Source organism: Empedobacter sp. UBA3475, assembly GCF_002378465.1.
Lineage (GTDB): Bacteria > Bacteroidota > Bacteroidia > Flavobacteriales > Weeksellaceae > Empedobacter > Empedobacter falsenii_B.
The window spans coordinates 1-57,671 of the sequence record NZ_DFRA01000065.1 but is presented as its reverse complement, the minus strand read 5'-3'; the positions used below and the strand labels follow the sequence as shown (position 1 = coordinate 57,671).

Annotated in this window: 49 protein-coding genes (1 of these 49 running past the window's edge); 29 read left to right on the top strand and 20 right to left on the bottom strand. The window is 32.2% G+C overall.

The genetic code is table 11. The annotated features are described in order from the left end of the window. Positions 1 to 1,142: the 5' portion of a glycine C-acetyltransferase gene (kbl, locus tag B3I31_RS13375; RefSeq protein WP_114999975.1), read on the bottom strand. It extends 58 nt beyond the left edge of the window; 1,142 of the gene's 1,200 nt are visible here — the first part of the coding sequence; it begins with the start codon at positions 1,140 to 1,142; its stop codon lies beyond the left edge, outside the window. Positions 1,143 to 1,237: 95 nt separating this feature from the next. On the opposite strand from kbl, the gene B3I31_RS13370 reads away from it, so the two are divergent. Next, entirely contained in the window at positions 1,238 to 2,149 is a 912-nt protein-coding gene (locus tag B3I31_RS13370) for a GNAT family N-acetyltransferase (protein WP_286495590.1), read from the top strand. Between the two features lie 295 nt (positions 2,150 to 2,444). Here B3I31_RS13370 and B3I31_RS13365 read toward each other — a convergent pair whose 3' ends face one another. Genes B3I31_RS13365 through queA form a run of 4 tightly spaced genes read right to left on the bottom strand, consistent with a single transcriptional unit; the run spans position 2,445 to position 6,505 of the window. Beyond that, complete coding sequence (locus B3I31_RS13365; protein ID WP_180906365.1) at positions 2,445 to 3,377, bottom strand: polyprenyl synthetase family protein; 933 nt, start codon at positions 3,375 to 3,377, stop codon at positions 2,445 to 2,447. Positions 3,378 to 3,433: 56 nt separating this feature from the next. Continuing rightward, positions 3,434 to 4,387 (bottom strand): hypothetical protein, encoded by a 954-nt coding sequence (locus B3I31_RS13360; protein WP_291059539.1) that lies wholly within the window; start codon positions 4,385 to 4,387, stop codon positions 3,434 to 3,436. Positions 4,388 to 4,398: 11 nt separating this feature from the next. Continuing rightward, entirely contained in the window at positions 4,399 to 5,448 is a 1,050-nt protein-coding gene (rlmN, locus tag B3I31_RS13355; protein WP_038336309.1) for a 23S rRNA (adenine(2503)-C(2))-methyltransferase RlmN, read from the bottom strand. 7 nt (positions 5,449 to 5,455) lie between these two features. Continuing rightward, a complete protein-coding gene (gene queA, locus B3I31_RS13350; RefSeq protein ID WP_038336356.1) occupies positions 5,456 to 6,505 on the bottom strand; it encodes a tRNA preQ1(34) S-adenosylmethionine ribosyltransferase-isomerase QueA in 1,050 nt (349 codons plus the stop codon). Between the two features lie 158 nt (positions 6,506 to 6,663). Here queA and B3I31_RS13345 point away from each other — a divergent pair, with 158 nt between their 5' ends. Next, positions 6,664 to 7,248 carry a TlpA family protein disulfide reductase gene (locus B3I31_RS13345; protein ID WP_181816294.1) on the top strand — a complete coding sequence of 195 codons (585 nt, stop codon included), beginning with the start codon at positions 6,664 to 6,666 and terminating at the stop codon, positions 7,246 to 7,248. A gap of 42 nt (positions 7,249 to 7,290) precedes the next feature. Here B3I31_RS13345 and B3I31_RS13340 read toward each other — a convergent pair whose 3' ends face one another. Genes B3I31_RS13340 through B3I31_RS13330 form a run of 3 tightly spaced genes read right to left on the bottom strand, consistent with a single transcriptional unit; the run spans position 7,291 to position 9,611 of the window. After that, a complete protein-coding gene (locus B3I31_RS13340; RefSeq protein WP_291071537.1) occupies positions 7,291 to 8,370 on the bottom strand; it encodes a glucosaminidase domain-containing protein in 1,080 nt (359 codons plus the stop codon). Beyond that, positions 8,367 to 9,284, bottom strand: coding sequence for a 1-aminocyclopropane-1-carboxylate deaminase/D-cysteine desulfhydrase (locus tag B3I31_RS13335; protein WP_291071535.1), 918 nt, complete (start codon positions 9,282 to 9,284; stop codon positions 8,367 to 8,369). Before B3I31_RS13335 ends, B3I31_RS13340 begins: the two co-directional genes overlap by 4 nt. After that, complete coding sequence (locus B3I31_RS13330) at positions 9,285 to 9,611, bottom strand: hypothetical protein (RefSeq protein ID WP_291059533.1); 327 nt, start codon at positions 9,609 to 9,611, stop codon at positions 9,285 to 9,287. Between the two features lie 161 nt (positions 9,612 to 9,772). Here B3I31_RS13330 and B3I31_RS13325 point away from each other — a divergent pair, with 161 nt between their 5' ends. After that, positions 9,773 to 9,934 carry a DUF5522 domain-containing protein gene (locus tag B3I31_RS13325; RefSeq protein WP_291059531.1) on the top strand — a complete coding sequence of 54 codons (162 nt, stop codon included), beginning with the start codon at positions 9,773 to 9,775 and terminating at the stop codon, positions 9,932 to 9,934. 4 nt (positions 9,935 to 9,938) lie between these two features. Continuing rightward, positions 9,939 to 10,673 carry a DUF2911 domain-containing protein gene (locus B3I31_RS13320; RefSeq protein WP_291059529.1) on the top strand — a complete coding sequence of 245 codons (735 nt, stop codon included), beginning with the start codon at positions 9,939 to 9,941 and terminating at the stop codon, positions 10,671 to 10,673. Positions 10,674 to 10,709: 36 nt separating this feature from the next. On the opposite strand, the gene B3I31_RS13315 is transcribed toward B3I31_RS13320, so the two are convergent. Further along, positions 10,710 to 11,144 (bottom strand): potassium channel family protein, encoded by a 435-nt coding sequence (locus B3I31_RS13315; RefSeq protein ID WP_286485474.1) that lies wholly within the window; start codon positions 11,142 to 11,144, stop codon positions 10,710 to 10,712. Positions 11,145 to 11,329: 185 nt separating this feature from the next. Between B3I31_RS13315 and B3I31_RS13310 the strand changes: the two genes are divergently transcribed. Continuing rightward, on the top strand, positions 11,330 to 12,949 hold the full coding sequence (locus tag B3I31_RS13310; RefSeq protein WP_291088152.1) for a glycoside hydrolase family 10 protein: 1,620 nt from the start codon (positions 11,330 to 11,332) through the stop codon (positions 12,947 to 12,949). Between the two features lie 359 nt (positions 12,950 to 13,308). Here the strand turns inward: B3I31_RS13310 and B3I31_RS13305 are convergent, their stop codons facing one another. From B3I31_RS13305 to tsaD, 3 genes are all read right to left on the bottom strand, one after another. Then, a complete protein-coding gene (locus B3I31_RS13305) occupies positions 13,309 to 13,662 on the bottom strand; it encodes a hypothetical protein (RefSeq protein WP_286511702.1) in 354 nt (117 codons plus the stop codon). Between the two features lie 98 nt (positions 13,663 to 13,760). Continuing rightward, a complete protein-coding gene (locus B3I31_RS13300) occupies positions 13,761 to 14,468 on the bottom strand; it encodes an RsmE family RNA methyltransferase (RefSeq protein ID WP_291059522.1) in 708 nt (235 codons plus the stop codon). Continuing rightward, positions 14,468 to 15,487 carry a tRNA (adenosine(37)-N6)-threonylcarbamoyltransferase complex transferase subunit TsaD gene (gene tsaD / locus B3I31_RS13295; protein WP_291059520.1) on the bottom strand — a complete coding sequence of 340 codons (1,020 nt, stop codon included), beginning with the start codon at positions 15,485 to 15,487 and terminating at the stop codon, positions 14,468 to 14,470. Before tsaD ends, B3I31_RS13300 begins: the two co-directional genes overlap by 1 nt. Before the next feature lie 63 nt (positions 15,488 to 15,550). Between tsaD and B3I31_RS13290 the strand changes: the two genes are divergently transcribed. From B3I31_RS13290 to B3I31_RS13260, 7 genes are all read left to right on the top strand, one after another. Next, positions 15,551 to 20,146, top strand: coding sequence for a translocation/assembly module TamB domain-containing protein (locus tag B3I31_RS13290; protein ID WP_291047077.1), 4,596 nt, complete (start codon positions 15,551 to 15,553; stop codon positions 20,144 to 20,146). Between the two features lie 212 nt (positions 20,147 to 20,358). Continuing rightward, positions 20,359 to 20,829, top strand: a complete 471-nt coding sequence (locus B3I31_RS13285) for an Lrp/AsnC family transcriptional regulator (protein ID WP_038336320.1) — start codon at positions 20,359 to 20,361, stop codon at positions 20,827 to 20,829. Between the two features lie 33 nt (positions 20,830 to 20,862). After that, the gene (locus B3I31_RS13280) at positions 20,863 to 21,564 is read left to right on the top strand and encodes an NUDIX hydrolase (protein WP_038336322.1); all 702 of its coding nucleotides are present in this window, start codon (positions 20,863 to 20,865) and stop codon (positions 21,562 to 21,564) included. A gap of 9 nt (positions 21,565 to 21,573) precedes the next feature. Next, positions 21,574 to 22,056, top strand: a complete 483-nt coding sequence (locus tag B3I31_RS13275; protein ID WP_291059518.1) for a hypothetical protein — start codon at positions 21,574 to 21,576, stop codon at positions 22,054 to 22,056. A 207-nt stretch (positions 22,057 to 22,263) separates the two neighbouring features. After that, positions 22,264 to 23,679, top strand: coding sequence for an L-serine ammonia-lyase (locus tag B3I31_RS13270; RefSeq protein ID WP_125350222.1), 1,416 nt, complete (start codon positions 22,264 to 22,266; stop codon positions 23,677 to 23,679). 263 nt (positions 23,680 to 23,942) lie between these two features. Beyond that, on the top strand, positions 23,943 to 25,829 hold the full coding sequence (locus B3I31_RS13265) for a DEAD/DEAH box helicase (RefSeq protein WP_291059516.1): 1,887 nt from the start codon (positions 23,943 to 23,945) through the stop codon (positions 25,827 to 25,829). 117 nt (positions 25,830 to 25,946) lie between these two features. Continuing rightward, positions 25,947 to 27,644 (top strand): AMP-binding protein, encoded by a 1,698-nt coding sequence (locus B3I31_RS13260; RefSeq protein WP_291059514.1) that lies wholly within the window; start codon positions 25,947 to 25,949, stop codon positions 27,642 to 27,644. 69 nt (positions 27,645 to 27,713) lie between these two features. On the opposite strand, the gene B3I31_RS13255 is transcribed toward B3I31_RS13260, so the two are convergent. The 3 genes from B3I31_RS13255 to B3I31_RS13245 all read right to left on the bottom strand — a co-directional run bounded on the left by B3I31_RS13255 (position 27,714) and on the right by B3I31_RS13245 (position 28,800). Further along, positions 27,714 to 28,040: a hypothetical protein gene (locus tag B3I31_RS13255; RefSeq protein WP_291059512.1), complete on the bottom strand. Its 327-nt coding sequence runs from the start codon at positions 28,038 to 28,040 to the stop codon at positions 27,714 to 27,716. Then, positions 28,030 to 28,299 carry a hypothetical protein gene (locus tag B3I31_RS13250; RefSeq protein ID WP_349676707.1) on the bottom strand — a complete coding sequence of 90 codons (270 nt, stop codon included), beginning with the start codon at positions 28,297 to 28,299 and terminating at the stop codon, positions 28,030 to 28,032. Before B3I31_RS13250 ends, B3I31_RS13255 begins: the two co-directional genes overlap by 11 nt. A gap of 141 nt (positions 28,300 to 28,440) precedes the next feature. Further along, positions 28,441 to 28,800, bottom strand: coding sequence for a YtxH domain-containing protein (locus tag B3I31_RS13245; RefSeq protein ID WP_291059508.1), 360 nt, complete (start codon positions 28,798 to 28,800; stop codon positions 28,441 to 28,443). Between the two features lie 100 nt (positions 28,801 to 28,900). Between B3I31_RS13245 and B3I31_RS13240 the strand changes: the two genes are divergently transcribed. Then, positions 28,901 to 30,100: a pyridoxal phosphate-dependent aminotransferase gene (locus B3I31_RS13240; RefSeq protein WP_291088148.1), complete on the top strand. Its 1,200-nt coding sequence runs from the start codon at positions 28,901 to 28,903 to the stop codon at positions 30,098 to 30,100. Positions 30,101 to 30,166: 66 nt separating this feature from the next. Then, positions 30,167 to 31,186 carry a UDP-N-acetylmuramate dehydrogenase gene (gene murB / locus B3I31_RS13235; protein WP_291088145.1) on the top strand — a complete coding sequence of 340 codons (1,020 nt, stop codon included), beginning with the start codon at positions 30,167 to 30,169 and terminating at the stop codon, positions 31,184 to 31,186. A gap of 232 nt (positions 31,187 to 31,418) precedes the next feature. Here murB and B3I31_RS13230 read toward each other — a convergent pair whose 3' ends face one another. The 3 genes from B3I31_RS13230 to B3I31_RS13220 all read right to left on the bottom strand — a co-directional run bounded on the left by B3I31_RS13230 (position 31,419) and on the right by B3I31_RS13220 (position 38,134). Further along, positions 31,419 to 32,213, bottom strand: a complete 795-nt coding sequence (locus tag B3I31_RS13230; protein ID WP_286477743.1) for a cobalamin-binding protein — start codon at positions 32,211 to 32,213, stop codon at positions 31,419 to 31,421. 97 nt (positions 32,214 to 32,310) lie between these two features. Further along, positions 32,311 to 36,378: a glycoside hydrolase family 2 TIM barrel-domain containing protein gene (locus tag B3I31_RS13225; RefSeq protein WP_291071520.1), complete on the bottom strand. Its 4,068-nt coding sequence runs from the start codon at positions 36,376 to 36,378 to the stop codon at positions 32,311 to 32,313. 265 nt (positions 36,379 to 36,643) lie between these two features. Further along, positions 36,644 to 38,134 (bottom strand): aminoacyl-histidine dipeptidase, encoded by a 1,491-nt coding sequence (locus B3I31_RS13220; protein WP_291071518.1) that lies wholly within the window; start codon positions 38,132 to 38,134, stop codon positions 36,644 to 36,646. Positions 38,135 to 38,321: 187 nt separating this feature from the next. On the opposite strand from B3I31_RS13220, the gene B3I31_RS13215 reads away from it, so the two are divergent. The 3 genes from B3I31_RS13215 to B3I31_RS13205 are packed head-to-tail and all read left to right on the top strand — an operon-like array spanning position 38,322 to position 41,270. After that, entirely contained in the window at positions 38,322 to 39,626 is a 1,305-nt protein-coding gene (locus tag B3I31_RS13215) for an erythromycin esterase family protein (protein WP_291059500.1), read from the top strand. Further along, positions 39,626 to 40,516, top strand: a complete 891-nt coding sequence (locus B3I31_RS13210) for an ABC transporter ATP-binding protein (protein ID WP_291059498.1) — start codon at positions 39,626 to 39,628, stop codon at positions 40,514 to 40,516. The genes B3I31_RS13215 and B3I31_RS13210 overlap by 1 nt, the downstream gene beginning before the upstream one ends. Next, entirely contained in the window at positions 40,509 to 41,270 is a 762-nt protein-coding gene (locus B3I31_RS13205) for an ABC transporter permease (protein WP_291059496.1), read from the top strand. The genes B3I31_RS13210 and B3I31_RS13205 overlap by 8 nt, the downstream gene beginning before the upstream one ends. Positions 41,271 to 41,321: 51 nt before the next feature. Here the strand turns inward: B3I31_RS13205 and B3I31_RS13200 are convergent, their stop codons facing one another. Further along, positions 41,322 to 42,347 (bottom strand): M28 family peptidase, encoded by a 1,026-nt coding sequence (locus tag B3I31_RS13200; protein WP_291059495.1) that lies wholly within the window; start codon positions 42,345 to 42,347, stop codon positions 41,322 to 41,324. 140 nt (positions 42,348 to 42,487) lie between these two features. On the opposite strand from B3I31_RS13200, the gene B3I31_RS13195 reads away from it, so the two are divergent. The 6 genes from B3I31_RS13195 (at position 42,488) to B3I31_RS13170 (ending at position 50,855) form a co-directional block, all read left to right on the top strand. Further along, entirely contained in the window at positions 42,488 to 44,389 is a 1,902-nt protein-coding gene (locus tag B3I31_RS13195) for an amino acid permease (protein WP_291071516.1), read from the top strand. Positions 44,390 to 44,479: 90 nt separating this feature from the next. Further along, complete coding sequence (locus tag B3I31_RS13190) at positions 44,480 to 45,247, top strand: hypothetical protein (RefSeq protein WP_291059493.1); 768 nt, start codon at positions 44,480 to 44,482, stop codon at positions 45,245 to 45,247. Positions 45,248 to 45,370: 123 nt separating this feature from the next. Further along, positions 45,371 to 47,128: an aspartate--tRNA ligase gene (aspS, locus tag B3I31_RS13185; protein ID WP_286495565.1), complete on the top strand. Its 1,758-nt coding sequence runs from the start codon at positions 45,371 to 45,373 to the stop codon at positions 47,126 to 47,128. A gap of 140 nt (positions 47,129 to 47,268) precedes the next feature. Next, complete coding sequence (locus tag B3I31_RS13180; protein WP_291088141.1) at positions 47,269 to 48,720, top strand: MATE family efflux transporter; 1,452 nt, start codon at positions 47,269 to 47,271, stop codon at positions 48,718 to 48,720. Between the two features lies 1 nt (position 48,721). Continuing rightward, entirely contained in the window at positions 48,722 to 48,958 is a 237-nt protein-coding gene (locus B3I31_RS13175) for a hypothetical protein (protein ID WP_038336082.1), read from the top strand. A gap of 121 nt (positions 48,959 to 49,079) precedes the next feature. Further along, entirely contained in the window at positions 49,080 to 50,855 is a 1,776-nt protein-coding gene (locus tag B3I31_RS13170; RefSeq protein WP_115001063.1) for an AMP-dependent synthetase/ligase, read from the top strand. A 58-nt stretch (positions 50,856 to 50,913) separates the two neighbouring features. On the opposite strand, the gene B3I31_RS13165 is transcribed toward B3I31_RS13170, so the two are convergent. Next, entirely contained in the window at positions 50,914 to 51,603 is a 690-nt protein-coding gene (locus B3I31_RS13165; RefSeq protein WP_286495562.1) for a zinc metallopeptidase, read from the bottom strand. Between the two features lie 205 nt (positions 51,604 to 51,808). On the opposite strand from B3I31_RS13165, the gene B3I31_RS13160 reads away from it, so the two are divergent. From B3I31_RS13160 to B3I31_RS13135, 6 genes are all read left to right on the top strand, one after another. Then, entirely contained in the window at positions 51,809 to 52,930 is a 1,122-nt protein-coding gene (locus B3I31_RS13160; protein ID WP_286495561.1) for a GNAT family N-acetyltransferase, read from the top strand. 224 nt (positions 52,931 to 53,154) lie between these two features. Next, positions 53,155 to 54,312, top strand: coding sequence for a M14 family zinc carboxypeptidase (locus B3I31_RS13155; protein WP_291059491.1), 1,158 nt, complete (start codon positions 53,155 to 53,157; stop codon positions 54,310 to 54,312). A gap of 35 nt (positions 54,313 to 54,347) precedes the next feature. After that, on the top strand, positions 54,348 to 54,899 hold the full coding sequence (locus tag B3I31_RS13150) for a TlpA family protein disulfide reductase (protein WP_219034218.1): 552 nt from the start codon (positions 54,348 to 54,350) through the stop codon (positions 54,897 to 54,899). Then, positions 54,892 to 55,509, top strand: a complete 618-nt coding sequence (locus B3I31_RS13145) for a DUF4230 domain-containing protein (RefSeq protein ID WP_052217853.1) — start codon at positions 54,892 to 54,894, stop codon at positions 55,507 to 55,509. Before B3I31_RS13150 ends, B3I31_RS13145 begins: the two co-directional genes overlap by 8 nt. 121 nt (positions 55,510 to 55,630) lie before the next feature. Continuing rightward, complete coding sequence (gene lpxK / locus B3I31_RS13140; RefSeq protein WP_221856528.1) at positions 55,631 to 56,671, top strand: tetraacyldisaccharide 4'-kinase; 1,041 nt, start codon at positions 55,631 to 55,633, stop codon at positions 56,669 to 56,671. Further along, on the top strand, positions 56,655 to 57,467 hold the full coding sequence (locus B3I31_RS13135; protein ID WP_115001055.1) for a purine-nucleoside phosphorylase: 813 nt from the start codon (positions 56,655 to 56,657) through the stop codon (positions 57,465 to 57,467). Before lpxK ends, B3I31_RS13135 begins: the two co-directional genes overlap by 17 nt. Positions 57,468 to 57,671 lie beyond the last annotated feature (204 nt).

The window sequence follows — 57,671 nt, the reverse complement described above, 5'->3', positions numbered from 1 at the left end:
AATTGCTCTTTTGTATGTGCAGCTGATAATTGTACACGAATACGTGCTTTGTCGCGAGGAACAACAGGGAAAAAGAATCCGATTACATAAACACCTTCATCTAATAATTTGTCTGCCATTACTTGAGATAATTTTGCATCATACAACATAACAGGTACAATTGCAGCATCACCTTCTGGAATATCAAAACCAGCAGCAACCATTTCTTTGCGGAAATATTCAGCATTCCACATTACTTTATCACGTAAAGTTGTGTCATTTTCTAACATTTCTAACACTTGCAAAGCAGCGCCAACGATTCCAGGAGCTAAAGAGTTAGAGAATAAATATGGACGAGATTTTTGACGTAACATTTCGATTACTTCTTTTTTACCAGAAGTAAATCCACCCATTGCACCACCTAAAGCTTTTCCTAAAGTAGATGTAATGATGTCTACACGTCCCATTACTTCGTTGTGCTCATGTGTTCCACGTCCAGTTTTTCCAATAAAACCAGTTGCGTGAGAATCATCAACCATTACCAAAGCATCGTATTTATCAGCTAAATCACAAACACCTTTTAAGTCTGCAACGATACCATCCATAGAGAAAACTCCGTCTGTTACAATAATTTTGAAACGATGATTTTTTTCTGAAGCTACAATTAATTGAGCCTCTAAATCAGCCATATTATTGTTTTTATAACGATAACGAGCAGCTTTACATAAACGAACACCATCAATAATAGAAGCGTGGTTTAATTCATCAGAAATAATAGCATCTTCTTCTGTAAACAAAGGCTCAAAAACACCACCATTTGCGTCAAAAGCAGCAGCATATAAAATCGTATCTTCCATTCCTAAGAAATTAGCGATTTTTTTCTCTAATTGTTTGTGTACATCTTGCGTACCACAAATAAAACGAACCGAAGACATTCCGTATCCGCGGTCATCTAACATTTTTTGAGAAGCTGAGATAACGTCTTTATTATCAGATAATCCTAAATAGTTGTTCGCACAAAAATTAAGTAATGTTTTACCATTTTCTAATGTAATTTCTGCACTTTGAGGAGAAGCAATGATGCGTTCTTTTTTGAATAATCCTTGTTCTTCTAAATCATTCAATTGCGTTTGTAAGTAGTTTTGAAATTTATCGCTATACATAATAAATCACTTTTTGTTTTGATATGTTTCATACAAATATAAATGTTTGCGGGCATATTTTTCGTATTTTTGTGAGACATAAAAAATAATAAACAGTGTTTCTAATCATCATATTTAGTTTTCAGTTCTATTTCTTAGCAAAATTTTTCAAAAAGGATAAATTAAAAACGGTTTTATCAGCAGTAGGATTATACATAGCGGGTGAGATTGCTTTTTCTTTTGTATTTGTTTTATTGTTTGCTTCAGGAATTATTGATATCGGTGTTAATTTTAATAGTTCATCTATGGATAATTTGATGGAAAATAGCCTTAAAATGAATAAATTTTTGGCCGAAAATTATGTGTCAATTGCTGTACAAGTCTTTTTATACATTGGTATCGGAATGTTTTATTACAATTCATTAAAGCGTAAATGGACATTGCAAATGTTAGAAGTCGAAATTGATAAACGTAAAGATGAAATTCTACAAAATTTAGAAGTTAATCAAAAAATAAATCCAGTAAAATTGGACGTTTATCCTCATTTTCACACTATTAATGAGAAAAACATTCATTTAGTTCAACCTTTGGCAAATGAGATTTGGAACGAATGTTACAAGGATTTGTTATCACAAGATCAAATCAATTATATGATTGATATGATGTATAATACTGATAAAGTAAACGAAGGAATTGTAAATGGAGATGTTTGGGAAATCCTGAAAATTGATAATGTTCCGTCTGGTTATTTGCATTACAAATTAGATGAAAATAATACTGTTTTCTTATCCAAAATTTACTTGAAAGAGTCTAATCAAACCAAAGGAATTGGACAATTGATGTTGAATAGAGTTGTAGATTATGCGCGAGAAAAAGGAGCAAAAGCTGTTCATTTAACGGTGAATAAACACAATGCGAAAGCAATTCGTTTTTATGAGAAAAATGGTTTCAAGAATATGGAATCAAAAACATTTGACATTGGAAATGGATATATTATGGATGATTATATTTATCAGAAATCCATTTAAAAATAAGGTTTTAATCAAAATATAAAGTCATTACGGTTTGTAATGGCTTTTTTATGTTGTAAACAAAGTGTCTAGAACCAAGCTGACTTAATTCGTAATGTCGTGAGGTTGATTTAGTTTTTAAAGTGATGAGAAGCTGAATTGAATTCAACTTGAAATTCTCCCTTAATTTATTATTGAAAATAGATCTTAATTTATCGAAGTTATATTGAACTTGTTTCAATATCGCATCTAGAGTTTAGAAATGTTAATTCTTAATATAAAACAAAAAGGACTTCAATAAGAAGTCCTTTTGTTATTTTTCTCTTTCGATTACGTATTTCACCATTGTTTCCAATGAATTTCGAAATTCACTTTCGGGAAATTCGTATAGTATATCTAAAGCCTCTTGGCTATATTGTTTCATCATTTTTTGCGTGTACTCAATTCCGCCGTGATCTTTCACATACTGAATAATTTCGCGTACACGTTTTTTGTCATTGTTGTAACGTTTTACCGAATTAATTAACCATTTTTTGTCTTTTTCATTCGCTGTGTTAATTGAATAAATCAACGGTAACGTCATTTTTTGTTCTTTGATGTCAATTCCGACAGGCTTTCCAATTGCATTAGAAGTGGTATAATCAAACAAATCATCTTTGATCTGAAAGGCAATTCCAACCAATTCACCAAAGCGATGCATTTTCTTCGCTACTTCTTCCGAACAACCAACAGAACGCGCACCAGCTTCACAACAAGCTGCGATAAGCGTTGCCGTTTTCATTCGAATAATCTCGAAGTATACATCTTCTGTAATATCAAGTTTTCGCGCTTTTTCGATTTGCAATAATTCACCTTCCGAAATTTCCTGTATCGCAACCGAAACAACTTCAAGTAAATCGAAATCTTTGTTTTTAGTCGAAATAATTAAGGTCTTTGATAAAAAATAATCTCCCACCAAAATAGCTACTTTGTTCTTCCAAATCGCATTAAGTGAAAAGAAACCACGACGCAATGTACTATCATCCACTACATCATCGTGTACCAAAGTTGCGGTGTGAATAAGCTCGATAAAAGAAGCTGCACGATAGGTACGTTCTTGTACTTCGCCATTTAATTTTGCAGTTAAAAATACAAACATCGGACGCATTTGTTTTCCTTTTCTACGCACGATATAATTGGAAATACGGTCAAGAAGCGAAACATTACTCTTCATCGATTCGAAGAATTTCTGTTCAAACAATTTCATTTCCTCCGCGATCGGAGCTTTAATCAAATCTACCGTGTTACCCAAAATTTAGTTTTTTAATTCGTAAAATTATTGATGCAATGTACAACCTGTTTTGCATAGAATCCTTTATAATTAAATTCCTCTCCGCTAAAACAAATTTTGTTTTCGGTTGGCAAAACTGAAATACCTTCCAATTGTCCCAACTGTGTCGTGAAGCCCAAAGGTAAACTTATTTTTTTAACTTGAGAAGTGAAGAATAACTGATTGTTATCTTTTGGCAAATCAAACCAACTGATAAACGTTAACGCTTCTTTTGTGTAGCCTAACAGATAAACTCCTTTGGTAGAACTATTTACATCAGCATCGATATAAGCAGCAGTTACAGCGTAATTTGTAGGAAAAGTTTCTAACTTTTTGGCTGCGTGTTTTTTAGAAGAGTCAATAGGAACAACATAATGAGACGTTGACATATTTGACCATTCTTTTGTAAAAATATGCAATTGATTTTGGTAGACAAAAAATGCTTCTGCGTCCCAATTTGTCGTCATATTTTTGAACTGAAAAGTTTCTTGATCTGGATAATAAAATTCTATTTTTTCAGCTTTTAATTGCTGATAAGATTTTGAATAATCGATGTTTGATTTCTGGATAAAATAAATGGCTAAATCTTTTCGTTTGCCCAAATTATTTCCAAAATCAGCAAAATAAATTCGATTATCATCCGAAGACATTTCTTCCCAATCGATATTTGGAGCATTTGCGATGAAAATTGTATTGATAATTTTACCTGTTTTTGCATCAAAACGATACAATTCTGGTTTGGAATCAGAATCGTTTAAACCCCAAAAAGAAGCCACATTTTTATCTTCTTTTTCATATTCTAAAGTCGAAATTTCGTTCAAAGTAGGCGGTAAGTTGATACTTTCCATTTTATAATCATCAATAGAAATTGTATCGATGTTTTCTACTATTTGCGCGAAAGAGAATTTAGTCAGAATCAAAAATAAAAATATGGCTAAATATTTCATTTGATTATGTTTTAATCATTTCCAGTTTTATTGGCTAATTGTCCGCAAGCTGCATCAATATCTTTTCCGCGACTACGACGTACATTTACCACAATATTGTTGGATTCTAAAGCTTTGATATAATTGTTAACTGCTTCTTCTGATGCTTGTTTGTAGATTCCGTCATCAATCGAATTATATTCGATAATATTCACTTTAGAAGGAATTTTTCGACAGAATTTTACCAATGCATCGATATCTTCTTTTTTATCATTAACACCGCCCCAAACAATATATTCGAACGTAATTCGTAAACCTGTTTGTTGGTACCAATATTGAAGACTATCCATTAAATCCGTCAACGGAAATTTAACAGAAAAAGGCATAATCACATTACGAACTTCTTCTCGAGCCGAATGTAAAGATACCGCAAGGTTAACACGTAAATCTTCGTCAGCCAGTTTTTCAATCATTTTAGGAATTCCCGAAGTAGAAACTGTAATTCGTCTTGGAGCCATTCCTAGTCCTTCTGGCAATGTGATTTTTTTGATGGCAGAAATTACTTCGTTATAATTTAACAAAGGTTCTCCCATTCCCATAAATACGATATTGCTTAAAGGACGATTGAAATAACGTTTACTTTCTTCATCGATAATCACAACTTGATCGACGATTTCGGCAGCTGTTAAGTTACGCATACGTTTTAATTGCGCTGTTGCACAAAAAGTACAATCCAAGCTACAACCAACTTGCGAAGAAACGCATGCAGTTGTGCGAGAATCAGTCGGAATTAAAACAGATTCCACAACGTTACCATCATGAAGTTTAACCGCATTCTTGATGGTTCCGTCGTTAGATTTTTGTAGAAGATCAACTTCAACAGGTTGAATTTGGAAAGATTCTCCCAATTGCTCACGTAGAGCTTTTGAGATATTCGTCATGTCATCAAATTGATGCGCATTCTTTTTCCATAACCATTCGTACACTTGTTTTGCGCGGAATGATTTTTCTCCAATCTCTTTGAAATAATCTTCAATCTCAGCTTGTGAAAGCTTTCGTATATCTTTTTTTGTTGTACTCAAACTTGTCTTATAAGATTAACATTGCATCTCCGTAAGAGTAGAATTTGTATCCTTCTTTTACAGCTTCGTTGTATGCTTTCATTGTTAAATCGTGTCCAGCAAACGCAGAAATCATCATGATTAATGTAGATTTTGGTGTGTGGAAGTTTGTAATCATACAATTTGCAATAGAGAAATCGTATGGTGGGTGAATAAATTTGTTCGTCCAACCATCAAATGCATTTAAATGACCATCTGCAGAAACAGAAGATTCGATAGAACGCATAGAAGTTGTACCAATAGCACAAACTTTTTTCTTCTCGTCAATTGCACGATTTACAAGATCAGCAGATTCTTGAGGAATAATAACTTGCTCAGACTCCATTTTGTGTTTAGATAAATCTTCAACCTCTACAGCTTGAAAAGTTCCTAAACCAATGTGTAATGTTAATTCAGCAAAATCAACACCTTTAATTTCTAAACGTTTTAATAAGTGTTTAGAAAAGTGTAAACCAGCTGTTGGTGCAGCAACAGCTCCTTCGTGTTTTGCATAAATTGTTTGGTAACGCTCTGCATCTTCTGGTTCAACATCACGTAAAATATATTTTGGAAGTGGAGTTTCTCCTAATTCTTTCAATTTTGCACGGAATTCTTCGTAAGATCCATCAAATAAGAAACGTAAAGTACGTCCACGAGAAGTTGTATTGTCAACAACCTCTGCAACTAATGTATCATCATTATCGAAGAATAATTTATTTCCGATACGAATTTTACGCGCTGGATCAACCAAAACATCCCATAAACGAGTCTCAGCATCTAATTCTCTTAGCAAGAAAACTTCGATTTGAGCACCAGTTTTCTCTTTGTTACCCATCAAACGAGCAGGGAAAACTTTCGTATTGTTACGAATCATTACATCTCCTTCGTCGAAATACTCGATAAGATCTTTAAATTGTCTATGTTCAATTTCTCCGGTGTCACGGTGAACAACCATTAAGCGAGCTTCGTCTCTGTTTTCAGAAGGGCGATCTGCTAAAAGTTCTTCAGGTAAAGTAAAGTCGAAATCGGAGGTTTTCATTTTCATAATTGTACAATTTTTTGCAAATATACGATGTCAGATACCCCTTTGTCAAGTGAATTGAGGTATTTTATGAAATTGCTAACGTTTAAATGTTTATTTTTGACGAAAGACTTATAGATATTATCAAGTTTTTTAATACTTATTTGAAAAATAAAATGAAAACGAAACTACTATTACTATCAATGTTTTTTACATTTTTTAGTTGTAATAAATCCGAACAAAAAATTGAAGAATCTGCTGAAATAGAAAAGATTGATTCTGTTGCAAAAAAAGAATCACCAGAATCAGAAATTCCGAAAGAATTGATAAAAGCACCAGATTTTTCTTTGGCTGATATCAATGGAAAACGATTTGACTTATCAGATTTCAAAGGAAAATATGTCTACATGGATATTTGGGCAACATGGTGTGGACCTTGCAAAGTTCAAATTCCTTTTATGAAAGAATTGGAAAAACAATTTCATAATGCACCAATTCATTTTGTAAGTGTTTCTTTGGATAAATTAGAAGATAAGCCAATTTGGGAAAAAATGGTGAGAGAAAATCAGATGTCTGGTGTACAGTTATTTGCAGGAAGAGAAGATAACTTTGGCTTTGATTATAAGATAGAATACATTCCGACTTTTATTATTTTAGACAAAGAAGGAAATATTATGATTGATCGCGCGCCTGCACCGATGGATTATCAAACAGGAGGAATCAATCAACAATTGGTTGATATTCTCAAAATGATGAAATAAAAAAAGCTTCCATTTGGAAGCTTTTTTTTATTATTGAGCTCATTATGCTCTAACTTTAGTTTTTAAATTAATTCGTTGTCCAACTTTAGGTTGCGCACCTGGCTCCATACGATTCAGTTTATATAAGCTACTAACTTTTACGCCAAAACGCTGAGAAATCGTGTACATATCATCACCTTCTTGTACTTTGTACGAATAATCAGAACCTTTTGTTTTCTTTTTTCCAAAAAATACAATTTGTCCATCTTTCAACTTAGATCCCATTTGTATTTCATTGAAATTCGCAATATCAGAAGGAACTTTATTATACGTTTTAGAGATTGTCGCTATCGTTTCTCCAGCTTGTGCAACAATATAAGGAATGTTATTCTTGTGATTTTTGATGCGAGTTGTTGGATTTTGAGGACGAGTTTCATAAACAACCGTTTTGTTATTTACAATAGGCTCATTCTTTTCTACAATATTTTCTTTGGGTTGGTAAGAAGCTAAAATAACTTCTTCTTTGATTGATTTAGGCTCATTTTTCATCTGTTTAGAAGAATTATTCGCTAACATCAAATCATCTTGATTGTTATATAATGCGTATAACTTAGCAAAAACTTCTTCAGCTGAAATCTTATCAAATTGATCTAAATTATATTTTTCTATTCGAGAGATTAATTTAAACGCATATTTTGAATCTGTTGCATAACCAGCTTTTTTTAATCCATGAGCCCAAGCTTTAAAATCTGTTGGATCCAAATTAAATAAAGCCTTATAATAGGGTCTTAATGCCAAAAATTCTGAGTGATCTCTGTAACTTTCTTCAACTGAAAGATACTTTCTGAAACATTCGCCTTTTGCATCATCATCGTGGTAAATTCTTGGTTTATCCAACGACCATTCTGCTGGTCCTTTACATTTTATACCAAAATGATTATTTGCTTGCTCAGCTAATCTACTTTGCCCTCCACCTGTTTCTAATAAACCTTGTGCTAAAGTTATACTTGCCGGAACTTTGTAAAGTTGCATTTCTTCAACAGCTAAAATAGCATGTTTTCGAATGTAAGTTATGTCTCTACTTTCTTGGGCTTGTGTTGACATGGCCAAAACAAAGCTAAAAACGTACAACAATTTTCTCATTCTATAATATTTTTATTCTTCTTTTTTAAAAGTTTATTCATCCCTTCTATTCCTTGTAGTCCGCCTGTATGAACGATAAGAATTTTAGAGTTATCACTAAAATAATGATTTTTAATCAATTCGAAAATACCAAAAACCATCTTTCCTGTATAAATAGGATCCAATTGAATATGGTTAATTCGCTTGAAATCATTTACAAAAGTAATTAAATCATCCGAAACTTTTCCATATCCACCAAAATGATATTCGTTAAAAATAGTAAAATTCGTTTTATTTGTCAATTTTTCTATCTCTTTTGGAATAAAATTCCCTTTTAAACTTGGAAAGCCTATTATTTTTTGATGCAATTTAGAACTTTCAATCAAACCAGCAATTGTTCCACAAGTTCCGATCGCCGAAGCAATATAATCGAAATCGAAACAATCTGCATACAAAATTTCTTCGCAACCTTTTATAGCTAACTCATTTGTACCTCCTTCTGGAATAACGTAAGCGTCTGGATATTTAGTATTTAAATCATCTAAAAATTTAATTTCATCTTTTTTCCTATACTCTTCTCTCGAAATAAAATGCAACTGCATTCCATATTTTTTTGCAAAACGTAATGTAGGGTTTTCATCGATTTTATCTTTCAATTCTTCTCCACGAATAATACCGATCGTTTCGAAATGATGAAGTTGACCAGCTGCTGCCGTTGCAGCAATATGATTAGAAAAAGCGCCACCAAACGTTATCAATTTCTTGAAACCTTGTTTTTCAGCTTCAATAAAATTATATTTCAGTTTTCGGTATTTATTTCCAGAAATTTCGGGATGAATCAAATCTTCTCTTAATATAGAAAGTTGAATATTTTGAGAAGTTAAATGTTTGATGTCAATGTTTTGAATTTGAGCTTTATAATCGTTCCAAATCATTTAGATATATTTTAGAAAACTATAAAATTTTCGTTTTTTCAAATAATTCAAATTGTTTTCGTTTGCATAAGCTTCACGCTCAAAACTAATATTGCGATATGCTTTATGTTGATCGCGATATTGAATTAATCGAATCGCATATTCAATCAAGTAAAAAGGATAAAAGAAAACAACTAAAAGTTCGAGTTGCTGAATGATATGAATGGTTTCGTGATTGATTAAAACTTCATCATTTTTCAGCTTTTTATCTCTCAAAAAAATGAAAGGAAAAATGGTAATTCCAATAAAATTCTTTCGGAACAAATGACTCAAAACAACTACAAACATGATTTAGGTAATTCGATTTTGTTGCAAAATTAATCAATCTGAGAAGATATTGATTTAAAAAGCGTTAAAAATCGTAAATTTAGAAGATGTTTCACAAATAATTATCATACCAAAATTAATGATAGTTTATAGATAAAAGTTGTAATTTCACAGCATTAGAAATGAAAAAATTTGAAGAAGGAGATTATTATTTATCTCCAGAAGGTTTCAGAATATTTACTGAACAATATCTAAAAAGAAGAGGATATTGTTGCAAAAGTGGATGCATACATTGTCCGTATGGATACGATAAAAAAACAGATAAAATAAAGAATAAGAAATAATTATATGAAAATAACATCAACAGTTTTTGCTTTGTTAATAGGAAGTTGTGCTTTTGCGCAAATGAAATTTCCTGCGGTAAGTTCTCATGCTGAAGTTGAGCAAAAAATAGGCTTAACAGAATTTGAAATTGAATACAATCGACCAAATGTAAACGGAAGAAAAGTGTTTGGAAAATTGGTTCCGAATGGAGAAGTTTGGCGTACTGGAGCGAATGAAAATACGGTCATCAAATTTGACAAACCAATCAAAGTGAATGGACAAGAGTTAGCTGCTGGCGAATATGCATTGTATAGTATTCCGAACAAAGAGGAGTGGGAGGTAATTTTTTACAAAGACACGAAAAACTGGGGAAATCCGAAAGAGTGGAAGGAGTCGAATATCGCATTGAAAGTGAAAGCTCCGTCGACAAAATCGATGAATAATAAGACAGAAACGTTTGAGATTCGTTTTACAAATGTGACACAAAAATCAGCGAATTTGGTTTTAGCTTGGGATAATACAACGGTTGTTTTGGATATTGAAACGAATACAATTAATGAAGTTTTAAAAATGATTGGAGATCAATTGAATGAAAATTCTTCTGCAAGAGATTTTTACAATTCAGCAAACTTCTATTATTCGAATAAATTGGATCGAAATCAAGCGCTGAAATGGGTTAATACAGCTTTAGAAAAAGATGTAAATGCGCCAGATTATTACAAAGAATTGAAAACTAATTTGGAAAAAAATAAATATTAATTAAAAATCCCTTCAAAAATTTTTGAAGGGATTTTTTTATTGAGTAATATTCTTCTTTAAGATAATTTGTAGGTAAGAAAACATCAATGCAGTCGACCAACCCACCATCATAATTCCGTTTATCGCTTCTAATCCAGCCATAATTTTCCATTCGCTATCAATCACAACATCACCGTAACCAACGGTTGTAAAAGTGATTAATGAAAAATAGATTGCTTCTTGAAAACTATACAAATTGTCAATATTTGGATTGAAATAAAAAGTAGCCGCCCAAATTGTACATTGCGCACCGTGCAATAAAGTCAAGAAAGATACTGAAATTGCCATTTGCCAAAGCACTTCACTAAACGTTAATCGTTGTTTTTTGAGATTAAATTTATGTAGATATTTTAGCGAATAAACTGTAACAGTTGATTGTAAAATAACATTTACACAAATAATCAATACGCCAAAACATATAATTAGAAACATATTTTTATCAATTATAGATGAATGCAAAAATGTAAAGAATAAAATTTATAAAACACTTTTTGAAGCGAAAAATTTTGTAAATTTAATAGAGAAGGAAAATCTAGATATCCTAAATATTTGATAAAATCTGGATTAATAAAGCTTTATTACTAATTTTGTAACGCTAAAAATACATATTTCAACGAATGAAAATTAATTTTAAATATATTTTGATGTGTTTCGGAGTAGCTACAATTGGCTTGACTTCGTGTGCTTCAAATAAAAGTTCGAAAAAAATAGTTTATAAAAAAGTGGAATCTAAACAGCCTACAAAACCTGTAGAATCTACGCAAACAACTATTCCTACTACACCAAAAACTGAAATTTCGAATAAGAAAGATGAAGTTTTTACAGTGAAATTACCAGAAGTAAATCGTGAATTTCGCGCGGCTTGGGTGGCTTCTGTTGCAAATATTAACTGGCCTTCTAAAAAAGATTTAACGACAACGCAACAAAAAGATGAAGCGATAAAGTTGTTGGATATGTTAGAAGCAAACAATTTCAATGCAGTTATTTTTCAGGTTCGTCCAGCAGCAGATGCTTTGTACAAAAGTAATTTCGAGCCTTGGTCTTACTTCTTAACTGGAGAAGAAGGAAAAGCGCCTTCTCCATATTATGACCCATTAGAGTTTTGGGTGGAAGAAGCGCATAAACGTGGAATTGAATTGCATGTTTGGTTAAATCCTTATAGAGCGCATCACAGTAGCGGAGGTCCGGTGACAAGCGAGTCGATGGTAAAAAGATCACCAAGTAATGTGGTGAGATTGAAGAACGGTATGTATTGGTTTGATCCTGCTGACAAAAAAACGCAAGATCACGTTTCGGAAGTTGTTCGTGATATCGTTTCGCGTTATGATATTGATGGTGTTCATTTTGATGATTATTTCTATCCATACGCATCATACAATGGTGGAGCAGATTTTCCAGATAATTCAACTTGGAATGTTTACAAAAATAATGGAGGAACATTGTCGAGAGCAGATTGGCGTCGTCAAAATGTGAATACAATTATTGAAAGAATTTACAAAGAAATCAAAGCAGAAAAACCTTTTGTGAAATTTGGAATTAGTCCATTTGGAATTTGGAAACCAGGTTATCCTTCTGGAATTACAGGTTCTTCGCAATATGATGAATTGTACGCAGATGCAAAATTATGGTTGAACAAAGGTTGGGTTGATTATTTTTCACCACAATTATATTGGCCAATTAATTCGACAGGACAAAGTTTTCCGAAATTATTAGAATGGTGGAAATCAGAAAATACACATAACCGTCATCTTTGGCCAGGTTTGAATACTGTAGAAGTTAAGGTATCAGATAGAACAACTGAGATTACAAATCAGGTAAAAATGGCTGGAGAGATTTTGCAAAATAATGTAGGTGTTATTCACTGGAGTATTGCTGGATTAACAAAAAATCCTTCGATGTTGAGTTATCTAAAAGAAGGTCCATACAAAGCTAAAGCTTTAGTGCCAACTATGAATTGGATTAAGGCAGATCGTTTGGCAAAACCAAGTTTGTCTGTAAATGCAAAAGCATCAGAAGTTGTGATGAATTGGAATGACTATAAAATGAATTCAAATGTTTCGAAATGGATTTTGTACACACGTTACAACAACGATTGGGAAACATCTATTTTGGATAAAACCAAAACAAACCAAACAATTTTGAAACATAAAGATGGTAAAAGTTTAACGGCAGTTGCACTAAAAGCTGTTGATCGTTTAGGGAACGAAAGTGATTACGTTGCTCAAAAAATTAATTAAGAATAGAATTTCTGTAAATATAAATCCTCAACGAAAGTTGGGGATTTTTTTGTTTTTACAACTTTGTTGTTTTTGTATATTTGATTATTCACTAATAGTTTAACACATATTTAAATAACCATAATTATATGAAAAATAAAATAGGTTTCAATATTATTTTTGCGCTTATTGCATTTCCAATAGGACTAGCTTTGTTAAGAGAGTTTAATTTTCAAGATTTTATGTTTAGAAATACAGCATTAGGTATTATTTATTTAGTAACCTTTATATTCTGTATATTTTTTATGTTGAAGAAAAAGAAAGTTGAAAATTAGAATTTAATATAAAACATAAATCCTCAACATAAGTTGAGGATTTTTTTATTTTTTTCTCTTTAAAATATAATAAAGCGCATCGTCATCATTCTCTTTTGATGTGTAGGCAAATTGAAATTCATATCCATTTGCAGACATAAAATTTAACGCATCAATCATCGAGTTAAATTTTACTGCAATTCCGCGTTCATCTTTTATTTTTAAACCATTTTTAAAGGAAATTGATTTGGTTTCTTGTCCAAAATCCAAGCGAATATTCATTTTTGTACTCAAACCTCGCCCAGTTCCAATAATCTGTACATATTCGACATTAATATCTTTAATCGGAACATCATTTACAGTTTGCGCAAACGAAAAACTTCCGATGAATAACCCTAAAATAAGTGCTAATTTTTTCATAAGTTTTTAATTTTGATAAAGATATTTATTTTCAGATAAAAAGAAAAAAACCGATTCTACAGAATCGGTTTTTGTATGAAGTAATAGTTTTAATCGATTTATTTCAATCCCCAATCAACAGCAAAAACAGCTTGTAAAGCCGCAGTTTCAGTACGGAAACGTTGATGTCCAAGACTAATTCCTGTGAAATTGTGATCTTCTGCTGCAAAAATTTCATCTCGCGAAAAATCACCTTCAGGACCAATCATAATTAAAATTTTCTGCGGATTATTTTCCAAAACTGTTCGTAAAGGTGTGCGTTCAATATCTGCTTCGCAATGCGCAATACATTTCGTGAAACCTTCAAAATCCTGCTTGATAAATTCATTGAATTTTGTCAAATCATTCACTTTTGGCAAATACGCTTTCAACGATTGTTTTGTTGCAGACTGAACAATTTTTTCGATTCGTTCAATCTTAATATTTTTTCGTTCCGAATGAAAAGTTTGCAAAAATGTAATTTCATCAATACCAATTTCGGTTGCTTTTTCCAAGAAAAATTCCAAACGTTCCATCGTTTTTGTTGGTGTAATTGCAACATGTAAATAGTAATTTTTCTGCTCGAAATTTGTTTTTAAATCAACAACTTTTCCTTCAACTGCTTTTTTAGAAATTGATGTGATTTCAACTTCAGCCAAATTTCCTTTTCCATCTGTCACATGCACCAAATCGCCTTCATTTCCGCGTAAAACTTTTGCAAAATGATGACTTTCTTCTTCGTTCAGAATAGCTGTTTCGTGATGAATTTCTCCAAAAAATAATTTCATTAAATGTGATATTTAGCCACAGACTTCGCTGTGTTTTCTGTAAATAACTCTTGATCAAATTTTAAACTTCCAACCATTGCAATCATCGCTGCATTATCTGTTGTATAAGCAAATTTTGGAATAAAAGTTTTCCAACCAAATTCAGTTTCTCCATCTTTTAATCGTTGACGGATTTCAGAATTAGCCGAAACTCCACCTGCAATCGCAATTTGTTTAATTCCAGTTTCGTCCGATGCTTTTTTTACTTTTTCCATCAAAATATTAACGATAGAATGTTGAATAGAAGCGCACAAATCGTCAATATTTTCTTCAATAAAATTTGGATTCGTTTTGACTTCTTTCTGAATAAAATATAAAATTGACGTTTTGAAACCGCTAAAACTAAAGTTTAAACCATCAATTTTTGGTTTTGCAAATTTGAATTTTGTAGGATCTCCAATCTTAGATTTTTTGTCAATAATTGGACCTGCAGGATAAGGTAAATTTAAAATTTTACCTGCTTTATCAAAAGCTTCACCAGCTGCATCATCAATTGTTTCACCTAAAATTTCCATCTCAAAATAACTGTTGATTTTCACGATTTGTGTATGTCCACCAGAAACAGTCAAACATAAAAATGGAAAAGTTGGTTTTTCGTCGTTGGCATCTTCAATAAAATTTGCCAAAATATGTGCTTGCATGTGATTAACCTCAATCAACGGAATATCCAATGATTGACTGAAAGATTTCGCAAAACTTCCGCCAACCAAAAGCGAACCCATCAATCCTGGACCACGTGTATACGCGATTGCTTTAAGTTCTTCTTTATTAATATTTGCCTGTTTTAGGGCTTGATCTACGACGGGAACAATATTTTGTTGATGTGCTCTCGAAGCTAATTCTGGTACTACGCCACCATATATTTCGTGAATTTTTTGGCTTGCCACAACATTAGAAATAATTTTATTTCCGTCAATAATTGCTGCGCCTGTATCATCACAAGAAGATTCTATGGCTAAAATGTAGTTTTTATCGCTCATAATTCCTTGTAGAATAAAATTTATAACTTATTTTTACCCTGCAAATATCGTAAATTTAAACCATTGAAAATAGTCAGACGAATAGGAAGATTTTTATTGTCGTTGATTATACTCGTTTTAACCCTTGTTTTAACAGTAGCAATCGCAATACAAATCCCTGCGGTACAGACAAAAATAGCACATTTTGCCTTAGAAAAATTAAATAAATCGTTGAACACACAAATGTATGTAGATGCGGTTGATATTGATTTTTTTGGGCGTATTTATTTCTATGGTGTACACATTAAAGACGATTACAAATATGATTTTTTGAAGTCGAAGACTTTAGAAACAACAATAAATGTTTGGTCGTTAATTCCAGGAATCAAAAAAGATCATATCAATTTGAGTGAAGTGAAATTGATTGAACCTGAAATTCGTGTGATTACCTACAAAGGTGATTCGATTTCGAATTTCATCAAATTTGTGAACGGTTTTAGTTCTGATAAACCAAAAGATCCGAAAAAGATTTTCAAATTAGATGGAGATTTTATTTTACAGGACGGAAAAGTTTCAATTGTTAATCAAAATTCTGGAAATGTTTGGTTGGATTCGAAGCAGTTGAACATGACGGTAAAAAAGTTTCGATTAGTTGATTCTGATATTACGGCCGATTTAGAAAATTTCTGCTTTGTTGCAACAAAAAATAAAGAAACGTATAACGTACAAAATTTCACAGGAAAAGTTCATTATTCGAAAAAAGAAATTCGAGTTGGGAATTTAAATTTACGAACGGATACGTCTGTTTTAAACGGAAATTTATTATTGAGTTACAATCAACCTTCGGATATGTCTGATTTTAATAATAAAGTTCGTTGGGACGTTTTTTTTGATCGAGGATCTAAAATTAATTTTAAAGAAATTCGCTATTTCACTGATTTATTTGATAAAAATTCTTCGGTTGATTTATATGGAAAAGTAAATGGAACCCTGAATAATTTAACATTTACAGATTTCGAATTGAAAGGAGAAGATAATTATGTTGGTGCTTCTCGTTTACAATTGCAAGATGTGACACATGGTTCTTCGCTAAATTTTTCGACAAGAAATGTAAAAATCAATACATCCTATCAAAAAATTGTAAAGTTACTTCCAACCTTTGTTTCTAAGAAAATTCCGAATATGTTGACTCGTTTTGGAAACTTAAATTATCGTGGTGATATTTCATTAAATCCAAATGAAATTCATGCGAATGGTTACGCAGTTTCTGGACTTGGTGATGCTGATATTAAAGCTCAAATTAGGAATTACAAAGATGTAAAATCGTTAATTTATAAGGGAACTTTAGATGCGAAAAATCTTAATCTTCGTCAATTAACAAATGCAAAAGATTTGGGTTATGTAAGCGGAAAATTTAGATTTGATGGAAAAGGAACTGATCTAAAAAATATCAATTTAAATTTAGATGGAAATCTTCGTTACATCGATTTGATTGGAAAAAGATATCAAAATATTACGGTAGATGGTTTGGTCAAAAATTATCAGTTTAATGGTTTGTTTGATATCAAAGATCCTAATTTGAATGCACAATTGAACGGAAAAATTAACTTCAGTGGAAAACCATATGATTTTGATTTTACATCAAACATTCGTCAAGTTAATTTAGATTTTCTTGGAGTTACAAAAAATCTAAATGCAATAGTACGTGGCGATGTTGAAGGGAATTTTAAGCTGACAAATATTAATGATTTTAGGGGAAATATTGATGTCAAAAATCTTTATTTCCGTTCTAAAAAAGATACGTTAGAATTGTCACATGTCATGTTGAATTCTCAAATAGATGGTTCGCATAAAATCATGACATTAGATGTGCCAGATTATATGAAAGCCACTGTTGATGGTAAATTTAATATTACTGAAGTTGCAAATGTTATCAATAATTCGCTTGTAGATCTAGTGCCATCTTTCCGCCATAAAAAAGTTTCGCCAAATCAGGCTTTTTCGTTTGATGTTTATGTGCAAGAAAATTTATTACAATATATCGATCCATCGATTTCTATTGAGCCAGATACACATGTTAAAGGTTATATTGATGGTACGAAAAATCAATTGGAAGCGACATTGGATACTCCAGGTATAAAATATGCAGGAATTCAATTGTTTCAGTCGAATGTTAATCTAAATACAATTGCAGAACTACCAACACTTAATGCGAAAATTGATAGTATGAAAGTGAGTGGAGTTACGATTAATGCAATTAACGTAAATTCGATTCCGAAGAATGATACAATGATTGTCAAAACAGACTTTAATATAGGTCGTAAGAATCCAATTTTATTTAATCTAAATCTTTTTCACACAGTTCAGAATAATAATGATTTGATTTTTGGATTTTCACCTTCGACAATACAAATAGATTCGACACAATGGACAATTAATCATTTGAATGATGCAAATTCTAATCGGGTAATTTTTAATCGAATCAATAAATCATTAAAAGTTGAAGATTTGTCATTAGAATCGGAAGAACAATATTTAAAAGTAAGTGGTTTATTTAATAACAATGTAGATTACAATTTCAATGCTGATTTTAAAGATTTGCATTTAGAAAAAATCATTCCTAAAACATTATTGAATAATCTAAAAATTGTCGGTATAGCGAACGGTAAAGTAGATATTATTAGAACAAAAGAAAAGTTAGAACCAACACTTGAAGCTAAAATTGATAAGTTAGGTTTAAATGATTTTGAGCTTGGTAATTTGACTTTACAAGGAGGTTATAATGTAGCGGATAAACAATTTAATTTTGAAACAAGTTTACAGAAAGAGCAAATTCAATCGTTGGTTGCTTATGGTAATATTATTAATAAACCAACAGGTCCTGAAGTCGATGTAGATGCCAATTTTGATGAGTTTCATATCGATTTCTTAGAAGGATTCTTAAAATCTGTTTTCTCTAATATGCGTGGAACGTTATCTGGTGATTTAAAAATTACTGGACCAATTGATTTACCAAATCTTAGCGGAAATATGATTGCAAAAGATCTTGGATTAAAAGTTAATTTCTTAGGAACTGATTATTTATTTGAAGGAGAAAACGACCTATTTGTTTTTAAAGAAGGAGCAGGACAAGGGGTTATTAGATTGAATGATATTGCATTTAAAGATACTGCGTACAATACAAAAGGAAAAGTTGATGGTTTAATTCTTTTTCGTAATTTATCTAAATGGGGTCTCAACTTAGATTTTGATACCGATAATTTATTGGTGATGAACACGTCTATTAAAGACAATGAATTGTTTTATGGAAAAGTATTTGCGAAAGGAAATGTATCTATGTTTGGTGCGGTAGAGGAATTGGAGATTGCTGGAGATGCGACAGTGGTTGGAAATTCTGAGTTAACGATAAATACAGGAAGTACAACAATTGAGTCAGAAAATAATTTGGTACGTTTTGTTCCTAACCAACATCTAGATGAAAAATCGAAAAATAACGAGCCTCACGCACCAAAAGGAATGTCGATAGATGTCAACATCAATGCGTATCCAAATGCGATGGTGAATTTGATTTTTGATGCAGCTACAAATGATAAAGCAACAGCGCGAGGAACTGCAGAAAATCTTAGATTCTTAATGAATAAAGCAGGATTGAGTATTACAGGGGTATATAATATAGAAAGTGGAACATATGAGTTTAGACAATTTCCGCTGATTCCAAAAGATTTTAAAATCAAAAAAGGATCTTCGGTACAATTTGCAGGAAATCCACTTGATGCAACGCTTAATATTACAGCTGAATATCAACGTTCGGTGTCAAATGTTGGAGACTATTTAGGTGTAGGATATTCGCAAATTTATGATGCTCTCTTATCAATTAATATTTCTGAAACGTTGAAAAAACCTATTATCGATTTTGGATTAACAATTCCTAATGCAGGTTCGGATATCAATTCGCAGTTACAATCAAAATTCCGTTCAAATACAGAAGAACAGATGCTTCAGTTTAGTTATATCTTATTGACAGGTAAATTTGGTGATGCTTCGGCTGTTCAATCTGGTGTAACAAGTACAGCTGCTGATATTGGTTTATCGACAATTGCGGGTATGTTGTCTTCTATTGCGAACAATGTAGATATACAAATGGAGTATGTCGGTGGTAGTGCGCAATCGGAGACAAATGATAAAATTAGAACTTCTGTTTCTTATCGGGTTAATAATCGTTTAAGTTTACGTGGTTCGTATGGAATTGCGGTTACAAATAATAGAAATGTACAAGAGAACTTCGATGGGAATTTTGATGTTTCTTATGATATCTCGAAATTAAACAATGGATCTTTGGTCTTAAAAGCATTTACAAAACCTACAACTTTCGGTTTATTGCCAGGAATGGAAAATAACTTAAATCAAAGTTTCGGAGTAGGAATTCAGTACAACAAAAGCTTCGATACGTTTAGAGGATTTTTAGGTTTAGATGAAAATAAACGAAAAGCAAAAGCTAAAAAAGAAGAGCAACAGCAAGAAAGATTTGATTCGATTGTACTTCCGAAACAGTTTAAAAGTGAGGAAAGAAGAATAGATTCTACTCGTCAAACTACAAAAGATACGGTCAAAGTTACGTATCAAAAAAGTACTCAACCTAAAGTGGAACAAAAACGTCGTGGTTTAGTCAAAATTAAATAAAAAAAAATGAGTTTATTGTGGTTAGACAATAAACTCGCGCAAACAAACAAAAGTGATTAGTTCTTTCTTTTTTGAACTATTATTATAACAAAAGTAAAATATTAAATAAATCATTAAAAAATATTTTGAAGTTTGTTTGTTTTATTTATAATTTTGCTAAAAATTAATTCGATTTTTTATTAAAATAATAATAATAATCAAAAATTAGGAAAATGAATTACATAATTGATGATGTTGATAAGAAAATTTTGATGTATTTGATTGACAATACAAGAATGCCATTTACAGAAATTGCAAAGAAAATGAATGTTTCTGCTGGTACTATTCACGTACGTGTCAAGAAATTAGAGGAGGCTGGAATCATCAAAGGAACTACACTAATTACAGATTATGATAAAATGGGTTATCAGTTTGTTGCGTATGTAGGATTGTTACTTACAAAAACAAACAAAACTCAGAAAGTGATAGATGAATTATATAAAATTCCTAACGTAACAGTGGTTCACGTTGTGTCTGGAAAATATAATATTTTCTGTAAAATTCGTGCAAGAGATACTTCTGATGCGAAAGATGTTATCTACAAAATTGATCAAATTGATGATGTATTGAGAACAGAATCTATGATTTCGTTAGAAGAATCTTTTAACGATAAAAATAGATTGATGCATTCAATTTTTCATTAAAAATAAATTTCAATTTATTAATCATCCCACAAAATGACAGACGAAGAAAAAGAAAAATATTTTCAGGTCGCTCTATGTTCAAGTCTCGTACTTTTCGGGTTTGATGGAGAAGATCTCAAAATATTGGTGTATAAAAAACTAAACGATCCTTTCAAAGGAGCATTGGTTTTGCCAGGAAAATATATTGCGCCAACGGTAAGTAACGATCAAGCAATTCACGAATTGTTGATTGAGAAAATTGCTTACGATGAGCATCAAACATATATTGAACAATTGAAAGCTTTTACAAAAGTTTTTCGTAATCCATTAGGACGTGTTGTAAATGTTGCTTATTACGCTTTGGTTAAATTGACACCTCAAATAGAGGAAAAAGTGAAAACACAAGGTGGAGAATGGTATGCTTACGACCGTGTTCCGGATTTGGCTTTTGATCACAATGAGATTGTAAAATATGCAAAAGAGCGTGTAAAACGTCGTGTGAAGCGTCGTCCAGTAGGGTTCAACTTACTTGGAGATGAGTTTACAATTGCGCAATTGCAAAGTTTGTATGAAAAAGCCTTGAATCGTGAGTTGGATAAACGTAACTTTAGAAAGAAAATCTTTAATTCAAATTTAATTATCGAAACTGGTAATACAACAGATCCTAAACAACATCGTAAAGTATCTAAATTGTATCGTTTTGATGAAGAAAAATACGAAAAATTGAGTTTGAAAGGATATGATTTCTTATTTTAAAATAAAGCTATGACAGATCAAAAAGTAGAACAAAATCAAGAACGTGACGATATTTTTGACACAAAAGTTTTAATGTCGGATAACACCAAAACAAAAGATTTGAAACACGAAGGAAACAAAACATCATTCCTTTTCAAGTCAATGATTTTTATAATGGTTTTCTTGATTTTGAGTATTCTTTATCGTGGTTATCAATTATTGGTGACAAATGATTATTTGTTCCGCCAAATAATGAACGAAGACGCACCAGAAATGCCAAAATGGTATCCAATTTCGACTCTTGTTTTAGGAGTCATTGCATTAATTGGTATCTTTTTAGTAAGATCTTATAAAAGAATTGGGGTGTATATGGTTGTAATATCGTTATTCGTGTCAGCAGCAATGCAACCCGAATTTATGGCAGATGGAACACTTTTTACCATGTTTACATTGTTTGTGTTTATAGGTTATGGTTTAGCGATTATCTATCCATATTGGCACAAGTTTAAATAAAAACTTAATAAAGTATAGAAAAGAGGTTACAATTAGTTGTGACCTCTTTTTTTGATGCTGAATTATTTGTATTAATATCATTCAATATGAATATTTTAAGCATGTTAATTGTTTAAGTTGATAAAAAAACTGCTTAAATAAAGTGAATATGAGAATTTTACGGCTATATTTGTCTTGTGTGGAAAAAATATAAATTAAAAGTACAAAATGGATTGTATTTCAGTATTTGATATGCTCAAAATTGGCGTTGGTCCTTCAAGTTCGCATACTTTAGGTCCTTGGCGCGCTGCAGAAGCTTTTCTGAAAGAATTGGATGCTGCATCTATCTTTAATAAAATTACAAAAGTTCGTGTAGATTTGTACGGCTCTTTATCGCTTACGGGTAAAGGACATGCAACTGATTATGCAGTAATGTTAGGGTTAAGCGGTGCTGATCCTGAATATATTCCTGTTGATGATATTTCGAATATTATTAATACAATCAATACAAATAAACAATTAAATTTTGGAAATAAATTTTTAATTGATTTTAATCCCGAAACTGATATCGTTTTCAATCGTGAGTTTTTATCTTTTCACGCTAATGGAATGATGTTTACAGCTTTCTATGAGAACGAAGAATTATCTTCTACGTTTTATTCGATAGGGGGAGGATTTATTACAAAAGAGGATGATAGTGCTACCAATACAGATGTCACTTGTGCTTTTCCATATTTATTTAATACATCAACAGAATTATTAGAATTTTGTTCGAAAGAAAATAAATCGATTTCTGAAATTATGTTCGAGAATGAAAAAACAATTCGAACTGAAGATGAAATTCACCACGAATTAATGCGTGTTTGGAATACTATGTTAGAGTGTATGTACATTGGTTGTCATACAGAAGGTATTTTACCAGGCGGATTGAACGTGAAACGTCGTGCTTACGATATGCACAAAAATTTGGTTGGAGCAACACCTTATTCTAATTCACAAGAATGGATTGCATCAATCCGAAAAACCAAAGTATATTTTCGTCAAATCTTGAAATGGGTGAGTTGTTTTGCTCTTGCTGTTAATGAAGTAAATGCTTCGTTAGGTAGAGTTGTAACAGCGCCAACAAATGGAAGTGCAGGAGTTATTCCAGCAGTTTTGATGTATTATTTGGTGATCGAAAATCATAAAGCTGGTCAAAAAGAGATTGAACAATTCTTAACAACAGCAGGAGTTATTGGTTCTATTTTTAAGAAAGGAGCAACTATTTCTGCGGCAATGGGAGGTTGTCAAGCTGAGATCGGCGTATCTTCAGCTATGGCTGCAGCTGCATTATGCGAATTAATGGGAGGAACTCCTGCGCAAGTAACAATGGCTGCCGAAATTGCAATGGAACATCATTTAGGTTTAACATGCGACCCGATTGGTGGTTTGGTACAAATTCCTTGTATCGAGCGTAACACAATGGGAGCGATTAAAGCGATAAATGCAGCAGAATTAGCACTGGATACAGATCCGTTGACTGCGAAAGTTCCGTTAGATAAAGTTGTGAATACGATGTGGGAAACTGCAAAAGATATGAATAATAAATACAAAGAAACTTCTGAAGGAGGTTTGGCAGTTGCTGTAAATATTGCAGATTGTTAGTAACTTATTTATTATCAGTAAAATAATATTATGTGTATTAATTGTAAGGATTATGAATGTGTGTTGTGTATTTCAAAAATAATCCTTACATTTGCACAGCCTTTTAGAGTTAAGGTACGGATGTTAAAGAATATTCATTTAGGGATTTTTTAGGCTGCTCAGCCATTTAATTTTATTCTTTCATATCTGTTGGTTAAATAATTTAAAATAAAACCGTGATATGAAATATAAATGAATTTCATTATCTCGGTATCGTATCTAACATGATTACATTCAAAGAATTAGGACTTCAAGAAGAAATCCTAACTGCAATTGAGAAAATGGGCTTCGTTAACCCATCTCCAATCCAAGAAAAAGCTATTCCTCAAATCCTTTCATCAGATCAAGATGTTATTGCATTGGCGCAAACAGGTACAGGAAAAACTGCAGCATTCGGGCTTCCGGTTTTAAATCAATTAGACAGCAATTCAAAATCAGTACAAGCAATTATTTTGTGTCCTACTCGTGAATTATGTTTACAAATTGCAAAAGAATTAGAATCTTTTTCTGCAGATATGCGTGGAGTACGTGTACAGGCAGTTTACGGTGGTGCTGACATCGTTAAACAAATTAGAGGATTAAAAGATAATCCGCAAATCGTTGTAGGAACGCCAGGTCGTACAATGGACTTAATCAAACGTGGCGCATTAAAAATTAATGACATCACTTGGACAGTTTTAGATGAGGCTGATGAGATGTTGAACATGGGATTCCGTGACGAAATTGATTCTATCTTAGAAACAACTCCAGAAGAAAAACAAACTTTATTATTCTCAGCTACAATGCCTTCAGAGGTTCGTCGTATCGCTTCAGAATATATGCACAATCCAGTTGAGATTGCTGTAAGTAAAGTAAATACTGCATCAAAAAATATCGAGCATCACGTTTACTTAGTACGTTCTTCTGATCGTTACTTAGCTTTAAAACGTTTGGCCGATTATTACCCAAATATTTATGGTATCGTTTTCTGTAGAACTCGTCGCGAAGCGAAAGACGTAGCAGATAAATTGATGCAAGATGGTTACAATGCAGACGCATTACATGGAGATTTATCACAATCACAACGTGATCACGTGATGGAGAAATTCCGTAACCAAAATATTCAAATCCTTGTTGCAACAGACGTTGCTGCTCGTGGTATTGACGTAAATGAGTTGACTCACGTAATCAACTTCAATTTACCAGATGATCCAGAAGTTTATGTACACCGTTCAGGACGTACAGGACGTGCGGGTAACAAAGGAATTTCTATCATTATTTCAGGAGGACGTGAAGCGCGTAAAATTAGAGATTTAGAAAAATTAATTGCTTCTAAAATCGAGCCTAAAAATGTACCAACTGGAGCCGAAATCTGTGAAAAACGTTTAATTTCTTTAATCGATAAAATCGAAAATATCGAAGTTGATGAAGAATTAATCGAGCCTTACATGGAAACTGTAAATGAAAAATTGGCGAACTTAGATCGTGACGATTTATTAAAACGTTTCATGACAGTTGAGTTCAATTCTTTCTTAGAATATTACAAAAACACGAAAGATATTTCTTCTGAAGGAGATCGTGGTGATAGAGGAGATCGTTCTTCTAACCGTCGTGGAGGTCGTGATTTCTCTCGTTTCTTTATCAATATTGGTCAAAAACACAACTTACGTGTTCCAAACTTAATTGGTTTAATCAACGAGCAAACTCGTAACCGTAACATCGAAATCGGAAAAATTGAAATTTTACGTAATTTCTCTTTCTTTGAAGTTGATACACAATTCGAATCATTAGTGTTAGAATCTTTCAAAGATGCACAACGTGATGGTGTAGATTTAGATGTTCAAATCTCTAAACCAGAACCAAGACGTGGTGATGGTGAGCGTCGTGGTGGAGATCGTCGTCGTAATGATAGAGGAGATTCTCGCGGACGTGGTTTCAACAGCCGTCGTGATAATGACCGTGAAAGAAGTGGAGGTTATCGTGGTGGAGATCGTGATCGCGGAGGAGACAGAGGTGGATTCCGTGGTGGAGATCGTGACCGTGATTCAAGAGATTCAAGAGGTGGAGATCGTGGTGGTTACCGCGGTGGAGATCGTAACAGAACAGGAAACTCGAGAAGAGGTAGAGATTAATATATTCTCAATAAATAATAAAAAAAAGGATGATTTTAAGAAATCATCCTTTTTTTTATTCATAAAACTTCTGTTTAAATAAATAATTTTTCTATATTTATTCAAAACCACAAATAAATGACAGTACAAGAATTGTTTAACTCTATTCGATTATCCATCGAAAAAGAGAATTATACGCAATTAAAAGAAATTAAAATTTTTAAGCCAGAAAAATTCAATTGGGTGAAGGATATTTTTGAGCTTTATAATGTCGCTCAATTAGGAACTCAAAAAGGTTTAATTTGGAAGTATAATGAAGAACGAGATAATTATACTTTTCAGGATTTAGCTGATAAATACAATCAATTTTTAAACTATTTAAGAAACAAAGGAATTGTACAAGGAGACAAAATGTTTTCTCAAGTTCCATTATTACCGATTACTTGGATTGGTTATTTGGCTTCTATCAAAGGCGGATTAATTATTATTCCAGCCGCAACAACCTTAGAAGCAAGAGATTTAACATTTAGATTCGAGTCTTCTTTTCCAGAAGTTGCTTTAGCAGATCAAGCAAATGCATCGAAAATAGATGAAGCAGAAGCAAAATTTGATAAAAAGATCAAGGTAAAATTAATTACAGAAGGCGAGAGAGAAGGTTGGACAAATATCAATGAGTTATGGAAAGAATCTACACAAGCTGAGGCTGCAGATACAAATCCTGACGATGATTTATTCTATTTCTTTACTTCAGGAACGACAGGAATGCCGAAAGTTGTGGTGCATTCGCATTACACTTATCCGCTTGGAGGTTTCACGACATCTTCTTGGGTAGGAATGAAAAAAGGCGATTTGCATTACAATATTTCTCAACCAGGTTGGGCGAAATTTTTTTGGAGTAGTTTCTTTGCTCCGTGGAATATGGGTGCGACAATTTTGGGTTATCATGCAGATAAATTTGTTCCGAAAGAACAATTACAAACTATTCAAGATTTGGGTGTAACAACCTTTTGCGCGCCGCCAACAGCTTTACGTGTATTTATTTTAGAAGATTTGAAAAGTTATGATTTCAAACTTCGTCAATGTGTTGCAGCTGGTGAACCTCTTAATCCTGAAATTATTGATGTTTGGAAAGAAGGCACAGGAATTACGATTCGTGATGGTTACGGACAATCAGAATCTACTGCCATGATAGCGAATTTGCCAAATGAGAAGATTAAATACGGATCGATGGGTAAACCTGCATTTTTGTATGATATTGTGATTGCAGATGATGATGGAAATATTGTGCAAGATTGCGAAGAAGGAAATATTTGTGTTGTGCATAATGAAGAAACCATCAATGGAATTTTCAAAACTTATTTGATTCAGAAAGATAAAATGATGAAAGTTTTCAAACATGGATTATATTATACTGGAGACAAAGCTTATAAGGACGAAGACGGCTATGTTTGGTTTGTTGGGCGTGATGATGATGTGATAAAAGCGTCTGATTTCCGTGTAGGACCATTTGAAGTAGAAAGTGTTTTGTTGGAGCATGATGCAATTATGGAAGCTGCAGTTGTCGCTAGTCCGCACGATTTACGCAGTAATGCTGTAAAAGCTTTTGTGATTTTAGCGCCTGGTCATAAAGCGTCGGAAGAATTAGCGAAAGATATTTTTAGATATACAGAAGAGCATTTAGCACGTTATAAAATACCGCGTATTGTACAGTTTGTGGAGAGTTTACCAAAAACAATTTCAGGAAAAATACGTCGTGTGGAATTGCGAAATCAAGAAGCTATCGATAAAAAGAATAAAACGATTATACCAAACGAATATTTTCACGAAAAATATTAGTCGAGCTTAAAATTAACACACACAAAAAAACCACTTCAAACGAAGTGGTCTTTTTATTATCAAATAATTTTATAATTTTTCTTCTATGTATTCCTGAATTTTACTCGTAATGATTGGAACCGCTATCATAATCAATCCAGATATTACAATTTTTGTAATCCCTTTCATTGGATATTTTTTTGAAGCTTTATCTCCAACCCAATTTAATGCGCTTTCAACTTTAGAAGAAGTGAAACTTGTATCAGATTTTAAATTTGTTACAAGACTTACTGCTTTGTTTACAAATGAATTATCGTGCTTATTTTCAGCAACTTTCATTTGCAATTTTAGTTTACGCTTTGCCATTCGCAAATCGTCTAAATTTTTTATCGCAGATATTTGTTCTTTATTCTTCATCGTCGTCTTCATCATCGTGGTTAGACATGGCTTCCATAGCGTTTTCTACGGCAATATTTGTCAAGAAAAGTTTTAATTTCTTTCTAAATAAAATAGAAAGAACCATCATTAAGAAATAAATTCCAGTTACAGTAAGAAAACCTAATCCTATATCATTAAAATAACCTCCTAAAATAAATCCTAATGCTAAACTTCCTAATAATAATATAAACAAAGAAAATACAGCAATAATTAATATATAAATACCGCTCGCCAGCATGTTGCTCAGCGAATCTACGAGATCATATTTTGCTAAAGTTATTCTATTATTAATATAAACTTTTAGTTCATTAAACATAAAATTGATTTATTTAAGACAAAGTTAATTATAAATTTTAAGGAATGTTGTGTTTCGAAGAAATTAAACTCCTACGTTTTCTTGAAACTCGTCTTTTAAATCTTCTTTTGTTTGGTTTGCTTTAGATTTTAAATCTTTTCCAGCTTCTTTTGCTTTAGAAACAAACTCATCTTTTTGCTCAACTAATTTTGATTTTACTTCATCTAGTTTAGCTTCTAATTCTTTTTTCGTTTTTTTCGCTTTATCAGAAAAATCATTTGCGTATTTGTCTAACTCTTTTTTGTATTTGTCAGCTTCTTTTTTTAATTTTTTGCGAGTGTCTTTCCCTGATTCTGGTGCATATAATAAACCTACTACTGCTCCGATTGCTGTTCCGATTGCTAAACCTGCTAATAATTTAGTTGCATTATTTAATTTACTCATAATAAAGTTTTTTTTGAGATTAAACGTTTTTTATATTTACACTTTAAAATTACAAAAACAATACCAAAGAATTCAAATCAAATTTAAAAAATTACAATAAATGTTAATATTATCTGAAAAATCACAAAATATGCCAGCTTCTCCAATCAGAAAGTTGGTGCCATACGCAGATGCAGCGAAAAAAAGAGGAACGAAAGTTTATCACTTAAATATTGGACAACCTGATATTGAGTCACCAAAAGCTGTTTTAGAAGGATTGAAAAATTTTCCTTCAAACATTATTTCTTATACGCACTCAGAAGGAACGTTGGAATATCGCCAAGCTTTGGCAGATTATTTTACAAATCGTGGAATTGAATTAACGCCAGAGAATTTTATTGCAACATTAGGAGGTTCTGAAGCTTTATTATTTATTTTCGGAATTATTGCAAATCCAGGTGATGAAATTATTATTCCAGAACCTTTTTATGCAAATTATAACGGATTTACATGTGAAAATGATGTAAATATTGTTCCTGTTCCATCTACAATCGAAAATAATTTTGCTTTACCATCTGTTGAGGAGTTTGCGAAAAAAATTACGGATAAAACACGTGCAATTTTAATTTGTAATCCTGGAAACCCAACTGGATATGTATATTCGAAAGAAGAATTAAATCAATTGAAAGAATTAGTTCTTAAACATGATATCTATTTAATTGCGGATGAAGTTTATGCTGAATATTTATATACAGAAGAAGAATTTACATCTGTTTTAAGTTTTCCTGAATTAAAAGATAATGCAATTGTAATTGATTCAGAATCGAAACGTTTTTCCTTATGTGGAGCGCGTTCTGGAGCTTTGATTACACGTAACGAGAAATTCTTAAAAGCTGCGATGTTATATGCACAAGCGCGTTTAAGTCCTGTTGAAATTTCTCAATACATTGCAACTTTAGCCCACAGAAATGTTGGAACTTATTTCGAAGATTGTCGTACAGAATATTTAAAACGTCGCAATACATTAGTTGCAGGTTTACAGCAAATTCCGGGAGTGGTTTGCCCAAATCCAAAAGGGGCTTTCTATTGTATGATTCAATTACCAGTAGATAGCGCAGAGAAATTTGCAATTTGGTTATTAGAATCTTTTTCGTCAAACGGAGAAACAGTAATGTTGGCTCCAGGAGCAGGATTTTATTCAACTCCAAATTCAGGAATTCAAGAAGTTCGTTTGGCTTATGTTCTGAAAGAAGAAGATTTGGTTCGTTCTGTTGAAATCTTGAAAGAAGCTTTAGAACAATATCCAGGAACAATTAGATAATTTTAGAATGTTCAATAAGTTGAATTTATTTCAGCTTTTCATCATAATTATAAATAAAAATTGAAAATGGATATCATAGAAAATTATTCATTAAAATTATATAACACATTCGGAATAGAAGCGAAAGCAAAATATTTTGCTGATGTTGCGACTATTCAAGATTTGCGAAAAGTGTTGGTTTTTCGTCGTCAAAAAGATTTACCGATTTTATTTATTGGTGGAGGAAGTAATATGCTTTTTGTAGATGATTTTCCAGGAATTGTGTTAAAATTGAATTTGAAAGGAATCGAAATTATCAATGAAGATGATGATTTTGTGTATGTAAAAGCGCAAGGAAGCGAGAATTGGCACAACTTTGTTGAATGGACGTTGCAAAATGATTTCGGAGGATTAGAAAATCTTTCGTTGATTCCTGGAAATGTTGGTACTGCACCGATGCAAAATATTGGTGCGTATGGCGTAGAGGTAAAAGATTATATCGAAGAAGTTCAGACATTAGTTCTGGAAACGGGTGATGAACGTACTTTTACAAATGAAGAATGTCATTTTGGTTACCGCGAATCTGTTTTCAAAAATGAATTGAAAGGACAATATGTTTTGGTAGCGGTTACATTTAAGTTGACGAAGAAAAATCACAAACTTCATGTGGATTACGGGGCAATAAAATCTGAATTGGAAAAGGAACAAATTTTTGATCCAACGATTCAAGAAATTAGTGCAGCTGTGATCAAAATTCGTCAAAGTAAATTACCAGATCCTTCACAGATTGGGAATTCAGGAAGTTTCTTTAAAAATCCTGTTATTTCGAATGAAGAATTTGCTGAAATTGAAAAACTTCACCCAGAAATTTCTCATTACAAAACTGATTCAGGAGTGAAATTAGCCGCAGGTTGGTTGATAGAACATGCAGGTTGGAAAGGAAAACGTTTTGGTGATGCAGGAGTTCACGATAAACAAGCTTTAGTTTTAGTGAATTATGGCAATGCAACTGGACGTGAAATATATGATTTATCTGAGCGAATTATAGAAGATGTAAAAGCCAAATATGGCGTAACATTGGTTCGAGAAGTCAATATTATACAATAAACTAAATCCCGCTTTCAGCGGGATTTTTTTATTTTAAAACGAATATTTCTTTTCATTTTTTTAGCGAAAAAAACGAAACAAAAAACGCTTTGCTGTAAATCTATTTGACTAAAAATGTTTTCATTTCACTAAAGAATTTAAAAACCCTACGGGCTAAATTCTTTTACGTTTCATTCATCCATTTTCTTTACGTCATAGATTTAAGGCATTTTTTCTACTTAAAACTTACTACCTAAAACGTATAACTTTTTATAATCTCTACAATTTTATCCAAACCATCGGTTAAAGCAGCAGGACCAGGTTGTAAAATCAGTTCAGATTTTATTTCGTATAACTGATTTTGTTGAACAGCTTTTACATTTTCAAAACCATTTCGTTGTTTTACTTTTTCGGGTTTGAACATTTTACCACACCAAGAACCGATAATAATTTCAGGATTTCGTTCTATTACTTGTTCGTCTAACAAAATTCTATCTTTTGCCAAAGCTTTATTTTTGAGTTCTGGGAAAGCTAATTCTCCACCAGCAATTTCTATCAAATCATTTACCCAAGCACTTCCCGAAATAATTGGTTCGTCCCATTCTTCAAAAAAAAACGTTGGATGATAGGGAAGGAGAGTAGCTTGTTGTTTTACTTCGTCAAGTTTCTTTTCGTAAGATTCGACTAATTTCAAGCCTTTTTCTTGGCAACCAATCAATGACGTAAATTGTAAAATCATGTTTAAAATTTCGTCAACTGTTCGGTGATTAAAAATAAAAACATTAATTCCTCTTCTAATTAATTCTGCAGCAATATCAGCTTGCAAATCCGAATATCCTACAACCAAATCTGGCTTCAAATTGATAATATCTTCAAATTTTGCATCTAAAAAAGTAGAAACTTTAGGTTTTTCTTTTCGCGCTTGTGGCGGACGATACGTAAAACCACTAATTCCTACTAAACGATGTTGTTCGTTAATGTTATACAGAATTTCGGTTCCTTCTTCGGTTAAGCAAACAATGCGTTGAGGATATCGATTTGATGACATTTTGGTGTGATATTAAGTTGATGTGAGGTATAAAAATAAGAAATTCATACCATTTGCATGATATGAATTCCTTTTGAAAATACTATGAGTAAAAATGTTAGTTAACTAAAACTCCAAATTCGGCTCCAGCAGCGTAATCTTGTCCATTTTGAGAACTTAAAGCTGTGAAACGGATATATCTTCCACGAATTGGTTTGTCGAACAAAATTGTTTGCAGTTTAGTGTTTTTCTCGAAAGAACCTTCTTTGATAGTGTTACTCCAATTTTTACCATCTAAACTAATCTGAATTCTATAATCTTTTATATTTCCATTCGCTCCATCTTGTCGAGGCAAATATGTAAATCCTTTGATCATTTTGAAATCTGCCGCATCAAAATCTACCCAATGAGGATACTGTGCAACGGTTACAGAATACATGGTATGCCAAATAGAACTTGGATTACCATCAACAAGATTTGCAGCGTCTCCTTCTCCAGTTTCTTGGCTCGAAGCAAAAACAACTTGTAACGGAATAGTTTCTATTTTAGTAAATTTCGAAGAAACTTTAATGTTCGGATTATTTTTATCCCATGTCAAAATTGTATTCGCATCTCTCAATTTGAAAGGTTCTGTATACTTAGTCTCTTTTCCATTTCCGATTTTGTAATACAAATCTGCGTTTTGATTTTGGCTCAAAATTGTAACTTCTCCAATTTTATTTCGCGTAATTAGAAGTGGCGAATCTCCAGCTCCTTTTACTTTTGCTTGCGTTGAATAATTGTTATTTTGAATAGGACGAATAATAAAACCGAAAGTCGTTGCATTTGGTTTTACACGATCTTGCTCCAATGGCGGTCCTTGCCCACAACTATTTCCTCCAAGCCCTGTGACACCAGCATCTAAATGCATATACGTTCCGTTACTTTTTGGCAATTTGTGCGGATGCGAAGCCAAGGTTAATTCTAATTCGCTCCAAGGCAAAACAGAAGTTGACATCAAATCTTTGCTCACAAAAACAACTCCATTTCCTAAATTATCCGTCAAAGAACTCCATCTAACATCTTCGTTATTACTCATACTTTGTGGATTCGTCCAATTCACAAACTGGTCTTTTACTGTACTTTTGTGTAATTCGATATTTTGAGCAGTTTTACGATCGGCGTAATTATTAATAGGTCCACGTCCATAATAGTTGTAATTGCTCAAATTTTCTGGTAATTTCAATTCATAACCCAAACGAGCCAAAGCAAGAGTTTCGTCATTTGAAGTGATACTTGATGATAATTCGATAGAACCATCTGCATAAATTGTCCAAACTTGATTTGAAGTGAATTTGAAATAATTTTCACCAAATTTTTGATCTGGATGTTCTTCTAATTTGAATTTTCCTGAATTTCCACCCAAAAGTGACGCGCTATTTGGCGCTTGCGATTCTACAACATAAGACAATACAATTGCGCCATCTTTTCTTGTGTAAGAAGTTGAAGATAAAACATGATGTTTTAAATTATGTAATCCTTTTTGAAACCATTGTTGATAAGCCCAGTTGTCATTATCCATTGGCGCACGGAAAGCATCTAATTTTGGACCTTCGCCATCTTTAATAATCGTTTGATTATTATAATTTAAACTATAAATTGTTCCTGTTTGATTATCAAATTTTACCGAGAAATTTTTTCCATTAATCGTTTTGATTTTCTCGTTATCCGTTACTGTAACTTGATTCGATTTTTGAACTTCTTCGATTGATGGAAATTGATCTGCAGCTTTCACAAAAATTTGTTCTTCCATTTGAACAAAATCTTTTTTCGCCCACAATTGATCCTTATTTAGCTTGAATTGAATCTTTACAAAATATTCTGATGTAGGTTTTAATTTTGCTTGATTAATTGGTAAACGAACGATTTGTTTTTCGCGTGGACCAATAATTTTCTTTGGACCAATAAAAGCTGTGCTTCTTTCAATTTCTATTCCATCTTCGTACAAAGCCCATTCTGGCGTGTAATCTTCTAACGAAATGAAATAATTTTTATTAAAAATTTCGATTTCACCATTCAAGATATTTGCAGGTTTTACACCAACATTTTGGTAGACTTTTTTTACTTCCCAATAAGCTGGTTTTTCTTTCATATTTGCGAAAACCAACCCATTGTTTACAAAAGTTCCGTCATTTGGTTTATCTCCAAAATCTCCACCATAAGCTAAGAATTTTTCGCCTGTATCCTTGTCATAGTAATACATTGCTTGGTCAATCCAATCCCAAATCGCACCTCCCATAAAGAAGTTTGTCGATTCCATTGCTTCCCAATAATCAATCAGATTTCCTGCAGCATTCCCCATCGAGTGAGCATATTCAGAAATATGGAAAGGATATTTTAACTTATAATTTCCTTGCACCGCGCCACGAACCCAATTGATAGACGGATATTGGTTAGATCCCATATCCACAATTGCATTATTTCGTTCATATTGAACTGGACGAGAAGTATCTATTTTTTTGATTGCATTGTACGCTTCAACGAAATTATTTCCTGGTCCAGCTTCGTTTCCTAAAGACCAAATTACGATAGAAGGATGATTGATAGTCGCGTGAATCATCTCTACATTACGCGCTACGTGCGCATCTTTCCACTCTTTTGGATGAGATAAAGACGCTTCTCCATAATAATATTGATGACTTTCTACATTCGCTTCGTCCTCCAAATAAATTCCATATTTATCACATAAATAATACCAATGTGGATCGTCTGGATAATGAGAATTACGAACATGATTAATATTCGCGCGTTTCATCATCTTGATTTCTTCCTCCATTTGCTGATGCGAAATAACTTTTCCTTTTTCAGGATTTGTTTCGTGTCGGTTAACACCTTTTAATTTGACTGTTTTTCCATTCACATAGAAATAACGTCCAGCTAAACCAAATTCGTCATCTTCGGCTTTAGTATCTTTAATTTCAACTTTTCGAAATCCAACATTTGTCGAAATAGTTTCGATTGTTTTGTTCTTTACATCTTTTAATTCTCCAACCAATGTATAACGATAAGGACGCTCTGCAGACCAAAGATTTGCATTTTTCAGTTTTAGCGTTTGCTTATAAATTGATGAAGAATTAGGATTAATTGTAACTGCATCAGAATTAATTACATATTCAGTCGTTGCAACTTTTTCAGTTTCGTCGCTGTACAATTTATTTTGATAAAGTGTATACGCAATCTTATAACCTTTTGCAGCTTTATTAGAAAAGTTTTTGATATCAGCCGAAATATTCAATTCGCCATCTTTGTAATTATTTGTTACATCAGGAATCACAACCAAATCCCTAATCTGAACTTTTGGCTTTGATGTTAATGAAACCGTACGGAAAATACCTGGCAATCTAAACATATCTTGTGACTCTAGGAACGAAGCATCAGAGTTTCTATAGACTTCAACCGCTACAGAGTTTTCACCTTTTTTATTTAGATAAGGAGTGATATTAAACGAAGCTAAATTTCTAGAATTTTTAGAAAAACCTACATATTCACCGTTAATCCAGATATAGAAAAACGAATCTACACCATCAAAATTGATGTAAATTTCGCGTCCATCCCAATTTTTAGGAACATCGAAAGTACGTTTATACGAACCAACTTCATTTCTATAAATATAAGTTGTCCAATCTTTATTTGGCTCTCGCATAACGCCACCTCTCCAATCATCAACTTTTACAGCGTGTTGAAAAATAACTTTTTGATTGACATAAATTGGAACACCATATTTTAAATCTCCATTTTTCTGAATTCCTAAAATATTCCAACTCATTGGAACAGGAACATCATCCCAAGATGAAGTATCAAAATTGTTTTGGTAAAAATTTTTCGGTCTTTCGTTTGGCGTTTTTACCCAATTAAATTTCCAAGTCCCATTCAAATTCATCCAATATGGACTATTTTCTGGTAAAAGTTTTATAGCTTGATTTTGATTCTCAAAAGAGAAAAAATAGCTTTTAGGTAATTCTTTATTAAAGGATAAATTCATTGGAGACTCCCATTCGTTTCCGTCTGGAGCATCTTTCGTTCCGTAATTGAAACCTGCTAAACTATGCGTAAAAGGATTTTCTATTGGCGGATTTGTTTGTGCAAAAGTTGCCTGAACAACAAGAGCAGAAACAATAACTTTACTGTACTTTGTTATAAGATTCATTTTTCAATAAGCATTTTTAATCACGTGTTAAACAAATATAGTATAGATTATTAAATGATTATGCTTATTTGATGAAGTAAAAACCAGGCGATAAAATTGTAAATAATTGTTTTTTAATCTTATGGTTGATTTTGTGAAATTTTTTCTAAAATATATAGAATTAAAGAAAATTTTTAATTTGATTAAAAGAATTGTTTAAAAAGTATTATTGTAAAAAAAAAGACCACTTGTAAAAGTGGTCTTTAGATTAAATTTTCAGCTTAAATTATATATTTTTTGAATTTGCACAGCTGTAATCAACTGGACCATCGTTTGGAATATCTTTTAAAATATCTAATAAATAATCCCAGAATTTTTGAACTGAAGCAATTTCTACTTTTTCGTCAGGAGAGTGAGCGCCAGAGATATTTGGACCGAAAGAGATCATATCCAAACCAGGATAATTTGTTCCAATAATTCCACATTCTAAACCAGCGTGACATGCCACAACTTTTGGTTCTTCTCCGAATTTTGAAACATAAATTCCTTTCATCAATTCTAAAATTTCTGAATGAGTATTTGCTTTCCAACCAGGATAAGATCCTGAGAATTTAACCTCAAAACCACCTAATTCGAAACCAGCTTTTAATGTTTGTGCTAATGCTTCTTTACCTGATTCTATAGAAGAACGAGTTAAACATAAAACACGAGCATTTCCGTCAATAACTTCTACGCGAGCCACATTGTTAGACGTTTCTACTAAACCTTCAACGTCTGGACTCATTCTGTAAACACCATTGAAAGCTGCCATAATTGTTTGAACAAAAACTTTAGAATCTTGTGCTGACATTGCATCAGTTGCATCAGTTGGTTCTAATGTAATGACCATTTTAGGTTCTTTCGTTTCGTATTCTTCGATGATTTCTGCGCGTAAAGTTTCGTAAGACGTTTTGAAAGCATCTACTTTGTCAGAAGGAATCACAATCTTAGCCCAAGATTCGCGAGGAATAGCGTTACGTAAACTTCCACCTTCCATATGCGCGATTTGTAAGCCAAATTCAGTTGCAGCATTTAATAAACGAGCAATCAATTTGTTCGAATTTCCTAAGCCTTCGTGAATTTGCATTCCAGAGTGTCCACCGTTCAAACCTTTTAATGTTAAGGTAAAAGCAGTTCCGTTTGTAGCTTCTGCTGTGTAAGCTTTTGTTGCTGTTACATCAACTCCACCAGCACAACCAATGTCTAATTCGTCATCTTCTTCTGTATCTAAATTCAATAAAATTTTACCAGATAAAAATCCTGCTTTCAAACCTAAAGCACCAGTCATTCCAGTTTCTTCGTCAATTGTAAAGAACGCTTCGATAGCTGGATGAGGAATATCTTTCGATTCTAAAATTGACATAATTGTCGCAACTCCAATTCCGTTATCTGCACCTAAAGTTGTTCCATTTGCTGTAACAAATTTTCCGTCTTCAATCAACATTTCAATCCCTTGCGTCTCAAAATCGAATGTAACATCATTATTTTTTTGACAAACCATATCCAAGTGCGATTGCATCACCACTTTTTTACGATCTTCCATTCCTGGATACGCCGCTTTTTTGATCAAAACATTTCCTACTTCGTCCGTTTCGACAGGTAAACCTAAGTCTTCACCAAATTTGATGATAAACTGACGAACTTTTTCTTCTTTTTTCGAAGGTCTTGGAACTGAGTTTAATGCTGAAAAGTTTTTCCAGATTGCTTTTGGTTCCAAATTAAGAATATCGTTATTCATTGTTTGTTTTTTTATTGTTCCTCAAAGTTACGGAATTGCGACAATATAGTTTTATGAAAGAAGTTTTAAATTTTTTTTGATTCTCAACCAACCTTTTTATTTTTTTATGAATCATATTATTATAAATGAAAAAATAAAAACGTGATGTAATACGAAAAATACTATTTTTAAATAACACTAATCATTCATGAAGAAATTAACACTATTTACAATTTTGACTTTACTCAGTGCAGTATTGTTGAATGTTTTTGTTTTCAAGAAAACTATCAATGATGACACGGAAAAGATAATTGCTGAAACAAATCAATATAAACATCCAATAAACTCTATTGAGATGAGCGAAAAAAACACGCAGGATTTAGAATTTCTTAAAACAGTTTTGAAAGATAATCGTATTGTTTTTCTTGGAGAAAGTGTTCATCAAGATGGGCAAACTTTTAAGGCGAAAGCTCGTTTGATAAAATATTTGCACGAAAACTTAGGCTACAATGTTGTGTTGTACGAAGCTGGACAATATGATATGTGGGTAACAAATGAGGAAATGGAAAAACGTACTTTAGGTATTGGAAAAGATTCTATTACTGGTTTGGGTATGTTTAATTTTTGGTGGGAGAATAAGGAAACACGTCCATTAAACAATTATTATTTACAATCGAAGAAAACAAAAAATCCAATTACGTTAGGAGGTTTTGATATACAATACTCTGGGAATTTCTTAGAACATTTTAATTCAACTGAAAAATTAAATAGATCAAAATTATTGAAGGAATTTTTGAATCGAAATAATATTAATTTAAAAGGTTATCCTTTATTGGATAGAGAAATCTTTTTTATAGGGTTATTTAAATTAAAAAATGTATTTGAAAGAAGTTACAAAAAAGAAGAACGTCAATTGTTTTTTAATGAATTAGATTCTATTAAATATCGAATTTCTATATTACCAAAAACTGCTGAAACAACCATTTATGCAAGATATCTGAATGATATTAAAAATGATATTCAGAAAAACTTGAAGTATAAATCTGGAACAATGAAAAGTATGCAATTCCGCGATTCTTTGATGGCCAATAATTTAATTTACCAATTGGATTCTCTTTATCCAAATCAGAAAGTGATTGTGTGGACTGCAAATGTGCATGCTTATAATAAATATCATACAAACGATTTCAAACCATTAGGGCAGTACATTAAAGAGAAATACAAAAATCAATCCTATGCAATTGGGTTTACTTCATACGGAGTTTACAATCCATTGAAACAAATTACAAATACTCCTAATAAGTACGCGATAGAAAATGTGTTTCATCAACTTAATCAACCTTATTTCTTTTTAGATTTTCGTCAAATTCCGAGTCAATCTATTCTCAAAACAGAATATTTTTCTGTGATGGATCAAGGTATGAATGTGAAAGCGAAATGGAGCGATTTTGTAGATGGAATTTTTTACATCGATGTGAATCAAGTACCAACCCCTTTAAATGAAGACAAATAATGAAAAGTATAGAAATAAAAGATTTGAATTTTAGTTTCGGATCAAAACAAATATTAAATCAAGTCAATCTTAATGTTCCGAAAGGAAGTATTTATGGTTATTTGGGGAGAAATGGAGCAGGGAAATCGACAACGATAAAATTGCTTTTAGGTTTATTGAATTCTAAAGATGATAATATTTTCTTGAATGATTTGAGTATTAAACAAGATGCTATCAAAATTCATGCATTGACAGGAAATCTTATTGAAGCGCCTTGTTATTACACAAAGTTAACGGTTTATGAAAACCTGAAATATTTGGATGTAATTTATAAAAAAGGAGAGGAGCGAATAAGTGAAGTGTTGGAATTGGTTGATTTGTTGTATGCAGCACATTATAAAACCTCAGATTTATCGATGGGAATGAAACAACGATTAGGAATTGCGATTGCAATTTTTCATGATCCTGAGATTTTGATTTTGGACGAACCTCTAAATGGTTTGGATGCACAAGGAATTTATGAAATGCGCGAATTATTTTTGAGATTAAATAAAGAAGGAAAAACGATTTTCTTGTCAAGTCATATTTTGAGCGAATTGGAACGAGTTGCAACACATATCGGAATCATAGAAGGAGGAAAAATGATTTTCGAAGGCGAAAAAGAAGAATTACTTGGAAATGTAGTCCGAAAAGTTGCAATAAAAGTGAACAATGCAGAGAAGGCGACCACAATTCTAGAAAACGTTAGAGCTGAAAATAATATCATTCACTTAGAAATTGAACACGATAAAGATTTTCATCAAAAAATTACTTCACTAATTCAGAATGGTATTGAAATCTATGATATTCAGTCTGAAACTGCGAATTTAGAACAGATTTTTATTAACTTAATTCAACCAAAAAATGACTAATACATTCCATAAAGCATTTGCTTCCGAACAATATAAATTATCAAAAAATAAAGAAATTTTTGGCGTTTTGTTAATACCTGCTATTGTTGTAATTATGGTGTTTTTCTATTTGATTTATAAAGCGCCAATAGAACCTTTTGAAAGTAATCCTTGGTATATTCTATTAGGACGATATGTTTTCCAGTTTTTTTATTTGTTATTCCCAATTCTGATTGCTGTTTTTGTACATTCTTGTTGCGATGTCGAGTATAAAAACAATAATTATAAGTTGCTATTTACATTACCTATTTCACATACTAAAATTTATTTGGCAAAAGCTTTATACATCTTGCTTATAGTAAATTTTTCGGTGATTTTGGCTTATATACTTTTTTTATTGAGTGGATATTTGTTGCAATTTATAGCGCCAAATTATGGTTTTCAAAATTTTGATTTTAGGGAAATTTCTTTTTATACTTTTCTAAAATTATGGATTGGATGTTTAGCTGTAAGTATGGTACAATTTGCATTAAGTTTATTTTTCAGAAGTTTTATTTATCCAATAGGGTTTTCAATTTTTACAACAGTTTTTTGTGGTGTTATCAGTAGTAACAAAGCAGCAGAATATATTCCATATTCAAGCTCTCCTCAATCCCTAAACAATTTAATGAATCAAATTATTTCTTTAGAACGATTAGATTATGTTAATCTTATTTATATTATTGTTTTATTAGGATTAAATTATTTTATCTTCATCAGAAAGAAAAATTTATAAAGCAAAAAATCCCTTCAATTGGAGGGATTTTTTGCTTTATATTCTCAATAACTATCTTGTAGAAGGCATTGGAGATTCTTTGTCTACAACTGGTCTATTTTCGGCATTTGCTAAAATCCAAATTGTATTAAAAGCTAATTTTGTGCGACGCGTTAATAAATCATATTCAATTTTATCTGGCGTATCTCCTGGTTTGTGGTAATCATCGTGCACTCCATTAAAGAAGAAAACAGATGGAATGTTATGTTTGGCAAAGTTGTAGTGATCCGAACGATAATAAAAACGATTTGGATCATCTGGCGTATTGTAACGCATATCCAAGTCAATTCCCAAACCATTGTTTGCAGCTAAAACAGCTTTATGCAAATCAGAAGACAACATTTCCGAACCAATTACGTACACAAAATCTCTTGTTTTTTCGTTGTGCTCATAATCTACGCGCCCAATCATATCAATATTAACATTCGCAACCGTGTTTGCAAGAGGAAAAATTGGATGCTCCGAATAATATTTAGAACCTAATAAACCTTTTTCTTCACCAGAAACATGTAACAATAAAACCGAACGTTTTGGACGGATTCCTTTCTTCTCAGCTTCACGGAAAATACGACCAATTTCCATTACTGCAACAGTTCCAGAACCATCATCATCAGCACCAGCATATAATTTTCCGTCTTTTATTCCTTCGTGATCATAATGTGCCGAAATCACCACAATTTCTTCTGGTTTTTCTGATCCTTTGATGAATCCCATCACATTTCTCATTTGACCTTTTACACGGCTAAAAGTAGCAGCAGGAATAATTTGGAAATAATTATTATTTGGTCCATTAATTCCTAATTCTTTGTAATAATTAGAGATGTAATTACCCGCTTTTATTTCGCCTTCCGTACCAGCATTTCTACCTTCCATATCAGGTGCAGCAATAATATAAAGCTGTTTTTTCAATTCCGCTTCAGAAATTTTATCTGTATATTTTACAAGACTCTTTTGATATTTCTCCTGAGAAATTGGTTTTGTAGAATCACAACTTACTAAAGTAGCAGCTAAAGCAATTGCAAATAAAAATTGTTTCATGTTAATTTTTTGAATTAAATTTAAAATTAATCTAACCAAGTAAAATAAAAAAGAAAATTTGAATAAAAAACCAATATTTATACGGATTCTATCCGATTTTGGGATTGTCTTTTTTATATTTGCCCGTTTTTAAATAAATTATGTCACAATTATTCAGAAAAAAATCTGTCGAATCCATTTTAGCAGAGTCTGCAAAGAACACGTCTACAATGAAAAGAACCTTAGGTGTTCGAGATTTAACAGGTTTTGGTATCGCCGCAATTGTTGGAGCTGGTATTTTTAGTACCATTGGCCGAGCAAGTTTCGAGGGCGGTCCAGCAGTTATCTTCCTTTTTATTTTTACGGCAATTGCCTGTGGTTTTACAGCTTTTGCTTATGCAGAATTTGCTTCGTTAGTGCCTGTTTCGGGTAGTGCGTATACCTATAGCTATGTTGCATTTGGAGAATTATTTGCTTGGGTAATTGGTTGGGCATTGATTATGGAATATGCAATTGGGAATATTGTGCTCGCGATTTCGTGGAGTGATTATTTTACCACCTTGCTCTCCGGAATGGGATTACATCTGCCAGAATGGATGACAATGGATTATTTTACGGCGAGAGAAGGTTTTCAATTTATTTCGAATGAATTAGCGAAAGGTAAGACATTAGAAGGAATTGCAAATTCACCTTATGCGCAAGAGATTCCAAAATATTTAGCTTTTAAAGATGCACCATATTTAGGATTTAATTTAGTGGTGGATATTCCTGCATTAATCATTACTTTTTTGATTACAGCTTTGGTTTATCGCGGAATTAATGAATCGAGAAAAGCAAGTAACGCAATGGTTGTGTTAAAATTAGCTGTGGTACTTTTAGTAATTGTGGTTGGTGCTTTTTATGTGAATCCTGATAACTGGAATCCTTTTGCTCCGAATGGAGTAGGTGGAGTTTTGGCTGGAGTTTCATCTGTTTTTTACGCTTATATTGGGTTTGATGCGATTAGTACAACTGCGGAAGAATGTAAAGATCCGAAGCGAGATTTGCCTCGTGGAATTTTTGCGTCTATCATTATTTGTACTGTTTTATATGTGCTGATTGCGTTGGTGATTACAGGAATGGTTCATTATTCTGAATTGAATGTTGGAGATCCTTTGGCCTATGTTTTTGATAAAATTCAAGATTTAAAATGGTTGGCAGGAATTATTGCTTTTTCGGCTGTAGTAGCTATGGCGAGTGTATTTATTGTTTTTCAAATTGGGCAACCTCGTATTTGGATGACAATGTCTCGCGATGGTTTATTACCAAAGAAATTTTCTACTATTCACCCGAAATTTAAAACACCTTCTTTTGCAACTATTTTTACTGGATTTGTAGTAGGTATTCCTATTTTATTTACAGATTTAGAATTGGTTGTTGATGCTTGTTCTATCGGAACTTTGTTTGCTTTTGTGTTAGTTTGTGCTGCTGTACTTCGTATGGATGCAGATCCTAATGCGAAAAGAGGAAATTTTAAAACGCCTTTTATCAATGCAAAATACATTATGCCAATTGTAACTGCGGTGATTGTATTTTTATGCGCAACAACGTTTAAAGATGATTCGATTGATTTCTTTACGAATAAACCGCAACCTATGCCAGTTGAACATTTTGTAAGTTCGTTAACACCAAAAGAACTAAAAGATTCTTATACAACAATTAATGAATTAACGGGCTCTGAAATTGAATTTTTAGATGATTATTTGGCTCAATTATCACCAGAACAATACAAATCTACATTGAGCAAATTGCCAGTTTATGAAGATAAGAAGATGGAAAAAGGTTGGGATGTTTTCAAACACAAAATTCCAATGATTCTATTCTTAATGATTTATGTTTTTATGGTAGTTAGAACATTTTTCAAAAGAACTTCTATTATTCCGTTAGCAGGAATGTTGTGTTGTTTTTATATGATGGCACAATTAGGATTGAAAAACTGGATGATTTTCTTGATTTGGATCGCAATTGGTTTGACAATTTATTTTACATATGGTTATAAACATAGTAAGTTGAGAAATATTTAAACTTAGAATGAATAATAAAAATATCCGATTATAAATGATTATAATCGGATTTTAATTTTAGGATAATTTATATTTGAAAAAATTATTCTTATGAAAAAAATACTGCTTAGTTTATTTATTGTTTGTTCAATATATTCTTTTGGACAAGATGTAGATATAAAAAAAGGAAAAATCTCAATTAATAAAAAAGAGGTTGCAACAATTGACGGAAAAAAGAAAGTTTATACAATAGCAAATATTGATAATGTTCCAGTAGCAACAATCAAATGGAATTTTGAAATTATGCCTGATGGATCAAAATCTTATTGGTTTACTATAACAGATTTGTCAACAAATGATGTAAATGATGTGGTAACTGAAGGAGTTGGGAATTCTATTAGCCCAGAAAAAATTATTGTTGAAACTTTCTCAAAAGGTGAATATAAAATCTTTAATGAAAACGGAATAGATAAAGATCTATTAAAAACATTAGTCGCTACAAATAAGCGAAATAGAGCAGAAGAGGTTTCAAATGAAAAAGAAAAAATTGAAATAAATTTAAGTGAAGTAAAATATCTTTTTGATAATAGTAAATTATCAATAGATTCTTCGGGTTCAGTATTAAAAGAAAGTAAAAAAGTTGGAAAAATTACATTTACAACATTTATAAATGAGAAGTCTTATGAATTGTTGAATTCTGAAGGAATTGAAATAGGAAAATGGAAGAACGGAATCTTTACTTTGAATAATGGTTCTACTTATAAGGTTGAGGAAACAAATAATCCCTTAAATAGTCCAATGGTCAATGGAAAAGATAAAAACTCTAAGTTTTTTGTGAATTTAGTTGGTTTTGCCTTAAAAGAAGGTTATTCATTTTAAAATTATATGAAAAGCGATTCAAAATTGAATCGCTTTTTTCTTAAAATTATTTCATCAAATAAGTTATATAACTTCTTTATTTCACCTCAAAACTCTACCTTTGTCTTATAAATTTGACGACAAATGTTTAGAACTCATACTTGTGGTGAATTAACACAAGCCAACATTAATGAAAAAGTAACGTTAAGCGGTTGGGTATCAACGCTACGTGACAAAGGTTTTATGATGTGGATCGATTTACGTGATCGCTACGGAATCACACAAATCATCTTAGATGAAGAACGTTCTTCGAAAGAATTATTTGAAACTGCTCGTCATTTAGGACGTGAGTTCGTAATTCAAGTTACAGGAACTGTAATCGAAAGAGCTTCAAAAAATCCAAACATTCCAACAGGAGATATCGAAATCTTAGCAGAAAACATCACAATTTTGAATGAATCTGCATTGCCTCCATTTACAATCGAAGATAATACAGATGGTGGAGAAGATATCCGTATGAAATATCGTTATTTAGATATTCGTCGTAATCCAGTAAAAGAAAAATTAATCTTCCGCTCTAAAGTTGCGCAGGAAGTTCGTAAATATTTAGATGCACAAGAATTTGTAGAAGTTGAAACACCAGTTTTAATCAAATCTACACCAGAAGGTGCACGTGATTTTGTGGTTCCATCTCGTATGAATCCAGGTGAATTTTATGCGTTACCACAATCGCCACAAACATTCAAACAATTATTAATGGTAGGAGGTTTAGACCGCTATTTCCAAATTGTAAAATGTTTCCGTGACGAAGATTTACGTGCAGACCGTCAACCAGAGTTTACACAAATTGACTGTGAAATGTCGTTTGTTGAACAAGAAGATATCATGAATGTTTTCGAAGGTTTAGCAAAACATTTATTACATACTTTCAAAGGATTAGAATTTGAACAATTCCCACGTATGACATTTGCAGAAGCAATGCGTCGTTATGGAAATGATAAACCAGATATTCGTTTTGGAATGGAATTCGGTGAAATCACAGACTTAGCTAAAGGAAAAGATTTCAAAATCTTTGATGAACAAGAATTAATTGTTGGTATTGCTGCGGAAGGTTGTAATGCTTACACACGTAAAGATATTGATAAATTAATCGAATGGGTTCAACGTCCACAAATTGGGGCAACTGGTCTTGTTTGGGCGCGTTATAATGAAGATGGAACATTTAAATCTTCTGTAGATAAATTTTATTCGCAAGAAGATTTAGCAGCTTGGGCAGAGCGTATGAACGCAAAACCAGGAGATTTAATGTTGGTGATGTCTGGTAATACAAACAAAGTTCGTGCGCAATTATCGGCTTTACGTATGGAAATCGCAGAGCGTTTAGGATTACGTAATCCAGAAGTTTTTGCTCCATTATGGGTTGTAGATTTTCCTTTATTAGAATGGGACGAAGAATCTGAAAGATATCACGCGATGCACCATCCATTTACTTCTCCAAAACCAGAGGATATGGAATTAATTGCGACTAATCCAGGTGAAGTTCGTGCAAATGCATATGATTTAGTTTTAAATGGGAATGAAATCGGTGGAGGTTCTATTCGTATTTTCGATAAAGAAGTTCAAGCAAGAATGTTCGAATTATTAGGATTTACGCCAGATCAAGCAGAAGCGCAATTTGGTTTCTTAATGAACGCTTTCAAATATGGTGCGCCACCTCATGGAGGTTTAGCATTCGGTTTTGATCGTTTTGTATCGATTTTAGATGGTTCAGAAACAATTCGTGATTACATCGCATTCCCTAAAAATAATTCGGGTCGCGATGTCATGATTGATGCACCTTCTCCAATTGATCAAACACAAATGGATGAACTGAATATTGCGTCAACATTTGTTGCAAAATAAAAAGAAAAATTTTCTATAAATATTAAAGACTACTTATTTAAGTAGTCTTTTTTTATTGATTAATTTTAAATTACATGACAATTTTTAAATGTAGAAGCAAAACCTTTGCTGTATCTTTGCAATTGTAAATAGAGAATAAATTGGAATTAAAAGAGCATTTAAGGCGTAATATCAAATTAGCATTTCCTGTAATGATTACTCAAATGGGGCAAATTTCTGTCAACATTATTGATAACATTATGGTTGGTGGTTTAGGTGGAAAATATGATAATATAGAAGATGAGGTTTTGGGGAAAACAGCTTTAGCAGCAGCTTCTTTAGGAAATTCATTATTTTTTGCGGTTTTAGTATTTGCTTTCGGATTTAGTTTTGCGTTGTCACCATTGATTGCGGCAGAAGATTCGAAAGGCGATAAAAAAATGGCTGCAAATTATTTTTCGCATAGTTTGGTCTTGAATATTACTCTATCAATCGGTTTATTCTTATTGATTACATTTCTGAAACCGCTAATGTTCTACATGGGACAACCCGCTGATGTAGTGGAAAAATGTATTCCATATCTAACGATTATGACATTTTCGATGATTCCATTGATGATTTTCCAAACTTTTCGTCAATTATCGGAAGGTTTATCATTAACGATTCCTGTTACAATTGCAACTGTTTTGAGTAACGTGATTAATATTACGTTAAACTATGGTTGGATTTACGGGAATTGGGGATTCCCACGTTTAGAAGTCGCTGGTGCAGCCTGGGGAACATTCGTTGCGCGTTTGGTGATGATGATTTTCTTAATTATTGTATTGTTTAATTTTAAGAAAACGAAATCAGTTTTGCAAGAAGTTCAATTTAAGGCAAGTAATTTTCAGAAAACTATTTTCAGAAAAATTGCTGGAATTGGAATTCCAACCGCCTTAACTTCTTTCTTTGAAATGAGTGCGTTCTCTCTGGCAGCCTTTGTTTGCGGTTATACATTTACAAACTCTATTGCAGATCAAGAATTAGCAAAAGTAAATTTAGCAGCTCATCAAATTGCGATAAATTTAGCTTCCACAACTTTTATGATGTGTACAGGAATTGGGGTTGCAGCAACGGTTCGTATTGGAAATCAATTAGGTTTAAAAGATTATAAAACCTTAAGAGAGGCAGGTTGGTCTTGTATTTTAATGGTTTTATCATTTATGATTTTGTGTGGAATTTTGTTTATTATTTTCCGTTATCAGTTACCAACAATTTATTTAGACAATCCAGATGTTATCAATTTAGCTGCATCCTTATTAATCATTGCTTCGCTTTTCCAAATGTCAGATGGCGTACAATTGGTATTACTAGGTGCTTTGAGAGGAATGACTGATGTTAAAATCCCTTCTATTCTAACGTTTATTTCATATTGGTTAATCGCAATTCCGATTGGTGTAGTCTTAGCTATTGTATTTGAAATACGAGCATTTGGGATGTGGATTGGTTTAGGAACTGGATTAACAGCTTCGGCAGTGTTTTTGATGATTCGTTACAATCGTCAAACGAAGAAAATGATTAGGGAAAATCCTAATGCAGAAATAATTTTAGAAGATAAATTAAAAAACATATAAAATGGAATTACCAAAATTTTTATTGGCTGATAACTCTACAATGCCAGACAAAATCTTTATTTTACATACAGATTATCCTCGATTTTTATTAGATGTAGAAACTGACGATATTGAATGGTTTGAAGATATTTCTGAAGAAGAAGATAACGAAGAATTTAATACTGAAATTGCTAATTTAATTGAAGACGCTTTAGATTTTTATGATCAAGAAATGTCTTTGTTAGATGATGAAGAATAAGTCTTAAATAAATAAAATTTCTGTGTTTTTATTGGTGTAAGATTTACACTAAAATAATTTTATATGCTTGCATTATAATTTTTTTATTAGTATTTTGCAACTAAGAAAATTATTCAAAACCATGGAAATAAAAAGATTATTTGATTTTCCGCAAAATCAATTAGAAAATAATCCTCGAGAAGATGCATTGGTGTCTAAAGTGAACGGAACTTGGGTGAAAACATCTACGCAAGAATACGTTGGCAAAGCAAATGCATTTAGTCGAGGATTATTACAATTAGGAATCAAGCCACAAGATAAAATTGCAATAGTCACTTCAACTAATCGTACCGAATGGAACATCTGTGATATCGGTATTCAGCAAGTTGGCGCGATTTCCGTTCCATTATATCCAACACTTTCGGAAGATGATTTTGATTATATCTTAAATAATGCTGAATGTAAATTTATCATTGTTTCTGATAAAGGTTTATACGATACGGTTGCGGCTGTAAAAGATAAAGTGTCAACATTGGTTGGGATTTATAGTTTTGATGAAATTGCTGGAGTTCCTAATTATAAAGAAATTTTAGATTTGGGTGAAGATAATTCAACACAACATGAAGTAGATAGTATCAAAGAGATGATAAAACCTTCTGATATGGCAACTTTGATTTATACTTCTGGAACAACAGGTCGTCCGAAAGGTGTTGTATTAACGCACGAAAATATCGTTTCTGATGTTTTAATGTCTGTTGATCGTATTCCAGATTTTCCAAATCATGCGATTGCGTTAAGTTTTCTTCCGATTAATCATGTTTTCGAACGTATGTTGATTTATTTGTATCAACATTTGAGTATTGGAATTTGGTATGCAGAAAGCATCGATAAATTAGGAGATAATATGAAAGAGGTCAAACCACATGTAATGACGGTTGTGCCTCGATTAGTTGAAAAGGTTTACGATAAAATTTACAATACAGGTGCTTCTGCAGGAGGTCTTAAAACGAAAATTTTTATGTGGGCTTTAAGCCTTGTTGAAGATTACGATCCTTATAATCCAAAAGGTGGATTATTTGGGTTGAAACATTCTATCGCGAAAAGTTTGGTTTTCAGTAAATGGAAAGAAGGAGTTGGAGGAAATTTAGTATGTATGGTGTCGGGATCTGCACCTTTAGCAGCACGTTTGAATCATATTTTCTGGGGTGCTGGAATTCCAATTTTAGAAGGTTATGGTTTGACAGAAACTTCTCCTGTAATTTCGGTGAATTGTATGAAGAAAGATGGTTTCGGAATCGGAACTGTTGGTGCTCCATTAAAAGGAATCGAGGTTAAAATTGCAGAAGATGGAGAGATTTTAGTCAAAGGTCCTAACGTTACACAAGGTTATTATAAAGATCCTGAAAAAACTGCTGAAGCATTCACACCAGATGGTTATTTCAAAACGGGTGATATTGGAGTTCTTGAAAGAGGTTTACTTAAAATTACTGATCGTAAAAAAGAGATGTTCAAAACTTCTGGAGGAAAATATATTGCACCTCAAATTATTGAAAATAAGTTTAAACAATCTCGTTTTATCGAGCAAGTAATGGTTGTTGGAGAAGGAGAGAAGATGCCTTGTGCGATTATTCAACCTAATTTTCAAGTGTTGAAAGATTATTTACGTATCAAAGGAATTGCTGAACCTGCAACGAAGGCAGATTTAATTAAAGAGCCTGCAATTTTAGATATTATAGGTCGTGAAATTGAAAAAATGAATAAAGGTTTAGGACATTGGGAACAAATCAAAAAGTTTGAATTAACTCCTGATGAATGGACAATTGATGATGGATTATTAACGCCAACATTAAAATTGAAACGTAAAAATGTCTTGGCTAAATATCAAGATTTATACAATAAATTATACGATAAGAAATAATAAAAAATCCCTTCAAAAATTTTTGAAGGGATTTTTTTAATTTTATAATAATTAAGTTTTAATCTCGTCGTCCGCCCATTGCCATCATTACAAAATAAAGTAATTGCGCTAATGAACCAATCGCCGCTACTACATAAGTTCTTGCAGCCCATTTTAATGAATCTTTTGCGCCTTCATATTCGTTTGGCATTACCATATTGTTTCCTTTTAACCAAGCTAACGCACGGTTGGAAGCGTCGTATTCTACAGGTAAAGTAACAAATGCGAAAACTGTTGTTACCGCAAATAGGAAAATACCAATCCACAATAAAGTTGCATTTTTAGATGAAGCCATCACGATTAATCCTAACATCAAAATCCATTGATTTAAGCGAGATGCAACGTTTACCATTGGAACCATTTTCGAGCGTAAATGCAACATATTATAACCAACCGCATGTTGTACTGCGTGACCACACTCGTGCGCTGCAACTGCTGCTGCCGCTGCATTTCGTTCGTGGTAAACAACTTCCGATAAGTTTACCGTTTTATCAGCAGGATTGTAATGGTCCGTCAATTGTCCAGGAGTAGAGATAACACGAACATCGCGAATATTATTATCAGAAAGCATTTTTTCTGCAATCTCTTTTCCTGACATTCCGTTTGCTAAATGTACCTTCGAATAATACTTAAATTTACTTTGCAGTCGGTTACTAACAAACCAACTAATCAGCATAAATAACCCAATAATAATGTAATAACCTGTCATCTATTTTCTATTTTATTTTTTAATCAATTTTAATATTTATTCAAAATTCAAAAAGTATTCCAATAAGTGAATAGAGACAAAAATAGCAGAAAAGTTAGTTTTTTTGGCAGAGTTCTGTATTAAATCATATAAAAATGAACAAAAACTGACATTTTGCTCAAAAATTTTTGAATTGAAATTACAAAACTCATTACCTTTGTAAGCTATGAGTATTCGCATAATAGAAGTACAATCAAAACACGATTTGGAAGCATTTATTAAGTTTCCGATGAATTTGTATAAGGATAATCAATATTACGTTCCACCCTTTATTAATGAGGAGAAGGAAACATTAGATGTTTCTAAAAATCCCGTTTTTAAAGATGCTGAAGCGCGTTATTTTCTTGCTGAAAAAGAAGGTAAGATTGTGGGACGTGTTGCGGCAATTATCAATTGGCAAGAAGTCAATAATCAACAAAAACGTAAAATGCGTTTCGGCTGGTTTGATATGATTGATGATATCGAAGTCACGAAAGTACTTTTGGCAAAAGTCACGGAAATAGGTAAAGAAAATCAATTAGAATATATAGAGGGACCAGTTGGTTTTTCGAATTTGGAAAAGGCAGGTTTGCTAACTTTCGGATATGATAAATTGGCTACAATGGTTGGTTTATATAATTTTCCGTACTATGCGCAACACTTAGAATCATTAGGTTTTGAAACGGCTAATGAGTGGGTGGAATATGAATTGGCTGCACCAACAGAATTGCCAGAAAAGGTTATCAAATTTAATAAAATTATTCGAGAACGTTACAAATTACGAGAATTGAAGTTTACAAAAACTTCTGAAATTATTCCGTATGTCGACGAAATGTTCGATTTGTTAGATAAAACTTACAGCGAATTGGATACTTATGTGCCAATTGCGGATTACCAAATAGAATATTACAAAAAGAAATATATTCCGTTTATCAATCCAGATTTTGTGAACTGTATTGTTGATGAAGACGGAAAAATGGTTTCGTTTGCAATTACGATGCCTTCTTACTCGAAAGCGATGCAAAAAGCGAAAGGTAAAATTTTTCCTTTTGGTTGGTGGCATTTGATGAAAGCAAGTAAAAATAATGATTCTGCTCAATTTTATTTGATTGGAATTGATCCGAAATTTCAAGGAAAGGGAGTTACAGCATTGATTTTTAATGCAATGTTTGATACGTTTAGAAACAACGGGATCAAATTTTTGGAAACAAACCCTGAATTAGCGGACAACGAAAGTATTCAAGTTTTATGGAAAGCATATAATCCTGTAAATCACAAACGTCGCAAAACTTTCAAGAAATCAATTTAATATAAATAATAATGTTGTATATTTTGGATTAAAATTCGTCAATTCGAGTGATTTTTAGAAAGATTATTTTTAAAAATTGTATCGAGAATTAAGATATATTTTATCTTCAAAAACCTTATTCTCGATACAAAATTCTAAACGAATTTCACTCGAATTGACGGTTTTATTTATTTTGATAATCAAAATTTATGACATAGAAATTATAAACGTATAACATAATAAATATGTTTGATATTCATCAATTAGAGAAAGAATATACAACTTTCAGACAAGAAGGTTTTGATTCTAAATGGTTAAATTTTGAAGCTTTAAATCACTATTTTTCATTAAAATCAAGTCAAAAAGAGCAAATTGGAACATCTTTTTTAGGAAATGAGATTTATAAATTAAGTTTCGGGAATGGAGAAAAACGTTTATTGATTTGGTCTCAAATGCACGGAAACGAATCTTCTGGAACGCGTGCAATGTTTGATGTGATTAATTTTTTTGAACAAAAATCTGAATTAGCTCAAACCATTTTATCTCAATTGACAATTGATTTTATTCCGATGTTAAATCCTGATGGTGCAAATGTCAATACACGTAGAAATGCGGTTGGAATTGATATTAATCGTGACTTTTTAGCAAAAGAATCAACAGAAATTCATGTTTTGTTGAATCAAGTGGAGAAAGGAAATTATCAAACGTTATTCAATTTGCATGATCAGCGTACGATTTTCAATGTTGGACAAACAGCAAAACCTGCAACGCTTTCTTTTTTGGCGCCTTCTTACAATGTTGAAGAAGATGTAAACGAAGTTCGCGAAAAAACGATGGGAATTATTCAGGCAATGAATATTGAATTGCAAAAAGTAATTCCTGGTCATGTAGGTCGTTATACATCAGAGTTCTATCCGATGTCTACTGGGGATAATTTTACAAAAATGGATTATCCGTGCGTATTATTTGAAGCGGGACATTTTCCGAATGATTATCAACGTAATACAACAAGAAAATACAATGCATTGGCTATTTTAGCAGGATTGAATGCTTTAGCTACGCAAGATAACTTTCCGTTTGATGAATATTTAGCGATTCCTCAAAATGGACAAAAATATTTGGATGTTGTGATTCATAATGTTCAAATTCTGAATGGTGAAAAATCTTCTGTTGTTGATTTGGGAATTTATTTTGAAGATGAATACAACGAAGAAAATAATTCGGTAGAGCAAATCGCAAAAATTATTGAAATTGGTGATTTGCGAAAATTTATTGGTCATCTCGAAATTGATGCTGAAAAACAAGTTTATAAAGGAGCATCCAAAAATTATCCTTTATTGAATCAATTGGCGACTTTCGAAATTGGCTCAATTAAAGTTGAAAATGGGCAAATCATTTCATAATTATTTATACATTTAACCTATAAACTAAAAATACAATGAAAAAAATATTAGCAATTGCACTTGTTGCAATGTTGGGATTTTCTACGCAATCGTTTGCTCAAAATAAAGTGTTGAATCGTACGATTACAGCTGAAAATGGGAAGAAAATGTTGACGGGAGAATTCAATAGAAAAGCTTTGGAAGAAGAAGATTTTAAAGAATGGTATCACCACGAATATGACACTTACGAAGTTGAGAAAAGTAAATTGAAAGGTTTAAAAGATTTACGTAACTACCGTTTGGAAGTTTTTGTAGGAACTTGGTGTCCAGATTCTCGTCGTGAATTACCACGTTTGTACAAAATTTTAGATGATATTAAATTTCCTCAAAATCGTTTGAAAGTGATTGGTGTAAATCGTCAAAAGAAAAGTTTCAACGGAGAAGAAATCAATAAAAATGTGACTCACGTTCCGACAATTATCGTATATAATAATAAAAAAGAAGAAGTTGGTAGAATTGTAGAATCTCCAGTTTCGGGCTATCTAGAAGAAGATTTGGCACAGATTGTGAATGGTACGCCATTGACTCCAAATTATGCAAATGAATAATTTAAAGAAAATAATTCTTGTTGTTGTAGCCTTTATTTTTGGTGTGATGATAACGTATTTCATCATGGATAAATTCAAATCTGAAAGCTATACCGAACAATCTCATGTGATTGCGTATCAAATCGAACGAATGAATAAAATGATTGTTGCAGAACAAACCTATTCAGATTTATACAATCACACGTCAAAAAAATCGTTGCCAGGTTTAACTGATATTTTTTCTGCGGATAAAAAGGTGACACTTTTGGTGAAAGCCAAAGCACAAGCAACGTATGATTTAAAAAAAATGGATATTGAATTGGATTCGGTGAATAAAAAAATCATCATCAAATCTATTCCTCCAGTTGAAATCCAAGTATATCCAGATGTTAGTTTTTATGACATGGATCAAAGTGTTTTCAATAAATTTAGTAAAGATGATTTGAACGGAATTAAAAAACGTGCCGTGGAGCATGTGGAAAAAACTGTGGATCAAACCAAACTAAAACAAGAAGCACATCAACAATTAATTCAAAATCTTGGCGATTTGTATTTCCTTGCAAAAACCTATGGTTGGAAGATAGAAGATAAAACGAGTTATGCCAACGAATTGAATAAATTATACGATTAATAAATAATTAAAAACCTGTTCCGATAGAATAGGTTTTTTTTCGCTGAATAAAGAAATGAAGTGTTTCTTTCTTTAGAATTAAAATTGAAAATAGTATTTTCGCTTAATATTAAAAATAAAAATGAATTGGCGTAGATTTTTACTTCCATTTTCTGGTTTATATTGGATAGGAACTTCGGTTCGAAATCTGTTTTACAATATAGGAATGATGCGTTCCTCATCATTCAATATTCCAATTATTAATGTTGGAAACCTTTCTGTTGGCGGAACGGGAAAGTCACCTCATATCATGTATTTAATTGATTTGTTGAAAGACGAAAAATTAATTGCAACATTGAGTAGAGGATATGGACGAAAAACAAAGGGTTTTTTGATTGCAAATTATTCTTCAAAAGTGTATGATATAGGAGACGAACCAATGCAGTTTTTTCAACGTTTCAAGAATAGAATATTGATTGCTGTTTGCGAAGACAGAGCTTTTGGTGCACAAAAATTAATTGACCATTATAATGCAGAAGCAATTTTGTTGGATGATGCATATCAACATCGAGGAATAAAAGCTGGTTTCAATATTTTGTTGACCGATTACAATAATCCATATTACAAAGATTTTTTATTGCCAGCAGGTGATTTGAGAGAGAGTAGAAGTGGAGTTCGTCGTGCAGATATTATTATTGTAACGAAATGTCCAGACAGAATTTCGGAAGAAAAACACAAAGAAATTTCGAAAAAGATTAACTTAAAATCTCATCAGCAATTATTTTTTTCGAAAATTGTTTATGATAACAAATTGATTGGGAAATTGGATAATGTTGAGAAATCGACTTGGAAAAATCTGAATGTTATTTTAGTTACAGGAATTGCTAAAACAGATGGTTTGGTAAAATTTGCGGAAGAAAACTTTGCAAATGTCTTGCATTTAGAATATCCAGATCATCATAATTTTAGTCAATCAGAAATTGAGTATATTTACAAACGATACGAAGATACGGAAGGTAGAAAGCGTTTTGATAAAATTATCATGACAACAGAGAAAGATTATATGCGTTTGATGGAAGAATCCATGATAAAGGACGATTTATACTACATTCCGATTAGTATCGATATTAACGATAAAGAAAAATTTAATCAAACTATTTTAGAGTATGTTGGACAGAATTAATGAGGCTGTAAAGTACATCAATAATTTATTGCCAGATCAACCAGAATTTGTAATTGTGTTAGGGTCTGGATTAGGAAAATTAGAAGATGAAGTAGAAAATAAAGTTGTTATTAGCTACAAAGATATACCAAACTTTCCTCAAGTAACAGTAGAAGGGCACAAAGGTCATTTAGTATACGGAACTATTTTAGGTAAAAAAGTTTTGATGATGGCTGGTCGTTTCCATTATTATGAAGGATATTCGATGGAAGAAGTAACGTTCCCAATGCGTGTATTTAACGGATTAGGAATTAAGAAAGTTGTTTTATCGAATGCTTCTGGAGGTGTTAATCCAAATTTCCAAGTTGGAGATATTTTATTGGTAAAAGATCATATTAATATGATGCCAGAACATCCTTTACGCGGAAAAAATATTGACGAATTAGGACCTCGTTTTGTGGATATGTCTAAAGCATATGACAGAGAAATGTTGAATGAAGCTGCAGAATTTGCAAAAGCAAATGATATCCTGGTTCATCAAGGAGTTTATGTAGGATTACAAGGACCAACTTTCGAAACGCCATCTGAATACGGATTGGTTCGTTTTATTGGAGGAGATTGTGTTGGTATGAGTACAGTTCCTGAAGTTATTGTTGCTCGTCACATGGATATGCGCGTTTTTTGTTTATCTATTATTACAGATTTAGGTGGACCAGAAATTTCATTCGATGTTTCGCACGAAGATGTATTAAATGCAGCGAATACAGCAATGCCAAATGTAATTCGCGTGGTAAAAAGCGTAATCGAGAATTGTTAATTTTTGATATTACTTAGATAAATTAATAAGCCAACTGAAAAGTTGGTTTTTTTTTTATTTTAAAGTATTTATAAAAGCTACTATTTATTGAAAATCAAAATTTTATAAATATTGTTGAAAAAGAGTAGTAATTATTTTGTAACGGTTCTTATTGCTTAGTATTTCAATCTATTTCCGATAACTCTGTAATCTTCCCTAAAAAAC

What these genes read in the sequence shown, in the direction of transcription:
- B3I31_RS13285 (WP_038336320.1), top strand. Translation starts at nt 20,359, where the DNA reads ATGAATTACATAATTGATGATGTTGATAAGAAAATTTTGATGTATTTG.
- B3I31_RS13305 (WP_286511702.1), bottom strand. Translation starts at nt 13,662, where the DNA reads ATGAAAAAATTAGCACTTATTTTAGGGTTATTCATCGGAAGTTTTTCG.
- B3I31_RS13215 (WP_291059500.1), top strand. Translation starts at nt 38,322, where the DNA reads ATGAAGAAATTAACACTATTTACAATTTTGACTTTACTCAGTGCAGTA.
- B3I31_RS13190 (WP_291059493.1), top strand. Translation starts at nt 44,480, where the DNA reads ATGAAAAAAATACTGCTTAGTTTATTTATTGTTTGTTCAATATATTCT.
- B3I31_RS13310 (WP_291088152.1), top strand. Translation starts at nt 11,330, where the DNA reads ATGAAAATTAATTTTAAATATATTTTGATGTGTTTCGGAGTAGCTACA.
- murB (WP_291088145.1), top strand. Translation starts at nt 30,167, where the DNA reads ATGGATATCATAGAAAATTATTCATTAAAATTATATAACACATTCGGA.
- B3I31_RS13315 (WP_286485474.1), bottom strand. Translation starts at nt 11,144, where the DNA reads ATGTTTCTAATTATATGTTTTGGCGTATTGATTATTTGTGTAAATGTT.
- B3I31_RS13260 (WP_291059514.1), top strand. Translation starts at nt 25,947, where the DNA reads ATGACAGTACAAGAATTGTTTAACTCTATTCGATTATCCATCGAAAAA.
- B3I31_RS13175 (WP_038336082.1), top strand. Translation starts at nt 48,722, where the DNA reads ATGGAATTACCAAAATTTTTATTGGCTGATAACTCTACAATGCCAGAC.
- B3I31_RS13220 (WP_291071518.1), bottom strand. Translation starts at nt 38,134, where the DNA reads ATGAATAACGATATTCTTAATTTGGAACCAAAAGCAATCTGGAAAAAC.
- queA (WP_038336356.1), bottom strand. Translation starts at nt 6,505, where the DNA reads ATGAAAACCTCCGATTTCGACTTTACTTTACCTGAAGAACTTTTAGCA.
- B3I31_RS13250 (WP_349676707.1), bottom strand. Translation starts at nt 28,299, where the DNA reads ATGCTGGCGAGCGGTATTTATATATTAATTATTGCTGTATTTTCTTTG.
- lpxK (WP_221856528.1), top strand. Translation starts at nt 55,631, where the DNA reads ATGAATTGGCGTAGATTTTTACTTCCATTTTCTGGTTTATATTGGATA.
- B3I31_RS13170 (WP_115001063.1), top strand. Translation starts at nt 49,080, where the DNA reads ATGGAAATAAAAAGATTATTTGATTTTCCGCAAAATCAATTAGAAAAT.
- B3I31_RS13195 (WP_291071516.1), top strand. Translation starts at nt 42,488, where the DNA reads ATGTCACAATTATTCAGAAAAAAATCTGTCGAATCCATTTTAGCAGAG.
- B3I31_RS13255 (WP_291059512.1), bottom strand. Translation starts at nt 28,040, where the DNA reads ATGAAGAATAAAGAACAAATATCTGCGATAAAAAATTTAGACGATTTG.
- B3I31_RS13330 (WP_291059533.1), bottom strand. Translation starts at nt 9,611, where the DNA reads ATGTTTGTAGTTGTTTTGAGTCATTTGTTCCGAAAGAATTTTATTGGA.
- B3I31_RS13320 (WP_291059529.1), top strand. Translation starts at nt 9,939, where the DNA reads ATGAAAATAACATCAACAGTTTTTGCTTTGTTAATAGGAAGTTGTGCT.
- B3I31_RS13245 (WP_291059508.1), bottom strand. Translation starts at nt 28,800, where the DNA reads ATGAGTAAATTAAATAATGCAACTAAATTATTAGCAGGTTTAGCAATC.
- B3I31_RS13335 (WP_291071535.1), bottom strand. Translation starts at nt 9,284, where the DNA reads ATGATTTGGAACGATTATAAAGCTCAAATTCAAAACATTGACATCAAA.
- B3I31_RS13225 (WP_291071520.1), bottom strand. Translation starts at nt 36,378, where the DNA reads ATGAATCTTATAACAAAGTACAGTAAAGTTATTGTTTCTGCTCTTGTT.
- B3I31_RS13345 (WP_181816294.1), top strand. Translation starts at nt 6,664, where the DNA reads ATGAAAACGAAACTACTATTACTATCAATGTTTTTTACATTTTTTAGT.
- B3I31_RS13210 (WP_291059498.1), top strand. Translation starts at nt 39,626, where the DNA reads ATGAAAAGTATAGAAATAAAAGATTTGAATTTTAGTTTCGGATCAAAA.
- B3I31_RS13145 (WP_052217853.1), top strand. Translation starts at nt 54,892, where the DNA reads ATGAATAATTTAAAGAAAATAATTCTTGTTGTTGTAGCCTTTATTTTT.
- B3I31_RS13165 (WP_286495562.1), bottom strand. Translation starts at nt 51,603, where the DNA reads ATGACAGGTTATTACATTATTATTGGGTTATTTATGCTGATTAGTTGG.
- B3I31_RS13275 (WP_291059518.1), top strand. Translation starts at nt 21,574, where the DNA reads ATGACAGATCAAAAAGTAGAACAAAATCAAGAACGTGACGATATTTTT.
- B3I31_RS13150 (WP_219034218.1), top strand. Translation starts at nt 54,348, where the DNA reads ATGAAAAAAATATTAGCAATTGCACTTGTTGCAATGTTGGGATTTTCT.
- B3I31_RS13135 (WP_115001055.1), top strand. Translation starts at nt 56,655, where the DNA reads ATGTTGGACAGAATTAATGAGGCTGTAAAGTACATCAATAATTTATTG.
- aspS (WP_286495565.1), top strand. Translation starts at nt 45,371, where the DNA reads ATGTTTAGAACTCATACTTGTGGTGAATTAACACAAGCCAACATTAAT.
- B3I31_RS13200 (WP_291059495.1), bottom strand. Translation starts at nt 42,347, where the DNA reads ATGAAACAATTTTTATTTGCAATTGCTTTAGCTGCTACTTTAGTAAGT.
- B3I31_RS13325 (WP_291059531.1), top strand. Translation starts at nt 9,773, where the DNA reads ATGAAAAAATTTGAAGAAGGAGATTATTATTTATCTCCAGAAGGTTTC.
- B3I31_RS13205 (WP_291059496.1), top strand. Translation starts at nt 40,509, where the DNA reads ATGACTAATACATTCCATAAAGCATTTGCTTCCGAACAATATAAATTA.
- B3I31_RS13360 (WP_291059539.1), bottom strand. Translation starts at nt 4,387, where the DNA reads ATGAAATATTTAGCCATATTTTTATTTTTGATTCTGACTAAATTCTCT.
- B3I31_RS13280 (WP_038336322.1), top strand. Translation starts at nt 20,863, where the DNA reads ATGACAGACGAAGAAAAAGAAAAATATTTTCAGGTCGCTCTATGTTCA.
- B3I31_RS13340 (WP_291071537.1), bottom strand. Translation starts at nt 8,370, where the DNA reads ATGAGAAAATTGTTGTACGTTTTTAGCTTTGTTTTGGCCATGTCAACA.
- B3I31_RS13155 (WP_291059491.1), top strand. Translation starts at nt 53,155, where the DNA reads ATGTTTGATATTCATCAATTAGAGAAAGAATATACAACTTTCAGACAA.
- B3I31_RS13265 (WP_291059516.1), top strand. Translation starts at nt 23,943, where the DNA reads ATGATTACATTCAAAGAATTAGGACTTCAAGAAGAAATCCTAACTGCA.
- B3I31_RS13270 (WP_125350222.1), top strand. Translation starts at nt 22,264, where the DNA reads ATGGATTGTATTTCAGTATTTGATATGCTCAAAATTGGCGTTGGTCCT.
- B3I31_RS13240 (WP_291088148.1), top strand. Translation starts at nt 28,901, where the DNA reads ATGTTAATATTATCTGAAAAATCACAAAATATGCCAGCTTCTCCAATC.
- B3I31_RS13300 (WP_291059522.1), bottom strand. Translation starts at nt 14,468, where the DNA reads ATGAAATTATTTTTTGGAGAAATTCATCACGAAACAGCTATTCTGAAC.
- B3I31_RS13160 (WP_286495561.1), top strand. Translation starts at nt 51,809, where the DNA reads ATGAGTATTCGCATAATAGAAGTACAATCAAAACACGATTTGGAAGCA.
- B3I31_RS13365 (WP_180906365.1), bottom strand. Translation starts at nt 3,377, where the DNA reads ATGAAATTGTTTGAACAGAAATTCTTCGAATCGATGAAGAGTAATGTT.
- B3I31_RS13230 (WP_286477743.1), bottom strand. Translation starts at nt 32,213, where the DNA reads ATGTCATCAAATCGATATCCTCAACGCATTGTTTGCTTAACCGAAGAA.
- tsaD (WP_291059520.1), bottom strand. Translation starts at nt 15,487, where the DNA reads ATGAGCGATAAAAACTACATTTTAGCCATAGAATCTTCTTGTGATGAT.